The sequence below is a fragment of the Qipengyuania sp. genome (assembly GCF_965277845.1).
In the GTDB taxonomy this organism is placed as follows: Bacteria; Pseudomonadota; Alphaproteobacteria; order Sphingomonadales; family Sphingomonadaceae; genus Qipengyuania.
In genome coordinates this window covers 786,117-843,292 of sequence record NZ_OZ255844.1, presented here as the reverse complement: position 1 = coordinate 843,292, position 57,176 = coordinate 786,117, and the positions used below count along the sequence as shown (strand labels likewise).

Here is a 57,176-nt window from a genome sequence, read left to right as displayed (position 1 = left end):
GCCAAAGGCGGGAATGGCGCCCCGCTCGGCCAGCAAGGGTGCGAGTTCCGCCTGGACGGTCCGCCACTCGCGTTGCAGCTCGGCGAGGCAGGGAAGGTTCTCGGGTGCGAGGATATCCTCGTCGCCGATCAGCGACTGATGGGCAAACCAGCGATTGACCGGATCGCGCAATCGCTTGCCCACGCGGATCAGGGCCGATTGCCTCGGCCTTGTGTAGCGCTCCCGCGCTTGCGGCGGCGAGGAATTGTCCTTCGAACCGGCAGGAGGCTCGAACCGATCCTCGCGACCAACCTGGCGGGGGTAGGTGCTTTGCCTATCCCTCATGCGGAGCATCTTTATCGTAGCAGCCGCATACAAGCTTGGAAGTTCGCGCCACGCTCTAAAAACGCAAGAAAGGCCCGGCAGGATCGCTCCTGCCGGGCCTTTTCAAGTCCGGTTGGTTGGTGCGGCTTAGAAGCCCATGCCGGGCCTTGGCAGGGCAGCCGACTTGTCTTCCGGCGACAGTGAATGTGCAGGAGCGTACTCGGCACTGCAAAAGCGTGAATCGGTCGGCTCCTGACAGACGACCGAGACACATGACTGGCCCTTGCGCAATTCGTAACCAACCAACTCACCCTTTTCGTCCATCAGTTCGTCCATGCAATTGTTCTTGGTTAGCTCTTCGACCAAACCGAAATTCGCGATCTGACGAGCGCATAGAAGCGTTGGACCGGGATTGTCCTTGCTCTGAGGACACTGAGGATACGCCCGATCGAGACTTCCGACACGGGCGAGCCTCTCAAACGCGGTAAAATGCACGCGGGGTCGTCCAACGGAACCCGCCTTGTCATGATACGCCATCGGATACCGATAATGTTCCGAAAGCGGTTTATATACCACGGAATAGCGGATCGCATCGTGCACGGGGCCCATGGGGTCGGCGAACACGCGGGCATCGGGATCGAACAAGTTGAATTGCCTCAAATGATCCAGGATCCAATTCAAAGAAACGCCTGGGATATGACCGTGCAGACGATTGCCCGGCGCGTAAGATCCGCCAACATCCGCATGTGCACCGGCGAACCAGACCTCTTCGACTTTGGGCTTCTTGCTCGCGTCGGGGCAGCTCTGTCCCATCGTTTTGCCCGTCGCGAAGATTGGCGTGAAACTGTAGGCTCGATTGTCGTCAAGTGCGAGCGCGTGAAACACGTGGTCCACATTGCATGGAGCGAGATAATAATGGGAAACCTTCTCGTCCGGGCTCATGGTGAAATCGGGTGCGCCCAACGCTTCTACGGTGTCCCATATCGCCATTGCCGTGACACGGGTCTGGCCATTCGCACCTCGTAGCTGAAATCCGTACTTCGCAGCAACTCGCTCCATTCTTCGTAGGCGCCGGCCATTGTGCGCAGCTATCGATTCTTGTCGCCCATCGATCGTTCGTCGTTTAATTTTGTATGCGTCAAACAGAGCATCAATCGCGTTTTGCCGGTCATCGGCATCCCAAGTCCGCATGTCAGGAATTCCACCGACGGCAATCATTCCGGCCAAGGCGCGCACTGCGTAGGCACCCCGGCTGAAACCGCTCAAGAAAAGTCGACCTTTTGGATCGTACGTTTGCGCAAGGAATGCGAAGGCTTCCTTGATGTCGCGGCTCATACCTACGCCGGCGGTCAAGCCCTTGATGCTGCCATTACTACCGACCCCCTCGGCATAGTAAGTCACCAATTCCCGCGGCGCGTTACCGCTGTTCGATTCTACGATTTCGAACAAGCGCGCCGCATTTGTACGCGAGAGTTGGTTATTCCCGGTTCCATCGATTGAAAGAAAAATATCGCGTGGACCGACGGCCTGGCTAGAATAACCTGAATACACCCCGCCGACGTAAGAGGTCGCACAACCACTCAAAACTGTGCAGGCTGCTAGGCTGAAAAGTATTTTGTTCATTGGAGCCCCCTTTCCCGAACTGAAGTGTAACGTTTTGTAGTGAAATACACAAATCGGACTGCCGATACCGAACGAAAAGGCCCGGCAGGATCGCTCCTGCCGGGCCTCGTTCTTTGCGGTGAAGCTGGGTAGCTGGGCTTAGAAGCCCATGCCGCCGCCCATGCCGCCCATGCCGCCCATGTCGGGCATGCCGCCACCGGCGGGCTTGTCTTCGGGGATTTCCGTGATGGTCGCCTCGGTCGTGATCAGCAGGCCGGCCACCGAAGCGGCGTCCTGCAGCGCGGTGCGCACGACCTTGGTCGGATCGATCACCCCGGCATTGACGAGGTTTTCGTAAGTATCGGTCGCGGCATTGAAACCGAGCGTCTCGTCATTGGCGTCCACCAGCTTGCCTGCGACCACGGCACCGTCATGACCGGCGTTGGTTGCGATCTGGCGAACCGGCGCCTGCAGCGCACGGCGGACGATATCGACACCGCGGGTCTGGTCGTCGTTCTCGCCTTCGAGGCCATTAAGCGACTGCGTAGCGTAGAGCAGGGCCGTACCACCGCCCGGAACGATGCCTTCTTCGACGGCTGCCCGGGTCGCATGCAGCGCGTCGTCGACGCGGTCCTTACGCTCCTTCACTTCGACTTCGGTGGCACCGCCGACCTTGATCACGGCAACGCCGCCGGCGAGCTTTGCCAGGCGTTCCTGGAGCTTCTCGCGGTCGTAGTCGGACGAGGTGTTGTCGATCTGCGTACGGATTTCCGAAACGCGCGCCTTGATGTCGGCCTCGTCACCCGCGCCATCGACGATGGTGGTGTTGTCCTTGTCGATGGTGACGCGCTTGGCTTCGCCGAGCATGCCCAGCGTGACGTTCTCGAGCTTGATGCCGAGGTCTTCGGAAATCATCTCGCCCTTGGTGAGGATCGCGATGTCCTGCAGCATGGCCTTGCGGCGATCGCCGAAGCCCGGAGCCTTGACTGCCGCGACCTTGAGGCCGCCGCGCAGCTTGTTGACCACGAGGGTGGCCAGCGCTTCGCCTTCGATGTCTTCCGCGATGATCAGCAGCGGACGGCCCGACTGGACAGCCGCTTCGAGCACCGGCAGCATCGACTGCAGGTTCGACAGCTTCTTCTCGTGGATCAGGATGTACGGGTTTTCGAGTTCGACCGTCATCTTGTCCGGGTTGGTGATGAAGTAGGGCGAGAGATAGCCGCGGTCGAACTGCATGCCTTCGACGGTTTCGAGCTCGAATTCGAGACCCTTGCTCTCGTCGACGGTAATCACGCCTTCCTTGCCGACCTTTTCCATGGCTTCGGCGATCTTTTCACCGACTTCGCGGTCGCCATTGGCCGAAATCACGCCGACCTGCGAAATCTCCTCGCTGCCCGAGACGTCCTTCGAACGGCTCTTGAGGTCTTCGACGACCTTGGTGACGGCGAGGTCGATGCCGCGCTTGAGGTCCATCGGGTTCATGCCGGCTGCGACCGATTTCATGCCCTCGGTCACGATCGACTGGGCGAGCACGGTCGCGGTGGTGGTGCCGTCACCGGCGGCGTCGTTCGCCTTCGATGCGACTTCCTTGATCATCTGCGCGCCCATGTTCTCGAACTTGTCCTTCAGTTCGATTTCCTTGGCGACGGTGACGCCGTCCTTGGTGATGCGCGGGGCGCCGAAGCTCTTGTCGATCACGACGTTGCGGCCCTTGGGGCCGAGCGTGACCTTGACGGCATTGGCGAGGGTGTCGACGCCGCGCAGGATGCCTTCGCGCGCGTCGCGGCCGAACTTTACGTCCTTGGCTGCCATTGGTGTTTCTCCTGGAATTCTTGTGTCTGTCTGAAAGCGTCAGCGGGATCGGCTCAGCCGATGATCCCCATGATGTCGCTTTCCTTCATGATCAGCAGGTCTTCGCCATCGAGCTTGACCTCGGTGCCGGACCATTTGCCGAACAGCACGCGGTCGCCGGCCTTGACGTCGAGCGGGATACGATCGCCGTCATCGTCGCGGGCGCCATTGCCGACGGCGACGATTTCGCCTTCGCTCGGCTTTTCCTTGGCGCTGTCGGGAATGATGATCCCGCCCGCGGTCTTTTCTTCGGCTTCGATGCGACGGACCAGAACGCGGTCGTGCAGCGGACGAAATGCCATAGTGATGACCTCTCTTCTAAGAGTGTGGAACAAGAGTTGGCACTCCCACTCCGAGAGTGCCAGCGAGGCGCATTTGGGGACGCCTTTTCGTCGAGTCAACGGGGCGTCGGCGAAAAAAGTTGCGATGCTTTCGCCGGGGTGTGCGCGTGTTCAGGCCAGGCGAGGGGGTCTGTCCGTCAGCCCGAGTTTTTCTCGCCGGTGCCAGCGCCAGCCGAGCAGTGCAGCGGCAACGGTGAGGCCGGTCGCGAGCCCGATCCACACGCCCACACCCTCGAGCGGGGTATAGAAGCCGAGGTAGAGCGACAGGCCGATGCCCGGCACCCAATAGGCGAAGGCCGCGATCCACATCGGAACCCGGGTATCCTGCAAACCGCGCAGCGCGCCCGCAGCGACTGCCTGCATGCCGTCGAACAGCTGGAAGGCCGCGGCGATCAGGATGTATTGCAGCGCGAAGCCGACCAGCACCGCGTTCTTCGGGTCCCATGGGTCGACGTAGATCGCGATCAGTGGTTTGGGAATGACCACCATGGCGAGAGCGGTCAGCGCCATGAAGCCCGTGCCCACGACGATTGCGGTCCAGCCCGCGCGCTTCATCCCCTCGGCATCGCGGGCGCCATAGAAATAGCCCACGCGGATCGTCGCCGCCTGTCCGACGCCGAAGGGCACCTGGAAGGCGAGCGCGGCGATCTGCAGCGCCACCGTATGCGCGGCAAGCTGACTCGCGCCGATATTGCCCATGAGGAAGGCGGCCGCCCCGAATATCCCGGCCTCTGCGGTGATCGTCAGCGCGATCGGCGTGCCCACGCGTGCGATATGCCAGAAGCGCGGCCAGTCGGGCGACCACCAGCGGCCGAAGATGCGATAGCGGTGCAGCCGCGGGTCGAGCCGAATCGCGACGACATAGGCGAGGAGCGTGGTCAGCGTGGTCATGATCGTCGCCACCGCCGCACCCTTGAGGCCCAGTTCGGGTGCGCCGAAATTGCCGAAGATGAAGGCGTAATTGGCAAGCGCATTGACGAATATTCCGCCAGCGGTGATCGCGGTCGCGAAAATCGGCCGGTCGAGCGTCGAGACGAAGCTGCGCAAAACGTTATTGAACAGCATCGGCACCAGGCTGAGCACCAGCAACGTGTTGTATTCGATCGCCATGGCGACGATCTGCGGTTCCTGACCGGTGACGCGCATCAGCGGGCCGAGCAGCAAGCACAGGCCGATCCCGCCCACTCCGGAAAACAGTGCCAGCCACAGCGCCATGCGTACCGACCGACGCACAGGGCGCAGCGCGGGCGCGCGTTCGCCCAACTCGGCGGCCGCGACCGGAGCGACCGCGCCGGTCAGGCCAGACAAGGCCCATAGCACGAGGCCGAACAGAGCGACGGCGAGCGCGGAAGCGGCCAACTGGTCCTCGCCCAGCCGCGCGATGAAGATCACGTCGATGGCATAGGTCAGCATCTGCAAAAGGTTCGCCGCCGCCAGCGGCCAGCTCAGCCGCAGCGTCGCGACCAGTTCGTCGCGCCAGCCGTCACCGCCCGGTTCCGCAATGGGGGGCGTGGGCTCCATGGCGGTCTCGTGCGTCATGCAGCCGGACCGGATAGGGCAAGGGCGGACGCCGCTCAAACCGTCCTACGGGCGAAAGCGCAATTCGCGTTTCCTATGGTGCGCACACGCCACACAGCCGAGGCTCTCATTTGGTTAGGGCCAGAGTTCGGTCCGGTGGGGATGCAATGGATTTGCCTGCTTCCGATCGAGCCCTTCGTTGCGTGCGATACGCGGTCTGGCGATGCAGTGCCGGGGCGATCCCAGGCTAGTGCCGGCCACCGAGCCGGAAGACCGCAGTCCGGTCGCTCGAGCCGATTGCACGGGATCCGGTCGGATATGGATGCAAGCCCATTTGGCCATCAGCGCACTCGCAGGCATCCATCGTCTCCAACATGATGGAGGGTAACCATGGAAAATCCGGGTCCGGAAGAGCCGATCGGCGTATTGCGGGAATTCGTCAGCCGTTTCGGGGACAAGCGGCTGATGTCGACGAGCGCGAATGTGGTGACCTATACGGCTGCGCTATACAATGTGATCGGCAGCACCCACGACCCCAAGATCCCCGGCTATCCGAGCTGGACGTATCTGCTTCAGCAGCTCGGCATCGGCGTGGGCACCAATGACCATTGCTATGTCGATCCGCAGACGTCCGACCATTCCCATCCGGCATTTCAGGTGGGCGGGCATATGACGCCCAATATGGACGGCACCGTACCGTCGTCGAACATCTGTTATCTTATGCCGCTGTGCAAATGGCATAATGGCAAGGGCAACAATCATGTCGCCTTTGCGCATTCGCTGACCCAGATCCTCGAACTGCACGGATACATGACGAGTGAGCCCGCAGCGACTTTCATGGCGCGTCTATCCGGCCAGGCGCCCGCAGCGCTGGTCTTTGCGGCGGACGAGGGGCTCAAATTCCAGACGCTCTCGGATGAGGATTTCACGCGACTGCAATCCGGCTCGCTCGCCGATGCCATCGGGCCGCATGTTCCCGAAAACCACATCGTCCTGCGCCGTCGCGAGGATGGGAAGGGACTCTTCTATACCGTCGAGCAAACCCGGCTCGGCTGACCACGACTGGCCGCGGGCGATAAGGACCGACGAAAAAGGGCGGCGCCACCTGGCACCGCCCTTCGCGTGATCTCGCAAACGAGATCGAAGCGTAAGCAGATCCCCGCCTGCGCGGGGACAGGGCTTACTTGAGCTCGACGGTACCGCCGGCTGCTTCGATCTTGCCCTTGATTTCTTCGGCTTCCGCCTTGTTGACGCCTTCCTTGAGCGGCTTGGGCGCGCCTTCGACGAGAGCCTTGGCTTCCGAGAGGCCCAGGCCGGTGATGGCGCGGACTTCCTTGATAACCTGGATCTTCTTGCCACCGTCGCCGGTCAGGACGACATCGAATTCGTCCTTTTCTTCGGCAGCGGCGCCACCGTCGGCGCCACCAGCAGCGGGACCGGCAACGGCAACGGCAGCGGCGGCGCTAACGCCCCACTCTTCTTCGAGCGCCTTGGCAAGCTCAGCGGCTTCCATGACGGTCAGCTTCGACAGTTCTTCAACAAGCTTGGCGATATCGGCCATGATGTTTCACTCCAAATATAAGGCCGGGGCGTCCGGGTGGACAAAAGCCCCGATGAATATGTGTTCTGCGCGAGAACCAGCTCTTACGCGGCTTCCTTGGCGCCATAGGCACCGAAAACGCGTGCGAGCATCGAGGTGGGTTCCTTGACCGTGCGGACGACCTTGGTCGCCGGCGCGTTGAGGAGGCCCACGATCGTGCCACGAAGTTCGTCGAGGCTGGGCATCGAGGCGAGCGCCTTGACCCCTGCTTCGTCGAGCTTCTGCGCGCCCATCGAACCGCCGACGATTTCGATCTTGTCGGTGGTCTTGGCGAAGTCCACCACGGCCTTGGCCGCGGCAACCGGATCCTCGGAATATCCGAGAGCGGTCGGACCGGTCAGGTATTCGTCGATACCTGCATAGTCGGTGTCCTTCAGGGCGAGCTTGGCAAGACGGTTCTTCGCAACCTTGTAGGTTGCCCCTGCTTCACGCATCTTCGAGCGCAGTTCGGTCGACTGTTCGACCGTCAGGCCCAGGTTGCGGGTGACGACCACCACGCCGGCCTGGCTGAAGACATCGCTGAGCTGGGCGACCGCATCGGCTTTCTGCGAACGATCCATGCCATACTCCTTCACTATGGCCACCCGCTTGCGGCAGGCGACCGGCTACGTTTGTCCATTCCGGCGAACCGGAACGGGCGAGTCCGTTGATGGGGAAGGAGTGCGCCATCCGGCGCGAAACGGCGAGGCTTGCGCATCGCCGGAAAATCTCTGTTCCCCGTCTAGGCTGGAAATTAAGAAGACCCGATTGCCTTCACCAACTGTCTCGGACGGATGAACGGGCAGAATCAAAGAGACCCGCCGTCCGGTGGCGGGCCTCTAAGGATTTTGGCGTCGGAGTCAAGCGTTCCGACACTCGCGGCAGCCCATCAGATGCCGTCGGCCTGTTCCTCGAGCGCTTCGGCCTCCTGTTCGAGCTCGGCGGATTCGCCGGTATCTTCGGTCGCATCGGCCACGGCATCGAGCGCTTCGGCGCGTTCGTCCATCACCTCCGCCTCGGCCTCGGCGATATCGTCGATTTCCTCGCCAGCCTCTTCTGCCGGGCCGTCGCAGGCGGAAAGGGCAAACAGTGCGGGTACGGCGACAAGCATGATCTTCTTCATAAAAACTCCCCTGTTGGAACCGGCTTCGGAGATTACCGGTACCCGCCGACAACGCGGCGGAGACGGGCCGGGTTCCGAACTTCACGCCATTCGGTGCCCGGCGATCGTCGCTTCCGCTTCCGCGCTTTCGAATCCAGAGTGCATGCCGATCCGCATTTCGACAACGTGCTGGACGAATTCAGCGACCAACGGGATCACGCCCAACTGCAGGAAAGCGGTGGCGCAAGCGAGCCTGTTCGCACTGACCGCTGGGAAGTCGGCAAGAGAACGGGGCACTGCTGCGCTCCCTCATGTTTTCCGTAAGCTGGCAAGTCGCCCGGCTGCGGGGGCACAGGCACCGGCTTTGGTTTCAGATCGCAGCGGAACCGCCTTCTCCTCCGATGGCAAATACAGCAAGCAGGAAGGATATTACATCAACCATGCCGGGCCCAACGAAACCGGGCATAAATGATTGAGCGGATGTTGTGCTGCCACCGTCTGGTTGAATTAGGTCTCTAGCCTTCCCTCGCCCCAACGGTCGTCATCAGGCCGAGAGGGCGACCGTCACTGTCCTCGACAAAGCCCATCCATTCCTCGCTGCCGTCTTCATGCGTATGGATCCGGTGTGGTGCCGAAACAGTCCTTGCGCCAGCCGCTTCCAGCCGCGCGAACACACCATGCAAATCGTCGACGCGGAAATAGAGGGTCGATTCAGGGCTCGCTTCACCCCCGACCAGCATCAGCCGGACGCCATTGCAGGCAAAAAAGGCCATGTTGCCCGCGTCGAACAGCGGTTCGAGGCCGAGTACGTCGCGGTACCAACTGCGAGCTGCGGAAATGTCGCTCACCGTGCGGGCAATCTGCCCGATCGTTCCTATCAGAGTACTCCCCATCGTTTTTCGTCCCTCCATTGCGCTTGCGCTGTCGATCCCGCGCCATCGCTTCAATTCCTTGCGGCTCGCCATGCCGAGTTTGCCGAGGATGTTGGAAACGTGGAACTTGACAGCATCGGTGCTGATCTTCTGGCGCCGCGCGATCTGCGGATTAGTCAGTCCGTGTCTCACGCCTTCCGCCACACGCCACTCGCCCGGCGTGAGGATATCGGGATGAGCAGGTCGACCGCGTTTTCGGTTACTCGTCATGCCCCACGTCTAGACCATCGTGGCCGGAATTTCCCTACCCGGGCGCGTGCCGCGCATTCGACGTTTGACTCGCGGCGCCGCAATTCCTACATGGCCTGCGACCGCACGCTTCGAGCGAGTCCGATTCATGCGCGGGGATCGGGCACAGGATGGAAGCGGCGTTTCCATATTCGCGACGCTTGAGAAGCTGCAGCAGGCACGCCGGGACCGGTGTGCGTCACGCTGCGGCCTTTTCGCGTCCCGGCTATGATCTCACGCGCATGAGACACGAATTCCGAGGGGTTGTCCGCCCAAAGACGTGGACGATCTCCGGCGCACACGAGAAGAGGTAACTACCCCTTATGGCTACCAAGGCGAAGGCTCCGAAGAAGACCCGGGGCACGAACGCGCAGGGCACGGCGAAGCGTCGTATCCGCAAGATCTTCGGCGACATCCACGAAGTCGTCGACATGCCGAACCTGATCGAGGTCCAGCGCGAGAGCTACGAACAGTTCCTGCGCTCGAACAAGGAGATCGACTACGTCTCCGGCCTCGAAAAGACGCTGCGTTCGGTATTCCCGATCCGCGACTTCGCCGGCACCGCCGAACTCGACTTCGTCCATTACGAGCTCGAAGCGCCGAAATACGACATCGTCGAATGCCGTCAGCGCGGCATCACCTACGCCGCTCCGATGAAGGTGACGCTGCGCCTGATCGTCTTCGAGGTCGATCAGGAAACCGAGACCCGCTCGGTCCTCGATATCAAGGAGCAGGACGTCTACATGGGCGACATGCCGCTCATGACCTCGAACGGCACCTTCGTCATCAACGGCACCGAGCGCGTGATCGTCTCGCAGATGCACCGTTCGCCGGGTGTGCTGTTCGACCACGATCGCGGCAAGACACACAGCTCGGGCAAGCTCCTCTTCGCTGCCCGTATCATCCCCTATCGCGGTAGCTGGCTCGACTTCGAGTTCGACGCCAAGGATATCGTCAACGTGCGTATCGACCGCAAGCGCAAGCTGCCGGTCACCGCGCTGCTGTTCGCGCTCGGCCTCGACAGCGAAGACATCCTCGACCATTTCTACGACACCGTCACCTGGAAGCGTTCGACCGGCAAGAAGGGCGAAGGCTGGACCATTCCCTTCGTCGCCGAGAACTGGCGCGGCCAGAAGCCGGCCTTCGCTCTGGTCGATGCCAAGACGGGCGAGGAAGTCTTCCCTGCCGGCCAGAAGATCAGCCCGCGCGCAGCCAACAAGGCGGCCAAGGACGGTCTCGAGACGCTGCTGCTGCCGACCGAGGAAATCTTCGGTCGCTATGCTTCGCGCGACATGATCGACGAGAAGACCGGCCGCATCTACATCGAAGCGGGCGACGAGGTCTCGGCCGAGAACCTCGAAGTGCTCGATGCCGCCGGCATCGACGCGATGGAGCTGCTCGACATCGACCACGTCACCACCGGTCCGTGGATCCGCAACACGCTCAAGGTCGACAAGGCCGAGAACCGCGACGAGGGCCTCGAGGCGATCTACAAGGTCATGCGCCCGGGCGAACCGCCGACCAAGGAAACCGCCGAAGCCCTGTTCGAAGGCCTTTTCTTCGATGGCGAGCGGTATGACCTGTCGGCCGTCGGCCGCGTCAAGCTCAACATGCGTCTCGAACTCGACGCCGAGGACACCGTCACCACGCTGCGCAAGGAAGACATCCTCGCCGTGGTCAAGGAACTGGTCGACCTCAAGGACGGCAAGGGCGACGTCGACGACATCGACAATCTCGGCAACCGCCGCGTGCGTTCGGTCGGCGAACTGCTGGAAAACCAGTACCGCGTCGGGCTGCTGCGCATGGAGCGCGCGGTCAAGGAGCGCATGAGCTCGGTCGACGTCTCGACCGTCATGCCCAACGACCTCATCAACGCGAAGCCCGCGGTGGCCGCAGTGCGCGAGTTCTTCGGCTCCTCGCAGCTGTCGCAGTTCATGGACCAGACCAACCCGCTGTCGGAAGTCACCCACAAGCGCCGCGTTTCGGCGCTTGGCCCGGGCGGCCTGACGCGCGAGCGCGCCGGCTTCCAAGTGCGCGACGTCCACCCGACGCACTACGGCCGCATCTGCCCGATCGAGACGCCCGAAGGCCCGAATATCGGCCTCATCAACTCGCTTTCGACCTTCGCGCGCGTCAACAAGTACGGTTTCATCGAAACGCCGTATCGCAAGGTCGTCGACAACAAGGTTACGAGCGAAGTCGTCTACCTGTCGGCGATGGAGGAGCAGAAGCACACGGTGGCGCAGGCTTCGGCCGATCTCACCGAAGACGGCTCGTTCGTCGAAGAGCTGGTTTCGGCTCGTCACGACGGCGACAACCTGATGGCGCCGCGCGACACCATCACGCTGATGGACGTCAGCCCCAAGCAGCTCGTCTCGGTCGCCGCATCGCTGATTCCGTTCCTGGAAAACGATGACGCCAACCGCGCGCTGATGGGTTCGAACATGCAGCGCCAGGCCGTGCCGCTGGTCAAGGCGGAAGCGCCCTGGGTCGGCACCGGTATGGAGGAAACCGTCGCCCGCGATTCGGGCGCAGCCATCGCGGCGACCCGCGGCGGCATCGTCGACCAGGTCGACGCGACGCGTATCGTGATCCGTGCGATCGGCGATGTCGAACCCGGTCAGTCGGGCGTCGACATCTACACGCTGCAGAAGTTCCAGCGTTCGAACCAGAACACCTGCATCAACCAGCGTCCGCTGGTGAAGGTGGGCGAGACGGTCGAGCCGGGCGACATCATCGCCGACGGTCCTTCGACCGACCTCGGCGAACTGGCATTGGGCCGCAACAGCCTGGTCGCCTTCATGCCCTGGAACGGCTACAACTACGAGGATAGTATCCTCATCTCCGAGCGCATCGTGAAGGACGACGTCTTCACCTCGATCCACATCGAGGAATTCGAAGTCATGGCGCGCGACACCAAGCTCGGGCCCGAGGACATCACCCGCGACATCCCCAATGTCGGCGAGGAGGCCCTGCGCAACCTCGACGAAGCGGGCATCGTCTATATCGGCGCCGAGGTGCACCCGGGCGATATCCTGTGCGGCAAGATCACGCCGAAGGGCGAAAGCCCGATGACGCCGGAAGAAAAGCTCCTGCGCGCCATCTTCGGCGAAAAGGCCAGCGACGTGCGCGACACCTCGCTCCGCCTGCCGCCGGGCGTGGCTGGCACGGTCGTCGAAGTCCGCGTCTTCAACCGCCACGGTATCGAGATCGACGACCGTACGCGTGCGATCCAGAACGAGGAAATCGAACGCCTCCGCAAGGACTCGAACGACGAACGCGCCATCCTCAACCGCGCGACCTACAACCGCCTGCGCGACATGCTGGTCGGCCAGACGGCTTCGGCAGCGCCCAAGGGCGTCAAGAAGGGCACCGAGATCACCGAAGAGGTGCTCGAGGGTGTCGACAAGCACGAGTGGTTCAAATTCGCCGTGGCCGACGACGGTCGCCAGGCGCAGCTCGAAGCGGTCAAGTCGCAGTACGACGAGGCGGTCAAGTTCATCGAAGAGAAGTTCGAGGACCGCAAGGAAAAGCTCGAACGCGGTGACGAACTCGCCCCGGGCGTACTCAAGATGGTCAAGGTCTTCGTTGCGGTGAAGCGCAAGCTGCAGCCGGGCGACAAGATGGCCGGCCGCCACGGGAACAAGGGCGTCATCAGCCGCATCCTGCCGGTCGAGGACATGCCGTTCCTCGAAGACGGGACCCCGGTCGACATCGTCTTGAACCCGCTGGGCGTGCCGTCGCGCATGAACGTCGGGCAGATCTTCGAAACGCACCTCGGCATGGCGGCCCGCAATCTGGGCCATCAGATTGGCGAGCAGCTCGAAGAGTGGAAGCGTGCCAATCCGAACGCGGCGGAAGACTATGCCAAAGCCAAGCCACCCGAGGCCGTGGTCGAGCGTCTGAAGACGGTTTACGGCGACGAGTATCACGAAGCGATCGAGAGCCGTTCGACCGCCGAAGTGGTCGAACTGGCCGGCAACCTCACCGCAGGTGTCCCGATGGGTACGCCGGTGTTCGATGGTGCACGCGAAGGCGATGTCACGGTCGAGCTCGAAAAGGCAGGCCTCCACAGCTCGGGCCAGTCGGTGCTGTTCGACGGGCGCACGGGTGAAGCCTTCGACCGCAAGGTCACCGTGGGCATCATCTACATGCTCAAGCTGCATCACCTCGTCGACGACAAGATCCACGCCCGTTCGATCGGCCCCTACAGCCTCGTCACCCAGCAGCCGCTGGGCGGTAAGGCGCAGTTCGGCGGCCAGCGCTTCGGGGAAATGGAGGTCTGGGCGCTCCAAGCCTACGGCGCCGCCTACACGCTGCAGGAAATCCTCACCGTGAAGTCGGACGACGTGATCGGCCGTACCAAGGTCTACGAAGCGATCGTCAAGGGCGACGACACCTTCGAGGCGGGCATTCCCGAGAGCTTCAACGTGCTCGTCAAGGAAATGCGCAGCCTGGGCCTGAACGTCGAGTTGAAGTCGCTCAGCGACGACGACGAGGACGACGACGGCTTCGCGATCGCGGCGGAATAAGGGGGCTTCGGCCCCCACCACCGCCCACAAGGAATTCACCCGCTAAGGGAATAAGTCATGAACGAACTGACCAAATTCACCAACCAGCTCGCGAAGCCCGAGACTTTCGACGAGATCCAAATCGGCATCGCCAGCCCCGAGCGCATTCGCTCGTGGTCCTTCGGCGAAATCAAGAAGCCGGAAACGATCAACTATCGCACGTTCAAGCCCGAGCGTGACGGCCTATTCTGCGCGCGCATCTTCGGTCCGGTGAAGGACTATGAGTGCCTCTGCGGCAAGTACAAGCGCATGAAGTACAAGGGCGTCGTCTGCGAAAAGTGCGGCGTCGAAGTGACCGTCACCAAGGTGCGCCGCGAGCGCATGGGCCACATCGAACTGGCCGCTCCGGTCGCGCACATCTGGTTCCTCAAGTCGCTGCCCAGCCGCATCGGCCTGCTGCTCGACATGCAGCTCAAGCAGCTCGAGCGCGTGCTGTATTTCGAAAGCTACATCGTCACCGAGCCCGGTCTGACGCCGCTGGAGAAGTTCCAGCTCCTCACCGAGGACGAACTGCTCGAAGCGCAGGACGAGTATGGCGAAGACGCCTTCAGTGCCGGCATCGGCGCCGAAGCGGTCAAGATCATGCTGATGGACCTCGACCTCGAGCAGGAGAAAGAGGATCTGCTGGAAGAGCTCGCGACCACAAAGTCGAAGCTCAAGCCCGCCAAGATCATCAAGCGTTTGAAGGTCGTCGAGAGCTTCATCGAATCGGGCAACCGTCCCGAGTGGATGATCCTCGAAGTCGTTCCGGTCATTCCGCCCGAACTGCGCCCGCTGGTGCCGCTGGACGGTGGCCGATTCGCGACGTCGGACCTCAACGACCTCTATCGTCGTGTGATCAACCGTAACAACCGTTTGAAGCGCCTGATGGAGCTGCGCGCGCCGGACATCATCGTCCGCAACGAAAAGCGCATGCTGCAGGAAGCCGTCGACGCACTGTTCGACAACGGCCGTCGCGGTCGCGTCATCACCGGTGCGAACAAGCGTCCGCTCAAGTCGCTCAGCGATATGCTCAAGGGCAAGCAGGGCCGCTTCCGTCAGAACCTGCTTGGTAAGCGCGTCGACTATTCGGGTCGTTCGGTCATCGTGACCGGCCCGGAACTCAAGCTGCACCAGTGCGGCCTGCCCAAGAAGATGGCGCTCGAGCTGTTCAAGCCGTTCATCTACGCCCGCCTCGATGCCAAGGGTCTTTCGATGACCCTCAAGCAGGCAAAGAAGTGGGTCGAGAAGGAACGCAAGGAAGTTTGGGACATCCTCGACGAGGTGATCCGCGAGCACCCGGTTCTGCTGAACCGCGCGCCGACGCTTCACCGTCTCGGCATCCAGGCGTTCGAACCCGTGCTGATCGAGGGTAAGGCGATCCAGCTTCACCCGCTGGTCTGCTCGGCCTTCAACGCCGACTTCGACGGCGACCAGATGGCTGTGCACGTTCCGCTGTCGCTGGAAGCGCAGCTCGAAGCGCGTGTCCTGATGATGTCGACCAACAACATCCTCTCGCCCGCCAACGGCAAGCCGATCATCGTGCCTTCGCAGGACATGGTGCTAGGTCTCTACTACCTGTCGATGGAACGGCAGGAGAAGAAGCCCGAGTTCGCCGAGGATGCCGACGGCAACAAGGTCGAAAAGCTGCCGATGTTCTCGGACATGGCCGAGGTCCACCAGGCGCTCGAAACCAAACAGGTCTCGCTGCACACCAAGATCCTCGCCCGGGTCCCGCAGGCGGATGAGGACGGCAAGATCGAAATGAAGCGTTTCGAGACGACTGCCGGCCGCATGCTGATCGGCGAATGCCTGCCGAAGAACCACAAGGTTCCCTTCGACATCGTCAATCGCCTGCTGACCAAGAAGGACATCGCCGACGTCATCGACGAGGTCTATCGCCACACCGGCCAGAAAGACACGGTGCTGTTCGCCGACGCGATCATGTCGCTCGGCTTCCGTCACGCGTTCAAGGCCGGCATCTCCTTCGGCAAGGACGACATGATCATCCCCGAGGAGAAGGTGGAGCTGGTCGAGACGACCAAGAACATGGTCGCCGATTACGAGCAGCAGTATCAGGACGGCCTGATCACCCAGCAGGAAAAGTACAACAAGGTGATCGACGCCTGGAGCCGCTGCGGCGACCAGGTGGCCGATGCCATGATGGAGAAGATCAAGGCCCGCCCGATCGACAAGGACGGCCTTCAGGCCGAGATCAACTCGATCTACATGATGAGCCATTCGGGCGCGCGTGGTAGCCCGGCGCAGATGAAGCAGCTCGCCGGTATGCGTGGCCTGATGGCCAAGCCGTCGGGCGAGATCATCGAGAACCCGATTATCTCGAACTTCAAGGAAGGCCTCAACGTCCTCGAATACTTCAACTCGACCCACGGCGCCCGCAAGGGTCTCGCGGATACGGCGTTGAAGACGGCGAACTCGGGTTACCTGACCCGCCGCCTCGTCGACGTGTCGCAGGACTGCACCATCGTGGTCGAAGACTGCAAGACCGAGAATTCGCTCGACATGCGCGCTATCGTGCAGGGCGGCTCGGTCATCGCATCGCTGGGCGAACGTATCCTGGGCCGCACCGTAGCCGAGGACATCGTCAATGCAGCGACCGGCGAGGTCATCGCGAAGGCCGGTACGCTGCTCGACGAGCCGATGATCAAGATCATCGAGGAAGCGGAAGTGCAGGTCGCCAAGATCCGCAGCCCGCTGGTCTGCGAAGCGCAGCAGGGCGTTTGCGCCACCTGCTATGGCCGCGACCTCGCGCGTGGTACGCCGGTCAACATCGGCGAGGCCGTCGGCGTCATCGCGGCACAGTCGCTCGGTGAACCCGGCACCCAGCTGACCATGCGTACCTTCCACATCGGCGGTGCCGCACAGCTCAACGAGACCTCGCATCTCGAAGCCGTGTCGGACGGCAAGGTCGTCTATCGCGACATGCCGACCATCACCGACAAGAAGGGTCGTATCCTGTCGCTCGCCCGCAATGGCGAACTGGCAGTGATCGACGCCGAAGGCCGCGAGCGCGAAATTCACAAGGTGCCCTACGGTACCGTGCTGATGCACAAGGATGGCGCCAAGGTGAAGGAAGGCGATCGTCTGGCCGAATGGGATCCGTTCAGCCTGCCGATCATCACCGAGCAGTCGGGCGTGGTCCGTTACCAGGACCTCGTCGACGGCACGACCATGGAAGAACGCGTCGACGATGCCACCGGTATCGCCCAGCGTGTGGTTACCGAAACCAAGACCACCGGCCGCAAGAAGAACGAGGATCTGCGTCCGCGCCTGACCCTGTTCAACGATGCGGGCGACGACAGCGAGGCCGCGCGCTACATGCTGGCGCCCGGTACCGCGCTGTCGGTCGAGGACGGCCAAGAGGTCGAAGCGGGCGACATCCTTGCCCGTGCCAGCCGCGAAGCCGCCAAGACGCGCGACATCACCGGCGGTCTGCCGCGCGTGGCAGAGCTGTTCGAAGCGCGTCTTCCGAAGGACAATTCGGTCATCGCCAAGATTTCGGGCAAGATCGAATTCGTTCGCGAATACAAGGCGAAGCGCAAGATCGCGATCGTTCCCGAGGAAGGCGATGCAGTCGAGTACCTGATCCCCAAGACCAAGGTGATCGACGTGCAGGAAGGCGACTTCGTGAAGAAGGGCGATACCCTGATTTCCGGTTCGCCCAACCCGCACGACATCCTCGAAGTATTGGGCGTCGAGGCGTTGGCCGAGTATCTCGTGAACGAGATCCAGGAAGTCTACCGACTGCAGGGCGTTAAGATCAACGACAAGCACATCGAGGTGATCGTTCGCCAGATGCTGCAGAAGGTCGAGATCACCGACGGTGGCGATACGGTGCTGCTGCCGGGCGAACAGGTCGATTTGGAAGAGCTGAACGAGACCAATGCCAAGCTGGGCCGGAACAAGCAGCCGGCAGTCGGCACGCCGATCCTGCTGGGCATCACCAAGGCTTCGCTGCAGACGCGTTCGTTCATCTCGGCCGCATCCTTCCAGGAAACCACGCGCGTGCTCACCCAGGCGGCGGTCGAGGGCAAGAAGGACACGCTGGTCGGTCTGAAGGAGAACGTGATCGTCGGCCGCCTCATCCCCGCCGGCACCGGCGCGGGCATGAACCGCATGCGCATCACTGCCTCGAGCCGCGATGCCGCGCTGCGCGCCCAGTGGAAAAAGGCCCAGGAAGCGATCATCGCTGCCCAGACCGCCGAGGAAGAGCACGAGGCGGAACTCGCCCAGGGCCCCGAAGCGGCGATCGGCGACGATCCACTGGCGAGCATTGAGGGCGAAACCCACGGCACCGATGCCGACGCGGGTGACTACCTCAATGAAGATGCCAAGGACGGCGAATAAGCCTTACTGGTCAATGTAACAGTAAAAGGCCCCGTCGGAGCGATCCGGCGGGGCCTTTTTGCCTTCAAACGCCTATATCGGCATGAATACTGAGACGCCGTATGTTGCTTGACGGTAAGTGAGATGGGCTGCACGGTGTGTGGTAAGTGGCCACGTCGGTGGTGAGGCCACAACCGGGGGAATTCGTGGCCGCAGCAGAGCCCGACACCGAAGTTCGCGACGCGGGAGGTGAGTCTGCCGAGAGGCATTCGCTGGATTACATCCTGCTTACGCGCCGGTTGGCGGACGTCTCCATCGGGATGCGGTTGTCCCTACTGCCGTCGCTTGGTTCGATCGCCGCCCTGAATTACATGTTTCTTGATCACGCAAGACTCGCCGTTCTTCTGGCGTGGACGGTTGCGATAGCGGCTCTGATGGCGGTTATCGTCGTCTTGGGCCTTCGTTTCGACCAAGAGAATGCTTCTCTCGACGAGCTGAAACGCTACTGGCGCCGGTTCACAGTGCTGCAATGGATCGGAGCGTCGATCTGGGCGGTCATTTTCCCTTATCTCGCATCGGTAGCATCCGGTTTCGATGCTGTTGCCCTCGCGGTCATCGCATTCTCCGTACTCGGCGGCGTGCTGCTGATTCACCGGACAGCTCCCGAAGCGGCAGTCTTCCATATCGCCGCTATGACCGTGTCGATCGCCGCCGCGACGTGGATCCAGACCGACGGCACCGGTTGGGCCGCATTCATCCTGCTGGCGTTTTTCGTTGTTGCCTTTCTGGGGGCCACCCGCGAGCAGGAGAGACAGATCGTCGCGGCGGCGGAGGCGGAATTCAATCTCCGTGAGGCGTCGAGCACGGTGCGAATGCTGCTCAACGATTATGAGGAACATTCGTCCGACTGGCTGTGGACGGTTGGCCCGCGTGGCCATCTGCGTGAAGTCTCCGCCCGCTTTGCTGCGGCTGCCGGGGCCGCAAGGGAAGACCTCGAGGGCCGATCCCTCATCGATCTGTTCGCGCCCGGCGACGATCGCGACCAGCTGGAGGTGCATTTGGCCGAGCACAGCCAGTTCCGCGACCTCATTCTCAAGCTCAACGTCGAGGGCGAGCTGCGCTACTGGAAACTCTCGGCGCGACCGCGCGGAAATGGATGGTTGGGCGGCGTCGCACGCGATGTGACCGGTGACCGGCTGATCGAGGAACGCGTCGCCTTCATGGCGCATTATGACAACCTCACCGGCCTCGCCAATCGTTACCTGTTCAACGAACGGCTGCGTGCCGCCCTGTCGCATAGCTCCCGTGCGCGCAGCGCCGTGCTGTTCTATATCGATCTCGACGACTTCAAGGGGGTCAACGACACGCGCGGCCATCTCGTGGGCGACCGCCTCTTGCGCGAAGTCGGCACGCGTCTCGAACGCGAAGTGCGCGGACACGATCTGGTCGCTCGGCTCGGCGGCGACGAATTCGCGGTCCTGCTCGAGACGCGGTCGGGCGCAGGCATGCTGATCGAACGCGCCCATCGTTTCCTCGCCGCGATCCGCGAACCGTTCGAAATCGACGGCCAGGTCTATCGTATTTCGGGAAGCATCGGCATCGCCCGCTGCGCCGATGACAAGTGCGAGGCGGAAGAGTTGATGCGCCGCGCGGATATCGCCTTGTTTGCCGCGAAAGACAAAGGGCGCGACACCCTGGCCATCTACGACGAAGCCCTCGACCGGGTAGCACGCGAGCGCCGCGAAATCGAGAGCGACCTGCGCGAAGTGATCGCGCGCGGCCAACTCAACCTTCATTATCAGCCCGTTATCGATCTCGATTCGGGCAGGGTTGCGGGATACGAGGCCTTGCTGCGCTGGTATCACCCGCAGCGCGGCATCGTGACGCCGACCGACTTTCTCTATGTGGCGGAAGAAACCGGCATGATCGTGCCGATCGGCGAGTGGTCGATTCGCCAGGCGCTAGCCGAGACCGCGCAGTGGGATGGCGATTTTCGCATCGCGATCAACCTGTCGCCGACCCAGGTGCGCAGCCCGCATCTGGCCGATGTGGTCGCCCAGGCCATCCATGCGCAGGGCATGGATCCTGCGCGGGTCGAATTCGAGATTACCGAACATGTACTCATGCAGGAAAGCGGTATCTGCGCCGCGAATCTGGAGAAGCTGCGGGAACTCGGATCGAAGATCGCGCTCGACGATTTCGGGATCGGCTACTCCTCGCTCAGCTATCTGCGCCGCTTCCCCTTCGACCGAATCAAGATCGACCGGGCCTTCGTGGAAGGGATTGAAGCGTCGGCCGATAATCGGGCGATCGTGACCAGCATCACCCGGCTCGCGAAGGCGCTGGGCATGGAGACGACTGCCGAAGGGGTGGAATCGCGAACGCAACTCGACCTGCTGCGCAAGCTGGGTTGCGATGAAGCGCAAGGCTATCTGATCTGCGAGCCTGTGCCCGGAGACAGTTTCGCTTCCGCCGATGCGGTCGAAGCGGCGATGAATAGCGAAGCGAGCGGCATCCTCGAATATCGCCAGACGCGCGAATCCGCCTTGAAACGCCGCACCAAGCGCGCCGGCTGAGACCTCTCGCCAAGTGCGCGACCCTCGGCTATCCGCGCGCACATGACCATCGTCACGCGCTTCGCACCTTCGCCCACCGGCAGGCTTCACGTCGGCAATATCCGTACCGCGCTGCACAATTGGATGCTCGCACAAAAAAGTGGCGGTCGCTTCCTGCTCCGGATCGACGATACCGATGCAGAACGCAGCCGCGAGGATTATGTCGACGCGATCCGTGCCGACCTCGCATGGCTCGGTATCGAACCGGATGGCGAGGAGCGCCAGTCGGACCGGCTGGCCAAGTACGACGCGGCTTTCGAGGGGCTGCGCGACGCAGGTCGGGTCTATCCCTGCTACGAGACGCAGCAGGAACTTGAACTCAAGCGCAAAATCCGCCTCGGCCGCGGCCTTCCGCCGATCTACGATCGCGGCGCGCTGGACCTGAGCGAGCAAGATCAGGCCGCGAAGGAAGCGAAAGGGATCGCCCCGCATTGGCGCTTCAAGCTCGATCATGACGAGCAGATCGCCTGGCAGGACGGCGTGCGCGGGCCGCAGAAATTCGATCCCGCGCAATTGTCGGACCCAGTCATCCGCCGTGCCGATGGCAGCTGGCTTTATATGTTGCCCAGCGCGGTAGACGATCTCGATATGGGCGTGACCGACGTCCTCCGCGGTGAAGATCACGTCTCCAACACAGCCGTTCAAATTCAGATATTTACCGCACTTATTGGTGCACAATACCCAGCGCAGCAAATACCGCGTTTCGCGCATGAGGCGCTGCTGGTGGGCAAGGAAGGCAAGCTGTCCAAACGCCTCGGTTCGCTCGGCTGCGATGCCTTTCGCGAGCGCGGTATCGAACCCGCGGCGATCGTCGCGCTGCTCGCGCGGCTGGGCACTTCGCTACCGGTAGAGCCGATTGCCGATCGCGCGGTGCTGCTCGACAGTTTCGACCTGTCGACCTTCGGTCGTGCGCCCGCGAAATTCGACGAAGCTGAACTCGAACGCGTCAACACGGCACTGGTGCACGAGATGGAGTTCTCCGAGGTGGCCGATCGGCTGCCCGAGGGGATCGACGAGGCGGGCTGGCACGCGATCCGGCCAAATCTCTCGCATGTTTGCGAAGCCGCCGAATGGTGGCGGCTGGTCACCGGCCCGATCGAGCAGCGCGAGTTTTCCGAGGACGATCGCGCCTATTTGGCCGAAGCCGCCAAATTGCTCGAATGGGGCGATGATCCGTGGCGCGCGCTCACGGCGAGGTTGAAGGAGGCGACCGGGCGCAAGGGCAAACCGTTGTTCCTGCCGTTGCGACAGGCGTTGACGGGCATGGACCACGGTCCGGACATGAGCGAGCTGCTACCGCTGATCGGCGAAGAGCGTGCGCTTAGCCGGCTGGAGAGTTCCGCGCAGGGATAGGGAGGACAATTGATGACAGTAACGCTCGCTTCGGACCTGCATTTGCCATGCGGAGCCGTGCTCCCCAACCGGCTTGCGAAAGCCGCGATGACCGAAGGGCTGGCCACCCCGGACGGCAGGCCCACTCCGGCGCTCGAACGGCTCTACGGCATCTGGTCAGATGGCGGCGCCGGACTGCTGCTGTCGGGCAACATCATCATCGACAAGGACCATCTCGAGCGACCCGGCAACGTCGTCATCGAGTCCGAGCCCGATGCCGATATGAAGGCGCGCCTCGCCCGGTGGGCCAAAGCCGCCACGCGTAATGGCAACCATTTCTGGGCACAGATCAGCCATGGCGGGCGGCAGACCCAGAAACTCGTCAATCCGCACCCGAAATCGTCCTCGGACGTGCAGCTCGCTCTTCCAGGTGGGCAGTTCGCCAAGCCGACGCCTCTGACGAAGGACGAGATCGCCGCCCTCGTGAAGCGCTGGGCTGTGGCTGCGAAGGCTTGCATGGATGCTGGCTTCACTGGCGTGCAGGTGCATGGCGCGCATGGCTATCTGTTGTCGCAATTCCTCTCGCCGCGGGTGAACCTTCGCACCGACGAATACGGCGGGAGCCTCGAAAATCGCGCGCGCTTTCTGCTCGAGATCGTGACGGCGGTGCGCGAAGCGGTCGGGCCGGATTTTCCGGTTTCGGTCAAACTCAACAGCGCCGACTTCCAAAAAGGGGGCTTCGACTTCGGCGACAGTCTGCAGGTGGTCCAATGGCTCGAGGCGGCCACGGTCGATTTGACCGAGATTTCCGGCGGCACCTATGAACAGCCCAAGCTGATGGGCGTCGAGGGTGTGGAAGCGGAGGAGCCCCAGAATGTCGCCCCTTCGACTGCCGCTCGCGAAGCCTATTTCGTCGATTTCGCCCGGGCGATGCAGGCGGAGGTTTCGGTGCCGCTGATGGTTACCGGCGGCTTCCGCACTCGCGCCGCGATGGAGCAGGCGCTGCAAAGCGGCGCGGCGGACGTCATCGGTCTGGGGCGCCCGCTTTGCGTCGACACCGACGCGCCGAGGGCGTTGCTGGACGGCAAGCAGGAGCTGGCTCGCTACGAAGACGATCTCGACCGGCTCCCTTCCTGGCTAGGCTTCCTGAGACGCTTTCAGATAGTAAAGGCGGTCAGCGGTTTCGCCGGGATTTACTGGTTCTATCAGCAGATCTGGCTACTCGGCCACGAAGGGCGGACCGACCGCGGCTTTCCTGTCTTCAAGGCTTTCCGCCTCGTCGATGCACGCAACAAGCGCATCATGAAGGAACGCCGCGCGCTCTAACTGCGGTGCTTTTTCAGCTCGTCGCCGCTCACGGTGACGACGTGGAGCAGGTTGGTCGAGCCGGGAGTGCCGAAAGGAACGCCCGCAAGCGCGATCATCTTGCTGCCCGCCTGACCGAAACCGTGGCGCAGGGCCATGCGCTTGCCTTTGGCGATCATTTCCTCGAAGCTGCCGATGTCCTTGGTCGCAACTGCATGCGCGCCCCATAACAGCCCCAGGCGGCGGGCGGTTTTCATGCTCGGGGTAAGCACCAGCATCGGCACGCTCGGCCGCTCTCGCGCCACGCGGCGCGCAGTCGAACCCGATCCGGTAAAGACCGTGATCGCACTGACCGGAACGGTATCGGCCACTGTCATGCAGGCATGGGCCAGCGCATCGGCGGTCGTCGCATCGGGCGGCGTGTCGAGCAGGCGAACGCGCTCGAGATAGGCTTCGTCGCGTTCGACCTGATGCGCGATACGGTGCATGATCGTGACAGCTTCTTCCGGCCAGTCGCCGGCCGCGGTTTCCGCCGAAAGCATCACCGCATCCGCACCGTCATAGACTGCGTTGGCCACGTCGGAGACCTCGGCGCGGGTCGGGGCGGGGCTCTCGATCATGCTTTCGAGCATCTGGGTCGCCACGATTACCGGCTTGCCCTTGAGGCGCGTCGCATTGACGATCTTTTTCTGCAGGGGCGGAACTTCCTGCGGTTCGAGTTCGACACCCAGATCGCCGCGCGCGACCATTATGCCGTCCGATGCGTCGATTATTTCGTCGAGCCGGCGGACCGCCATCGGCTTTTCGATCTTGGCACACAGCGCACCGTGGCCGCCCATCATCTTGCGCGCCTCGGCAAGATCCTCTGGACGCTGGACGAAGCTGAGGCCGATCCAGTCCACCCCCTGGCCGACGGCGAAGGCGAGGTCCTTGCGGTCCTTCTCGGTCAGCGCGGGGATCGGTACTTCGGCATCGGGCACGTTGACGCCCTTGCGGTCCGAGATCACCCCGCCAACCTCGGCCGAGCAGTGGATCTTCTCGTCGTCGGCGCTGATCACCTTGAGGCGGATTTTTCCGTCGTTGATCAGCAGGCGCTGGCCCTTTTCGAGCAGGCCGAACAGTTCGGGGTGTGGCAATTCGACGCGCGTTTCGTCACCGGGCTCGGGATTGCGGTCGAGCGTGAAGTGCCCCGAATGGCGGATCACCGCCTGCCCGTCCTTGAACTTGCCGACACGCAGCTTGGGTCCCTGCAGATCGGCGAGGATCGCGATCGGGCGCATGAACTTTCTTTCCATCGCCCGGATCGCTGCGATCGTCTGCGCGTGATCACCATGTTCACCATGGCTCATGTTGACGCGGAAAGCGTCGACACCGGCCTTGAACAGGCGGCCCAGCATTTCGGGCGAGCGGCTGGCGGGGCCGACGGTCGCGAGGATCTTGACCTTGCGGCCGCGCGGGTCGAGCTTCGGTGCGGGTTCTGCCATGGGGATTCGCCTATGGCACCGCCATGCGACAAAGCAAGGACGATGAAACGATGACTACGAATGCGGGAGACCCGCTCGACCAACTCGACGATGCCGTAGCGGCACAGGCTTTCCGGCGGCTGGTACGGCACTTGCGACACCGCCATGATGCCCAGAATATCGATCTCATGGGACTTGCCGGCTTCTGCCGCAATTGCCTGGCGGACTGGATCCGCGAGGCCGGCTTCGAGGGCGACAAGGATGCGGCGCGCGAACTCATCCACGGAATGCCGATGGAGGAATGGAAAACGACCCGCCAGAGCCCAGCGACCGAGGAGCAGATCGCGGCGATGGAAGCCAGCCTTACGCGCAACAAGGCGGATTTGCGTTAGCGGAAATTATCGACAAGGGCGGTTTCGCGCGGGAGCGGGCGGCGCTATCGCACGTGCCTCTCGCCCGAGGGCGATTCTCACATCACCGGAGTTAAGACGAAATGGCCGAAGCCACCGACGACCGCCTGCGCCTCCTGATCGAGCGCATCGAACGCCTCGAGGAAGAAAAGAAGGGCATCGCCGACGATATCCGCGACGTTTACGCCGAGGCAAAGGCGGTTGGCTACGACACCAAGATCATGCGTCAGATCATCAGGCTTCGGAAGATGAAGCCCGACGAGCGTAGCGAGCAGGAAACCATCCTCGACACCTACAAGGCCGCGCTGGGGATGGGGTGAGGCCAGCGCCGACTCTGCTCCAGGCTTGATTTCGGCCGGGCGTGATCTATCTACCTAACACACCTTGTCGTGAGGAGATCGAGACAATGCCCAGCCCCTGGAAAGACGCCCGCGGGATCATCGTGACGACCACGCCGACCATCGAAGGCCGGCCGATCCAGGATTATCTCGGTATCGTCACCGGCGAAGTGATCGTAGGGGCGAACCTGTTCCGCGATCTCTTCGCCAATATCCGCGATATCGTCGGCGGGCGCTCGGGCAGCTACGAGCGTGTCCTCGCCGAAGCGCGCGAGCAGGCGATCCAGGAACTGCAGGCCGAATGCGGCGCGCGAGGCGGCAATGCCGTGGTCGGCGTGGATCTCGATTACGAGGTGATCGGCGAAACCGGCTCGATGCTCATGGTTTCGGCCAGCGGCACGGCCGTAAAGGTCTGAGCTAGGCCGCGCCGCCCGCCAGCAGAACCAGCGAAATGAATGCGCCATTGTGGAGCAGGTGCAGCAGGATGCTTGCCCACAATCCATAGTGCACTCGCAGATAGCCGAGCATTGTTCCGATCACGAACTGCGGCAGTATGAGCGGCAGGGCCATGGCCATTTCGTCGGCCGGGAAGTTGAACAGGTGGATGCTCGCAAAGCCCAGCGTGCTGAGCCAGAACAGGGCGGGGAACACAGCTGCGAACCAGCCCATGCTCCCGCGCTTGCGCAGCGCGAACACGGCCACCAATCCGATCAGCATTCCGCCGACTACGGCTAGCGCCGCGCCGTGGAGCGCACCGGGATCGGTCGATCCGCCACCGAGCGCCACGGCCATCGCCACGGCGCCAAGGATGAAGAGAACCGCGAGCACATGGCCCGGCCGGCCCGAAAGCCAGCCGCGAAAGGCGATCTCTTCCGCCAGCGGGGCGAAAACAATCACGGCGAAGATGATGCCGGGCCCGATCTCCACGCCTGCCAGCGCGGTTTCGGGCACCTCGATACCGATGGCCATGACCGCGCTGGCGATCGCCAGCAGCACGCCCATCACGGCCAGGTCGAGCAGCAGCAGGCGCAGGACGGCCACAAGGCTCGCCAGCCCTGGCGCGTTCGCCCGCTCGGGCAAGGCGGGTCGCTTGAGGAATGCGGCGAAATTCGCCCATTCGCCGCGCGTCGAATTCGCGGGCGCAAGGCTTGTCGTTCCCACGGTCATGCGGCTAAGGCGACCCCCAAGATTCTCTGATGAGAAGACGTCCAACCATACCAGCTACAAAGCGAAACCATGGCCGGCCATTCCAAGTTCAAGAACATCATGCATCGCAAGGGCGCGCAGGACAAGAAGCGCTCCAACCTGTTTTCCAAGCTGTCGCGCGAAATCACCGTGGCGGCCAAGATGGGCATGCCCGATCCGGATATGAATCCGCGCCTGCGCCTGGCGGTCAACAACGCCAAGTCGCAATCGATGCCCAAGGACAATATCCAGCGCGCGATCGACAAGGCGACCAGCGGCGATGACGAGAATTACGAAGAAGTCCGTTACGAAGGCTACGGCCCGGGCGGTAGCGCGATCATCGTCGAGGCGCTGACCGATAACCGCAACCGCACCGCCACCGCAGTGCGCACCGCCTTTTCGAAGAACGGCGGCAATCTCGGCACCGAAGGCTCGGTTGCCCACGGCTTCGAGCGACTGGGCTTCATTTTCTACCCGTCCGATGCGGGGGACGAGGAAAAGGTTCTCGAAGCCGCGATGGAAGCCGGCGCGGACGATATCTCGTCCTCCGAAGACGGCCACGAGATCTGGACCGCGGCGGAAGACCTGCACCAGGTCGCCGGCGACCTCGAAAAGGCACTGGGCGAAGCGGAGACGGTCAAGCTCGCATGGAAGCCCAACCTCACTGTAGAGATGGACGAGAAGGGCGCTGGAACTCTGCTCAAGCTGATCGACGCGCTCGAGGAAGATGACGACGTCCAGACCGTCTGGGGCAATTACGACATCTCGGATGAGGTGATGGAGAAGCTGGACAGCTGACCTGGCGCGACTGGGCCTTGGCACTCGTGCTGGGCGGCGCCTTCCTGTTGGCGATCGCCTGGCGTCTGGGCTGGCTGATCGGCCTGCCGGGCTGATCTTTCACAAGGTATCCTGCGCATGACCGTGATCCTCGGCCTTGATCCCTCGCTTAGCTGCACCGGCTGGGGCGTGATCCGGGCAGAGGGCGCGCGCCTGACGCATATCGCCAACGGGCAGGTGCCGACCGAAACGAAGGCACCGATTGCCCAGCGGCTGGCGGCGCTGCAGATGGCGCTGGCGGAGGTGATTGAGACCCACCGGCCGATCCGCGCGGCCGCCGAGGAGGTCTTCGTCAACAAGAACCCGCAATCGACGCTCAAACTAGCGCAGGCGCGGGGTGCGGTGCTGGCGGCATGCGGCGCGGCGGGCCTTGGCGTTAACGAGCATGCGGCGCGGCTGGTCAAGAAGGCGGTTGTCGGCACGGGCGGAGCGGACAAGCAACAGGTGCAGGCCATGCTCAAGGTCCTGCTGCCGGGTGCGAAGATTGCCGGGACCGATGCGGCCGATGCGCTGGCCGTGGCGATCGCCGATGCGCATCTTGTGCCTAGGGCCTAGCGCGCAGGATCAGGCGACGCTGGATTGGTCCTGGCGGGACAGTTTTCATTCTTCTTCGAGATCAGGCGAACACCGCCGGGCTGGCGGGAACGATGGCCGTGGCGAAGAGCACTGCCGAGACGGCGATCGAGAAGGCTGCGGCGAAGAGGGGCTGGTTGGCGGTGGCGACCATCGTGATGGTCCTTGTCTGGTGGGCGACCCGTAATGCGGCGCCCAGGCTGGTTTTGGCGATCAGGCGAAGACGGCGGGGCTGGCCGGGATGATGGCCGAGGCGAACAGCGCAGCCGAAATGGCGATCGAGAAAGCGGCGGCGAACAGGCTCTGGTTGGTCGTGGTGATCATGGTGCATTTCCTTCCGTTGTATCTCTCGGCAAGTCCGTCTTGCCGGTTGCCGGAAGGATTGCAGGAGCTGTGCCAAAACCGGGAAAGCGCAGAAAACAGGACTTTTGCCGCCTTGGGCGCATGCTGCGCAGGATGGGAACTCCGCAGGGTTGGGAAAATTTCCCAACTGGTGGGATCGGCCTTTCTGCCATTGCGGTCAGGGGCGGCGTTGCCGATTGCCCGTTACTCCGGATTGTAAGATCACTGCCGCCACCCTGTCATGGGCCGACCGTAGAGGGCTGGACGTTCCGTCCCCTCCCGTCATCCAGAGGCCCCGCATGAAAAGCACCGTCCTCCGCAGCGCTCTCCTCGCCTCCGTCGCCGCAATGCCCGTGCCCCTGCTGGCGCAGGAAGGCCCGGGGGCCGAGGAGACGGTTTCCGGCAATACGATCATCGTCACCGCGCAGAAGATCGAACAGCGGGCACTAGACGTGCCGATCACCATTTCGGCGGTGACCGACGAACGGATCGAAGACTTGGGCGTATCGGACCTGGACGAGCTGTCGAACTATGTGCCCGGCCTCAACATCCAGGAACAGAGCGCCAATAATCCCGGCATCGTGATCCGCGGGATCACCTCGGACAGCGGCTCCTCGCAGCAGGGTCCGCGTGTCACGCTCTACTATAATGGTGTCGACATCTCGCGCTCGCGCGGTTCGTACCAGGCGATCTACGATCTCGACCGTGTCGAGGTCATCAAGGGGCCGCAAGCGACCCTCTTTGGCACCGCTTCGGCGGTCGGCGCGATCAGCCTCGTCTCCGCGCGTCCCCGCGATGGCTTCTCGGCCGAACTGACCGGCGGTTACGGCAATTTCGACCAAACCGTGCTGGGCGGTCATCTCAATGTGGGTAATGACGTCATCGCCGGCCGTGTCGCCTTCGAATGGCGCACGCGCGATGGCTATGTCGAAAACCTCAACCCGGCGCAGGAGGAGGAGCTCTATTCGCAGGACCAGTTCGGTCTCCGCGCATCGCTGCGTTACACGCCGACACCCGATCTCACGATCGACCTGATCGGCACTTACGACCAGCAGCGCAATGGCGGCACACCCTTCATTTCCGGCACCTTCCCGGCATTCGCGGGGGCTCCCGGTGGCGCGGCCAATGCCTTCGAGGACGCCAATCTGGGCGGCAACCCGGGAGGCGCGGCGGCACTGGGCAATGACCAGCTCGGCCTTAACCGCGAGGTCTACGACCTCAACCTGACGGCCGAATGGCAGTTCGCCGACGACTGGACTTTCACCACGGTCAATGGATATCGCAAGTTCGACAGCGCCGAGGTCTTCGATGCCGATGGGACTGCTGCCCCTTTCCTCGAATTCGCCGAAATCGCCGAGGGCGATCAATTCAGTCACGAAGGACGCTTCACCTATAGTGGGTCGCAGTTCCGGGCGAGCTTCGGTTGGAACGCGTTCGTTGAAGACGGCATCCAGAATGTGCCCTTCGCTACCGAGGAGGGCACTTATCTCCAGTGCCTCACCACGCTATTCGGCGCGCCGCTGATCCCGGGCATTCCCTGTGTCGCGCCGGACGGCAGTGTCCCGGCCTCGCAGGTCACCGCACTGGCCACGGCAGGTGCGGCAACCGCGATCCCCTATGCTTCGGTGTTCGAGAACCAAGGCCGCAACGAAGCCTATTCGGTTTTTGCCGACGCGACCTGGATCGCAACCGACCGGCTCGAGCTGACCGCGGGCGTGCGCGTCCTGTTCGAGAACCGCGAATCCGGCTTCATCGCGTCGATCCCGAACGCGGTACTCAGCGGTGCGCCGCTGATCCCGGGTCAGGTGGATACGGGTGGACGGACCTTTACGGCAGAAGAGGATTTCGATGCGGTACTGCCGCGTTTCAACGCGCTCTATCGCATTACCGACGATGTGAATGTCTTTGCGACGGTCTCGAAGGGCCGCCGCGCCCCGGTGGTGCAGCTTGGAGCAACCCGCGATGGTGCGGGAAATCCCGTCCCCGACCTCGAGATCATCGCTGAGGAGACCGTGTGGAACTACGAAGGCGGCGTGAAGATCGCCACCGGTACGGTCTCGGCCTCGCTCGGCGTCTACTACCAGGTCTATGACGACTTCCAGGTCTCGATCGCCCAGCTCGACGCTAACGGCAACCCTACCGGCGCCTTCGAAACCGCGAGCGCCGGCAGCGCGAGCAATCTGGGTGTCGAGGCGGAGATCGCGGTCGACGCGACCGACTGGCTGCAGCTGTTCGGCAATGTCGGCTTCATCGACGGGGGGATCGACGAAGACGGGGCGTTCTCGCCGGCCTTTTCGGGTGCGCGTTTCCGCCTGCAACCCGAGTGGCAGGCGTCGGGTGGTTTCACCGTGGATTATCCGCTGGGCGGCGGCACCAGGTTCTTCGCCACGCCGAGCATCACGCATCGCAGCCGCATTTTCTTCGAAGTGCCCAACAATCCGCTGATCTCGCAGGGGCCGGTGACGCTGGTCAATGCGCGCGCGGGCTTTTCCTTCGCCGATGACCGCTATGAAATCGCAGGCTTCATCCGCAACGCCTTCGACGAAGACTATCTGCTCGATGCCGGCAATACGGGCGGTGCCTTCGGTATCCCGACATTCATTCCTGCCGAGCCGCGGTTCTTCGGTGTCCAACTGACGGCTCGCTTCGGCGACTGACCGGCCGATCTGTTCCAGCCAGCACAAGGGCCGTCGGAGTTCCCGCTCCGGCGGCCCTGACCAAGGAGACGACGCAAGCTCTGTTCAAACGGCCCATCGACCGGTAGCCGTGCGGCAGAAGCAAGAAAAAGGGGTCATGGATCGGTGACGGATACGATTGTTTACGGCATTCCCAATTGCGACACGGTCAAGAAGGCGCGCAAGTGGCTCGACGCGCAGGGGGTCGAATACACCTTGCATGATTACAAGAAGCACGGCGCCGATCCGGCGAAACTCGCTTCATGGATCGAGTCCGAGGGCGTCGATACCGTGCTCAACCGCCGCGGCACGACCTGGCGCAAGCTGCCCGAGGAGGACAAGGCCGATGTCGACGCGGCGAAGGCCGTCAAATTGCTGCAAGACAACCCTTCCATGATCAAGCGCCCCGTCGTCGAGCATGACGGCGCCCTGCTGGTCGGTTTCAAGGAAGACGAATGGTCCGCGCACTTCTCCTGATCCTCGCGGCGCTGGCGGCAGCGCCCGTCGCGGCCGACGACTTCATAGTTATTGCGCATCGCGGCGCCAGCGGCGAGCGGCCCGAGCACACGCTGGCAGCCTATGAACGCGCGATCGACCAGGGCGCGGACTATATCGAACCCGACCTCGTGGTGACGAAGGACATGCACCTCGTCGCGCGCCACGAGACCGAGCTCGGCGGAACCACCGATGTTGCCAGCCGCGAAGAGTTCGCCGACCGCAGGCGTTCGAAGACGATCGAGGGGCGGCTGGTCAGCGGCTGGTTCGCCGAGGACTTCACTCTTGCCGAACTGCGCAGCTTGCGCGCCCGCGAGCGGCTGCCGGGCTTGCGCCCCGCCAATGCGCGCTTCGACGGGCTTTACCAGATTCCCACCTTCGAGGAGGTCGTCGCGCTGGTGCAGGCGAAGGAAGCCGAAACCGGGCGCCCGATCGGGATCTATCCCGAGCTCAAGCATCCGACCTGGCTGCTGCAGGAGGAGGGGATCGATACGGTGGATCTGCTCGCCACAGCGCTGCGCAAGGCCGATCTCGACGACGCCGACGACCACGTATTCGTGCAGGTATTCGAAGTCGGGCCATTGAAACGTCTCGACCGCCTGGTCGAAACCCCGCTGGTGCTGCTGATCGGACCGCAGGGTGGCCCCTATGATGAGCCCGCGATGAGCTGGTCCGAGATCATGACCCCCTCGGGCCTCGCCGAAGTGGCAAGCTATGCAGACGGTATCGGACCGTATCTTGGCCATGTCCTGTCGCCCGATGGCGCGCCGACACGGCTTGTCGCCGATGCGCAGGCAGCCGGGCTCGAGGTCCATGCCTGGACGCTGCGCAAGGAGAATGCCTTCCTGCCGGCCGCGCTGCGCCGTGGAGATGAGGAGGGCGCAACCGGCGATCTCGGCACACTCGCGCAGATGGTGCACGCCGCGGGTGCGGACGGCGTGTTTACCGACGATCCGGCACTGGTGCTCAGCGCGCTCGGGCGGTGACGATGTAGTTCAGCGACAGGTCGTCGGTCAGGTGCAGGCCCTTGGCGGGCGAAAAGCCGATCCCCTTCGGATCGCCCAACTCGAGCCCGGCCTCGTCGAGCAGATCGCCCAGTTCCTCGGGGTTAATGAAATCGTCCCAGTGGTGCGTGCCCTTGGGGATCAGCCCGATGCCTTCGGCTGCGCCGATCATCAGCAGCCGCGATTGCGGCGTGCGGTTGGGGGTGGAGACGACCATCAGCCCGCCGGGCGCAAGCCTGGCGGCGAGCGCGGCGACGAAGGCACGCTTGTCCGCGACATGCTCGATCACTTCCATCGCACTGACGAGGTCGAACGTGCCGATGTCGAGGCTACCGATCTCGCCCGCGATATAGCGGATGTCGAGCCCAGCGCCCTCGGCATGGAGGGCGGCGGCCGCGACGTTTTCGGGCGCGGCATCTACGCCGGTCACCTCGGCACCCAGCCGGGCGAGCGGTTCGCACAGCAGACCGGCGCCGCAACCGACGTCGAGCGCGCTCTTGCTGGCCAGCGGATGACGCGCCTCGATATCGCCCGCCCAGTGCAGGTCGATCGCCTCGCGCAGGAACTGCAGACGGACCGGGTTGAGGCGGTGCAGCATGGCGGAGGAGCCCTTCGGGTCCCACCAATCCTTGGCCAGCCTGCCGAAATGCGCCGCCTCGTCGGGCCGGATCGTTTGGCCGCCTGAAGTATTGCTACGTGCGCTCGTGGTTGCATCGCTCATGCCGCGTGGCTAGCAGCCAAACCCTGAGCATTCCAGCACGGAGACAAACGCGCTTGGCCCGCATCGTGATGAAATTCGGCGGCACCTCCATGGCGGGGACCGAGCGTATCCGGCGCGTCGCAAATATCGTGCGCAAGCAGGCCGCACGCGGGCACGAGGTCGCGGTAGTGGTGTCGGCCATGGCGGGCGAAACCGATCGGCTGGTCAATTTCTGCCGCGAGGCCAATGCGCTATACGACCCGGCCGAATACGACGTGGTCGTCGCCAGCGGCGAGCAGGTGACCAGCGGGTTGCTGGCGCTCACGCTGCAATCGCTGGGCTGCAAGGCGCGCAGCTGGCTCGGCTGGCAACTGCCCGTCAACACGATCGAATCCCATGCCAAGGCACGCATCGAGAGCATCGATGCCGACGAGCTGGTCGCCAGCATGCAGCGCGGCGAGATTGCGGTGATCCCGGGCTTCCAGGGGCGCGCTTCCGACGGGCGCGTGACCACGCTAGGCCGGGGCGGCTCGGACACATCGGCGGTCGCCGTGGCCGCAGCGGTCAAGGCGGATCGCTGCGACATCTACACCGATGTCGACGGCGTCTACACCACCGACCCGCGTATCGTCGCCAAGGCGAAGAAGCAGAGGGCGGTGACCTACGAGGAAATGCTCGAGCTCGCGAGCGTGGGGGCCAAGGTGCTCCAGACGCGCTCGGTGGGCCTGGCGATGAAAGAGGGCGTGCGCGTGCAGGTCCTCTCCAGCTTCGTCGGCGAGGATGCCATCCCCGCGGACGAACACCCCGGCACGATGATCGTGTCGGAGGAAGAAATGAACGAACTGGTGGAGAAGGGCGACATGGAACGCCAGCACGTGACCGGCATCGCGCACGACAAGAACGAGGCCAAGGTGATCCTCACCCGCGTGCCCGACAAGCCCGGCGCGGTGGCGCATATCTTCGACCCGCTGGCCAAGGCTGGCATCAATGTCGACATGATCATCCAGAACGTCGGCCGCGACAAAGGCGAGACCGACGTGACCTTCACCGTCCCGCAGGCCGACCTCGCCCGCGCGCAGGCACTGCTCGAGGACAAGCGCGAGGACATCGGCTTCAACCGGCTGATCACCGACAGTCAGATCGCCAAGATATCCGTGGTCGGTGTGGGCATGAAGAGCCACGCGGGTGTCGCAAGCACGATGTTCCAGGCGCTGGCCGACCGCGGAATCAACATCCAGGCGATCACCACCAGCGAGATCAAGGTCAGCGTGCTGATCGACGAGGACGAGACCGAACTCGCGGTGCGCGTGCTGCACACGGCGTATGGCCTGGATGCGGCAGACGAGGCTGCATGAGCCACACTGCGAAGATTCTCCTGCTCGGCTCGGGCGAGCTGGGGCGCGAATTCGTTATTTCGGCCAAACGGCTGGGGGCCTATGTCGTGGCCTGCGATGCCTATGACGATGCGCCCGCGATGCAGCTGGCCGATGCGCGCGAGGTGTTCTCGATGCTCGATGGCGAGAAGCTGCGCGAAGCTGTGGAGAAGCACCGGCCCGACTATATCGTGCCCGAGATCGAGGCGATCCGCACTTCGGTGCTGGCCGAACTGGAGGACGAGGGGTTCAGCGTCGTTCCTTCCGCGCGCGCGGCGCAGCTGACCATGAACCGCGATGCGATCAGGGACCTCGCGGCTAACGAGCTGGGCCTCGTCACCTCGAAATATCGCTACGCCAAGAACCTGGAAGAGGTGAAGGCCGCCGCGCAGCACACGGGGCTGCCCTGCGTGATCAAGCCGGTCATGTCGTCCTCGGGCAAGGGGCAGTCGACCGTGCGCGACGAGGCCGGGCTCGAAGAGGCGTGGGATTACGCCTGTGCCAATATGCGCGGCGACCGGCAGCGGGTGATCGTCGAGCAATTCGTCGATTTCGACTACGAGATCACGCTGCTGACCGTGCGCCACAAGGACGGCATCAGCTTCTGCCCGCCGATAGGTCACCGGCAGGAGCGCGGCGACTATCAGGAAAGCTGGCAGCCGACGCCCATGACCGATGCCGCGGTCGCGAAAGCGCAGGACATGGCGAAGACCGTGGTCGACGATCTGGGCGGTTACGGCCTGTTCGGCGTCGAATTCTTCGTGAAGGGCGAAGAGGTGATCTTCTCCGAGCTTTCGCCGCGCCCGCACGATACCGGCATGGTCACGCTGGTGAGCCAGAATCTCACCGAATTCGACCTCCACGCCCGCGCAGTCATGGGCCTGCCGATCCCTGCAGAGCTGCGCGCACGCCCGGCTGCCAGCGCGGTGATCCTTGCCGAACGCGACAGCGCTAGCCTGTCCTACGAATGCCTCGCCGAAGCCATGGCCGAGGGCGCCGATTTGCGCATCTTCGCCAAGCCGACCAGCCGCCCCTACCGCCGCATGGGCGTGGCGCTGGCAACCGCAGGCGATACCGATGAGGCCCGGCGAAAGGCCCGCGATGCCGCGCACAAGGTACGGATCGTCTATGGCGATTGATCTATCGCCGCTTGCCGAGAGGGCGAGCCGGGCTTAAGCGCCCTGCGGATGAGCGACTATCCCAAGACCGCCCGCCTGATGCAGCGCGGCGCAGATTTCCTCGGCACCCGCACCGCGATCCTGTGCGGCGCGATGAGCTGGGTTTCGGAACGCAATCTCGTCTCGGCAATCTCCAATGCGGGCGGCTTCGGCGTGATCGCCTGCGGCGCGATGACGCCCGAGCTGCTCGACACCGAGATCGCCGAGACGAAGAAGCTGACCGACAAGCCCTTCGGCGTGAACCTTATCACCATGCATCCCGACCTGTTCGAGCTGATTGCAGTGTGCGAGAAGCACGGCGTCGGGCATGTCGTGCTCGCCGGCGGCATTCCGCCCAAGGGCAGTGTCGAGGCGATCAAGGGCGGCGAGAATCCGGCGAAGGTCATCTGTTTCGCCCCCACACTGGCATTGGCCAAGAAGCTGCTCCGCTCAGGCGCCGATGCGCTGGTGATCGAGGGCATGGAAGCGGGCGGCCATATCGGTCCCGTCTCGACCAGCGTGCTGGCACAGGAAATGCTCCCCGAACTGGCCGAGGATCACCTGATCTTCGTTGCCGGCGGTATCGGGCGCGGTCAGGCGATTGCCGGCTATCTCGAAATGGGCGCCGCAGGAGTTCAGCTCGGCACGCGTTTCGCCTGCGCGCAGGAGAGCATCGCTCACCCCGCTTTCAAGAAGGCCTTCTTCCGCGCATCGGCGCGCGATGCGATCGCCAGCGTCCAGGTCGACCCGCGCCTCCCGGTGATCCCGGTGCGCGCGCTCAAGAACAAGGGCACCGAGGAATTCACCCGGAAACAGATCGAGGTCGCTGGCGTTCTGGACCGCGAGGAGATCGCGATGAACGAGGCGCAATTGCAGATCGAACATTACTGGGCAGGCGCGCTACGCCGCGCGGTGATCGATGGCGATGTCGAGAACGGCAGCCTGATGGCCGGCCAGTCGGTCGGTATGCTCAAGGAAGAGGAGCCGGTCGCGGCGATCATCGAGAAGCTGCTCGGACAAAGCGAGGAGGCGCTCGCGCGCCGCTGAAATGGTGATCCATCGGCTGGACCTCGATGTCGCTATCTATCGGGATCGAGTGCAGGTAACCCATCGTACGACGCGGAATTTCGCCGACCAGCCCGCCGAATTCGGCTTCTCCTCCGCAGAGTCTATCGTCGCGCATCCGCGCTACCTTGAGGACACCATCGTCCGTGCGATCCGCAAGATATTGCGGCGAGGCGGCTTCGAGATGCTCGCCCCCGTGGCGCATGTCGTGAGCTGCGAGACGAAGCTCGATCCGGCCGAGAAAGCGGTCGTCGAAGCCGCGCTGGGCGAAGCGGGCATGCGCAAGGTCGTGTTCGAAATCGACTGACCAAGAACGCATTGCAGCAACCCAAGCGGGTTTGCACTTGCGCAGGCGGGGGCGGGAGAGACATGAGGCGGCCATGGCACCACCGCTGGTCCTGACGCTGTCCTGTACCGATCGTCCGGGCATTACCGCGCGGGTAACGACCTTCCTCTTCGAGCGTGGCGGCAATATCCTCGAAGCGCAGCAGTTCAACGACCGGGAGAGCACGCCTTCTTCATGCGCGTCGAATTCGATCCCGGGGCCACGCCGCGAGACGCCATCCGGGCCGATTTCGCCGTGGTTGCGGAAGAATACGGCATGCGGTGGAAGCTCGCCCTGCGCGACCGGCCGCGCCGCGTGCTGATAATGGTCAGCAGGTTCGACCATTGCCTCGCCGACCTGCTCTATCGCTGGCGTATCGGTGAGCTGCCGATGGAGCCGGTCGCGATCATCTCCAACCACCCGCGCGAGGCGATCGAACATACGTATCTGGGCGATATCCCTTTCCACCATCTGCCGATCACGCGCGAGACCAAGGCGCAGCAGGAAGCGCAGGTGAGGGCTATAGCCGAGGAGACCGATGCCGAGCTGATCGTGCTGGCGCGTTACATGCAGATACTATCGGACGAGCAGGCCGCCCATTTCGCCGGGCGGTGCATCAACATCCACCACAGTTTCCTGCCGGGGTTCAAGGGTGCCAAGCCCTACCACCAGGCTTATGAGCGCGGGGTCAAGATGATCGGCGCGAGCGCGCATTACGTCACCGCCGACCTCGACGAGGGGCCGATCATCCATCAGGATGCGGAAAGTATCGGCCACGCCGATACGCCCGACGAGCTGGTGCGCAAGGGCCGCGATATCGAAAGCCGCGTGCTGGCCGAGGCAGTCCGGCTTCACCTCGAGGAGCGTGTGCTCCTCAACGGCCAGCGCACGGTGGTCTTCCGCGGCTGATCAGCGCCGTGCGACGCGATTGGCCGCGCGGGCGTTTTCCATGTCCCTGTCTTCGTTCGCGCGCTTGATCACATAGGCGCGGATGGCCTCGATCTCCGCGGGCGTCAAAGACCCCTTGAAGCTGGCCATGCCATTGTCCTGCAGCGCGCCGTCATGGACGATCTGCTGCCAGGCCTGCCGGTTGTCGAGCGCGCCCGAGCGGCGCAGGTCGGGCAGCACGGTCGAACCCACTGCGCCTGGTGCATGGCAGACCGAGCAGTAGCGCGCGTATTTCTCGCGCCCCAGCTCTATCGTGGCGGCGCTCGCACGGCTCGGCGGAGGATCGAGCGGGGCTGCCGCAAGTGCCGGCTCGGCCGGAAGCGCGGCCTCGCCGCCGAGCCTGAATACGAGCAGGCGGCTGATGTTGCGCACCGGATGCATCTGGTCGATCAGCGTACCGTCGGCAGTGATTGCGAAGGCGCCGCCCCAGCCGGCGAGGACGGCGACATATTGCTCGCCGTTCACGGTGTAGGTGATCGGCGGTGCGACGACGCCGGTTTGCGCGGCGAAGCTCCACAATTTCTCGCCGGTCGAGCTGTCGTAAGCGGAGAATTCGCTGCCCGAATTGCCCTGGAACACCAGGCCGCCGCCGGTCGCCAGCACGCCGCCGTTCCACGGTCCGGGATGCTCGACCGTCCACTTGGCCTCCTGGTTGACCGGGTCCCAGGCCAGCAGCTTGCCTTTGATCGTGCCCTGAACTTCGCGGCGGAAACCCATGTCGGGCGGCAGGTCGCCGGCACCCATGTCGAAGCCGATGTTGAAGCCGCGCTGGCGGTCGGGCTTCCAGTCCGATTGCGGAGCATAGAGCATCGCCGCTTCGAAGGCGGGTATGTAGACCAGCTTCTCGCCCGGGTGATACGCCATGGGGTGCCAGTTGTGACCACCCAGAGGGCCGGGCATCACAAGTGCCGGCTCTCCAGTCACATCCACGCGCGTTTCGGGATTTTCGATCGGGCGACCGTTTTCGTCCATTCCCGTCGCCCAGTTGAGCGGAATATAGGGCTCGGCACTGATGAATTCGCCGGTCGCGCGGTCGAGCACGTAGAAGAACCCGTTCTTGGGCGCCTGCATCAGCACCTGCCGTGTCCGCCCGTCGATCTCCATGTCGGCAAGGACGATGTGCTGCGTGGCGGTGTAGTCCCAGGTCTCGCCCGGCGTGGTCTGGTAATGCCAGACATATTCGCCGGTGTCGGGACGGATCGCGACGATGCTGGAGAGGTAGAGATTGTCGCCTTCGCCCGTCCCGTCGGGGCCGGGGCTGCGATAGGCGCGGTTCCACGGGCTACCGTTGCCGACGCCGAAATAGAGCAGGTCGAGCTCGGGATCGTAGGCCATCGAATCCCACACGGTCCCGCCGCCCCCGATCCCGCTATCGCCGGTCAGCACATCGCCGCTCCAGGTCTCGGCGGCCGCTTTCAGATAGTCGGGAGCGTCCTCGCCCTCATCGCCCGGCACGGTGTAGAACCGCCACAACTCGTCGCCGTCCCCGGCATCATAGGCGGCAATATAGCCGCGCACGCCGAATTCCGCGCCGCCATTGCCGATCAGCACCTTGCCGTCGATCACGCGGGGCGCGCCGGTGATCGAATAGCTCTGCGACTGGTCGACCGTCACCTTCTCCCAGATCACCTCGCCGCTATCGCGATCCAGCGCCACGAGCCTGCCGTCGAGCGTGCCGAGGAACAGGCGGTTCCCCCAGGCGGCAAGGCCGCGATTGACGACGTCGCAGCACACTTTCACACCGGTTTCGCCGGGCACCTGCGGGTCGTAGCTCCACAGCGGCTCGCCGGTCGCGGCATCGAAGGCGAAGACCTTGCTCCACGCGCTGGTGACATAAAGCTTGCCGTCCATCACCAGCGGGGTTGCTTCCTGTCCGCGGGCCGTGTCCATGTCGGCGAACCAGGCGAGACCGAGCTCGCCGACCGTCTCGCGGCTGACCTGGTCGAGCGGGGAATAGCGCTGTTCCGAATAGGTCTTGCCGTGCGTGATCCAATTGGCCGGATCCTCGCCCGCATTGACCAGCCGGACATTGTCGATCCCGCCTTCGGCGTTTTCGCCCGTCGCCATGTTGCATCCGGCCAGCGCCCCGGAAAACCCAAGCGCGGCCAGCGCCGCCCAACCGATCCCTCGCATCATACTCTCCCCGGCGACATTTGCGTCGCTCTTCGCAACCTACCCTGACGCGCCTGCTTGGGCTTGTCCATATGGCTGCGTGCTGCAAGGATCGTAGCCGACAGGGTGAGTGGAGAGACGAGCGATGTGCGACGAACAGGATCTGGCTCGCTGGGCCAACGCGAAACTGACGCGCAGGGCCTTCGGCGGCGGCGCAATGGCGGCGGGCGTTGCTGCCTGCGCCCCGGTCGGGGTCGAAGCGGAAGCGACCGAGACTTCCGGCGGGCTGACCGAGCGGACGGTCGGCTTCGACGCGCCGGGCGGTACGATGGACGGCTTCTTCGTCCATCCCGCAGGGACCCGCAGCCCGCTGGTTCTCTTCTGGCCCGATATCGGCGGCATTCGCGAGGCGAAGCGGCAGATGGCGCGGCGGCTGGCAGGCGATGGCTATGCGGTCTTCGTCGCCAATCCCTATTATCGCGACGTTGCCGGCCAGCAGTTCGAGGATTTCGCTGGTTTCGCCAGCAGCGGGGGCTGGGAGAAGGCGAGCCAATGGCGCCGTAAGCTCGATGCCGAAGCGATCCAGGCCGATGCCCGCGCGGCCACCGCCTGGCTCGATACGCAGCCCGGCGTCGATCGCGCCCGCGGGATCGGTACGCAGGGCTATTGCATGGGCGGCCCATTCACCGTGTGGAGCGTAGCTGCGGTGCCGCGGATGAAGGCCGCGGCGAGCTTCCACGGCGGCGGCCTTGTGCGCGATAGCGACACCAGCCCGCACCGCATGCTGCGTGAGGATGCGCACTACCTCATCGCCATCGCCCAGGACGACGATGCCAAGGAACCCGAAGCCAAGACCGAATTCCGCGAAGCTGCGAATGCGAACGGAGCGGAGGCGGAGATCGAGGTCTATGACGCCGACCATGGCTGGTGCGTGCCGGATGCGCCGGCCTACGACCAGGCGGAGGCGGACCGTGCCTGGGCGCGGCTGCTGGCGACCTATGCCGAGGCGTTGTAATCCGCTTTCGCTTGCCGCCAACGCCATGCGCGCTACCATGCCCTAGATCATAGGAGGGTCGAAATGCTCGGTGGTTCGCTAGTCCTGATACTGCTGGTCCTGCTGGCCGTGCTGTTCCTGATGATGGGCGTGCGCGTGGTTAAGCAGGGCTTCGTCTATACGATCGAACGGCTGGGCAAGTTCACCATGGCGGCCGAGCCGGGGCTCCACCTGATCATCCCCTTCATCGATCGGGTCGGGCACAAGATCAACATGATGGAGCAGGTGCTCGATATTCCGGGCCAGGAAATCATCACCAAGGATAACGCCATGGTCGGCGTCGACGCGGTGGTGTTCTTCCAGGTGCTCGATGCGGGCAAGGCGGCCTATGAGGTGTCGGGCCTGCACAATGCGATCCTCGCGCTGACCACCACCAATCTGCGCACGGTCATGGGCTCGATGGATCTCGACGAGACCCTCTCGAAGCGGGACGAGATCAATGCCCGGTTGCTGAGCGTGGTCGATCACGCGACCTCGCCCTGGGGCATCAAGATCACCCGCGTCGAGATTAAGGATATCCGCCCGCCGGTCGACATCTCCGAGGCCATGGCGCGGCAGATGAAGGCCGAACGTTTGAAGCGCGCCGAAATCCTCGAGGCCGAAGGCGATAAGACCAGTTCGATCCTGCGTGCCGAGGGGCGCAAGCAATCCGCCATTCTCGAGGCCGAGGGCAAGCGCGAGGCGCAATTCCGCGACGCCGAAGCGCGCGAACGTGCCGCCGAGGCGGAGGCCAAGGCGACCGAAATGGTTTCCAACGCCATCGCCTCCTCGGGCAATCAGGCGATCAACTATTTCGTCGCGCAGGAATACACCAAGGCAGTCGGGAAATTCGCCGATAGCCCCAACGCCAAGACCATCCTTTTCCCGGTCGAGGCGACGCAACTCATTGGCTCGCTCGGCGGGATCGGCGAACTGGTCAAGGGCACCTTCAACAATGTCGAGGGCACGGTCGATACCGGAACCCCGATTCCTCCGACCCGCGATCCGTCGCGCGTGCGGCGGCCAACCGTTCCCCGTTCGCGCGACAGCTAGGCATAGCGAATATGGATGGCGTCGACACCTACTGGATCTGGCTCATAGTCGGCCTTTCGCTGGCCGTGCTCGAAATGGTCGTGCCGGGCGTCTATCTGATCTGGCTGGCGATGGCGGCGCTGGCGATTGCCGTGCTTGCCTTCGTATCCGCGCCGCCGCTGGCCTTGCAGATCATCGCCTGGGTTTCGCTGTCGATGATCTTCGCCTTTTCGGCCAAGCGCTGGCTGCGCGATCGCCCGATCATCTCCTCCGACCCGCTGCTCAACAACCGCGCGGGCCGGCTGGTGGGAGAAACCGCGCTGGTCACGCAGGCGATTGCCGATGGCGAAGGACGGGTTAAAGTCGGCGACAGCGAGTGGATCGCGCGCGGTGCCGATGCCGATGCCGGCACGCGGGTGCGCATTACCGGCAGCCGGGGTGCGGAATTGCTGGTCGAGCCCGTCGTGCTACTCGCAGAGGGCGGCAGCACCGAGGAGGATTAGCTCAGGAGCGCAGCCGTTCGCTGAAGCGGCCGTGCTTGCGATACCGCACCATCCATTTCTCGAGGAACAGGCTCAGGGGTTTCGGCTCGATCCCGAACTTGGCGAAACCGGGGAATTCGCCCGAAACCACATTGCCCTGTTTCAGCAGCTTCCACTGGTCGCTGCCCATCGGCGTGCCGGGAAGCGCGGCGAAGGTGGCAGATAGCCCATCGGGCATCGGCAGGAAGGTGCGCTTGCGGTTCTGTGCCGCAGCGATCGCTCGATTGATTTCCATCATCGACAGCTTTTCCGGTCCGCCCAGTTCGTAAGTCTTGCCTCCGAAGGTACCCGGGTCCTCCAGTGCGCGCACGGAGGCTTCGGCGACATCGTCGACATAGACAATCTGTAGCTTCGAATCGGGTGCGAAGACCGGCAGCACGGGCAGCGTCGAAATCAGCCCGGCGAACATGTTGATGAAATTGTCATCCTTGCCGAACAGGATGCTGGGGCGCAGGATTGTCGCTTTGGGGAAAGCGGCCAGCACTCGCTCTTCACCCATCTTCTTGGCGCCAGCATACTCGATTTCGGTATCTTCGTCGGGTTCGGCCGCAATCGCGCTGACGTGAACGAAAGCTTCGGCGCCTTCCTTGGCGGCGGCCTCGGCCATCCAGCCCGGCGCTTCGCCCATCAGGCGGTAGAGGTCGCCATCGAACGCGCCGACCAGATTCACCACGGCATCGGCACCGGCGATACAGCGCTCGACCGACTGGCGGTCGCTGGCATCGCAGCGCGCGAATTGCATCTGGCCGAGATTGGCCAGCGGCTTGAGAGTGAAGGCGCGTTCGGGATTGCGGCTGGCGATACGCACACGCGCGCCGCGTTCGAGCAGGGCCTGTGCCACGTAATTGCCGATGAAGCCGCTGCCGCCCATCAGTACTACGAGCTTGCCGTCCAACGCACCGCTTTTCGCCATGGTAATTGCCTGTATCCTCGAAGGTGAGATCGTCGCTGCGCCCCTTGCCTCAACCCTTGCCTGCCCGCAAGCGTTCCGGCAGATGCGAAAGGCGTTGACAGGACTCGCAGTGCTTCGCTAGTGGCGCGCCCCTACCCGCGGCCGGCCTTCGACGACCGGCCAGCGACAAGTGTGCCCAGATGGCGGAATTGGTAGACGCACCGTCTTCAGGTGGCGGCGCTCGCAAGGGCGTGGAGGTTCGAGTCCTCTTCTGGGCACCATTTGTTCTTCTCACGTTCTCCCAAATAATCTATAAAACCCGCAGAAATCCTAGGGATTTGGCCCTTGGATCGTTCCGGATCGTCCCGCCTGTTCTCGGGGGTTCCAGACACTTTTGTGGGCCTTTTGAGGCCGTTTCGCAAAGGCCCAGATGAAAAGGCCCCCACATGCCGCTGACAGATACTCGCCTCCGCGCACTCAAGCCCAAGGATAAGCCGTACAAGGTAACCGATGAGCGCGGCCTATATGTTGAGGTCACGCCGACCGGCGGCAAACTTTGGCGATTCCGATACCGGATCGGCGGCGCGCAAAAGAAGCTCTGCATCGGCAGCTATCCCGACATCAGCCTCAAGCAAGCGCGAGACGCGGCCTACGAGGCGCGACGAGCTGTTGCTTCAGGGGGCGACCCGGCTTTTGAGAAGCGGAAGCGGAAAATCCGCGCAGAGTTCCTTTCTGCACAGACGTTCGAGGCAGTCGCACGTGAGTATATTGAACAGATGATGGTCCAGAACGGCCGCGCCGATGGCACGATCGTCAAGGCCAACTATTTCCTCGACAAGCTTGCGCCTGCCATCGGGAACCGACCCATCAACGAGATCGAGCCGTTCGAAGTTCTGGCTCCCCTCAAACGGCTGGAAGCCACCGGTAAGCACGAGACTGCGAAGAAATGTCGGTCGTTCGCAGGCCGCGTGTTTCGCTACGGTGTTGCTACCACCCGCTGCAAATCCGATCCGACCAGTATGCTGAAGGGCGCTCTCGTAACGCCGAGAGCCACGCATTATGCAGCAATCCTCGAGCCCACCGAGCTAGGTGGGCTGCTGCGCGCAATCGACGACTTTACTGGCTACATGGTGACGAAGTTGGCCTTGCAGATAGCGCCGCATGTGTTCGTACGCCCCGGCGAACTCCGGCACGCCGAATGGCATGAGATCGACCTCGTCGATGGGGTCTGGAAGATCCCTGCCGGTAAAATGAAAGCGCGCCGAGCGCATGCCGTCCCACTTTCCAAGCAGGTTAGAGGCTATCTCACTGATCTGGCCGAGATGCTCGGCCGCGAAGGATATGTTTTCCCATCTGCGCGCAGCTCCAAGCGTCCCATGAGTGAAAACACGCTCAATGCCGCATTCCGTCGCATGGGATACTCGAAGGAAAAAGTCACCGCTCATGGACTCCGGGCGACAGCATCGACATTCCTGAACGAGTCGGGCCTTTGGAATCCTGATGCGATCGAGCGTGCCTTGGCACATGGCGACAGCAATGTTGTGCGTGGCATCTACCATCGCGGCAAGCATTGGGACGAGCGCGTGCGGATGGCTCAATGGTGGAGCGACTACCTCGATGAGCTCCGGACTGGAGGAAAGGTCATCATGGGGAAGTTTGCGAAGGGTTGATCGGGAGATCGAATTTCTTCTCAGCCAGTGCAGGATTGAAGGCTCAGGACCAGCCCTATCAGGGACACTGACGCGAGCAAGGCGAACTCAATTCTGATGCCCCAGACCTTAAGCCACTTCCGCATCGTGCCGAGCCTCAGTTCGTAGAGCTTTGGCAGCTAAGCTGATCGAACCGTTCAGCAACAGTCTTCCACGTTGCTATGCCAGCCTCGTCCCCTTCGTTGGATAGCCGCTGGATTTGCTGCGCGATATACGCGGTTCCCTCTCCGCCATGGTTCTTTTCGACCCAGAGCGCGACGGCCCACAATTCCTGATCGCGGTTCAGCACCATGGTTCACGTCTCCCGGTCCAGGTTCGCGCCAGGCCTTCGCTGACCAGCTGATCGCCAAGCGAGCGGCCGCCGCGCGTTACAACCCGCAATTTGCGACCGTACTGATCCTCGTCTCTGCTACCGATGGTCCTCAGTTCAAAGGGCCCGCCATTCAGCAATTCGACAAGGCGGTGCGTCGCGCGCATGCCGAGCTGGTATTCATAGTCGCAACGAGGCTCGCTGATCTCGGGAGTGTCGATGTCGGCAATCCGGATTTTCACGCCATCAAGCCAGAAAGTATCTCCATCCACGACGCATGTGCGCCGGACGGATCCGCAGATGTCGAATTGTGGGGAGCTTGCTTGCTGGAATAAAGCCTGAGGCTGCTGATCGTCGTTAGCAAGGCTGGCATCATGGACTGACCAGTTGAGTGCCAGCATCCCTCCAGCAAATACGATCGCGAATGCTCCCAAACCCAACGCGATCTCCTTTCTCAGCTTCCGGCGCTTCTGTGCCTTCAACGCCTTGCGAAAGTCGAACGGCTCACCGGGGGTCTCATTCACTGGCGTTGTCCGTCTTCATTCCGGCACATGATTTCAGACAATAGCCGGAAATCAGGTAGTTTCGTCAATTGTACGTACCAATTGCTTGCCAACGTCCCAACACAGACCGGACATATTGCGGCGTTTCACCATTGTTGGGAATGCCGCGTGATCGGGAGACGGCACCTGGGCCCGCATTGTAAGCAGCCAAGGCCAGGTGGACCGCGTCGAACCGGTCCAACATGTCGCGAAGGTACCTGGCGCCACCGTCGATCGATGCAAGAGGGTCATGACGGTTCCGGACGCCCAGTTCTCGCGCCGTGGCTGGCATAAGCTGAGCAAGCCCGGCAGCACCGGCTGGACTCACAGCCATCGGATTGAAGCGGGACTCAGCCCAGATGAGAGCACGAAGCAGATTGGTCGGAAGCCCGTAACGGCGCTCGGCCTCGGCTATTGCCGCCATATACAGGCCTTCCCGGTAGGATACGTCTGCTGGCCCTGTTTGGTAGATTGCAGGTAGATATTGCCTTGCCGGCTGCTGGTCCGTCTTTGGTGGAACGATCGCGTGCTCGAACAAAGTGAAATCCTGGGCGCGGACCTGCTGTGAGGAGGTCGCGATCATCCCCAGACAGGCGACCGCTATCGCAGTCAGACGATTGAGGGAGGTCATCTCGACTTGTGCTCCATTGATTCGAATCGAAAGAGAACATAGATAGAACATATCCCTGTAGGAAAGCGGCGAACGCCTGCCTTTGGGAGAGGAGAGGAGCGCTGATGAGGGGGCTACTTTGCATGCTGAGGAGCTCGCATGTCCCTGTCTGTCCAAACTCATCCCAACCGGTCGCTTGCCGAGACCGCCCGTCGCATTTGCGAATCGCGAGGGGGCAAATGGTCCGGCACAAAGGGCATGGCCTGTTGCCCCGCGCATGATGACCGCACGCCGTCACTCGGTGTGTCGCTCGGTCGACAGGCTATCCTTTTCCATTGCTTTGCGGGATGTGATCAGCAGAGCGTATTGTCTGCATTGGCGCGTGAAGGTTTCGAGGCACCGGCGCTCTTTTCAGCTTCTGCGACTACCGAAGGTCCCGAGCAGACCAGAACGCGCAAACCCTCGGCGGCAGCGCTGAGGATCTGGCGCGATGCACAGCCACTGCGTGCCAGCCCGGCAAAGGCATATCTGGAGAGCCGCGGCATCCTTGCCGCATCTCCGGCGCTCCGCTTCCATTCACGAACGCCGCTTGGTCCGAAAGGACGAACCCGCTTTTTGCCGGCGATGATTGCGGCGGTCAACCTCGACGAGGGGCCGATCGCCATCCATCGCACTTTCCTTTCGGGCGATGCCAAGGCTGATTTCGACAAGCCGAAGCGCGCGCTTGGCGCGCTCGGTGAAGCTGCTGTTCGTCTCTTCGCTCCGGCCTCCGGCCTGCTCGGCCTTGCTGAAGGGATCGAGAGCGCAATGTCGGCTTATGCTCTTACCGGCATCCCCGTCTGGGCGACCCTGGGCAATGAGCGCTTCGGTCTCGTCAGCGTGCCTGAGAGCGTGACCGAGCTTCACCTCTTCGTCGATCACGATGCTGGCGGCGAGCTGGCTGCGTCGCGTGGCCTGGCCGCTTATGCCCGCGATGGGCGGACGATCCACGTTCGCAAACCATCCTCACGCGACACCGACTGGAACGATGAACTTACAGCATGGCTGCGCCGCAAAGCGGCGCGGTAGAGGAGAGAGAGCTTCTCGAATTCCTGATCCGGCAGAGGGCGTGTCCCGATGCCCCCATCAGGAGGACGAATTGCCATGTTTCAATCAGACCTGTTTCCCGCCGGCGAGCAGTTGCCGTCCATGCCCTTGGCCTATGCCATCGGCACCCGAGTTGCCGCGCTTCTTGCTTCGGGACGTCATCTTACCCGTACCGACATTTCCGGGCTGTTCGCCGAGGAGACTGGATCTTTGGACTGGGGAAGCGCCTGGACCATCGCTGACTACAATAACGCGGTCGAGATCGGCGCACTGCTCTGGTTGCGAGAGTCCTCACGGATCGATCTGGCGACGAACGTGCATGAAGCCGAAGCGCGGTTCGACTGGCTCCAAGCTGCCTTTCCGCCGCGGCATGTGCGCAGCGAAGCACAGGTCGAGCTCCAGCAGTTCTCGACCCCGCCAATGCTGGCCTGGCTGATGGCGAAGGCCGCAGCTGGCTGCGCGCAAGACACGCTCCTCGAACCGTCCGCAGGCAATGGTGCCCTTGCTCTTTGGGGCAGCGTCCAGAACGCTTCGCTGCTCCTCAACGAGATCGATCCGGCAAGACGAGACGGTCTGGCCCACGTCTTCCCCACGGCCACCATCACTGCGCATGACGGGGAACTGATCGCCGACTTGCTTCGCGGCCCTGTTCCGTCTGCCGTGCTGATGAACCCGCCGTTCGCTCACAGCCTGGAACGCGGCAAGGACGGTGAGACCGCTATGCGTCACCTACGCGGTGCAATCCGGGCCGCTGCTAATCGGGCGAGGATCGTCGCCATTATGCCTGAAGGCTTCGACGCCTCCGCCTTCGCCAAGGAACAGGACGAAGCATCGCTGCTCCTCGATGTTCGCCTGCAGCAGATGTTTCGCCGGACAGGGACGGGGATCGCTGTTCGCCTGGTTGTGTTCGACAAGACGCCGACTGCGTCCTCGCCTGCGATCACCGGAGATACTGCCGACCTCATCTCGCTCCACGAGCTTATCACTGCGCTTCCGCCACGCATACAGACCCCCGCCAACATCCACCGCCTGCCGCTCGGCAAGCCAGTGCGCCTCGTTGGCAAGACTTCGGCCCAAAGCGCGCCGGTTCGGCCGGTGGCGCCGTTCGCCGCGACACCAGCAGCCACGGCGAATGCGATCGACCTTGCCTATTCGGTCCTCGCCGACCCCGCGCCTGTGCCCGAACAGGCAGGCATCTACCTGCCTTACCGGCCCAGCCGCATCGCGTTCGAAGGCGCTCCGGCCCATCCCACCCCGCTCGTGGAATCGGTCGCCATGGGTTCGGTCGCGGCACCGCAGCCCGATGTTTGCCCGCGCCTTCCCGCATGTTGGCAGGCCGATGGCCTGCTGTCCGAAGCGCAATGCGAGACACTGGTCTACGCTGCCCAGGCATTTGCGCGCGATCTTCCGGGTCAGTTCAAGGTGAGCCAGGAAGGCACCTCGCTGGAACTCTCCGAGGACGGACACTCCTACCGCCAAGGCTTCTTCCTCGGCGACGGAACCGGAGCGGGCAAAGGACGGCAGATCGCCGCGGTCATCATGGATCGCTGGCTCGCAGGCGAGCGCCGACATGTCTGGATCACCAAGAACGAGGCGCTGCTCGAAGATGCACGCCGCGACTGGGAGGCGCTTGGCGGGCTGCCGCTCGATCTCCAGCCGCTCTCGCGCTGGAAACTCGGCCAGCCCGTAACGATGTCCGAAGGCATTCTCTTCGTCACCTATCCAACGCTGCGCTCGGGCCGCGCCGAGGATACGCGGCTCGACCAGATCCTTGCCTGGGCGGGCGAGGATTTCGACGGTGTGATCGCCTTTGACGAAGCCCACGCGATGGCCAATGCGCTTGGGGGCTCTTCAACCCGCGGCAAGGTCAAGGGCTCCGAACAGGGCATGGCGGGCCTCAGGTTGCAAAACCATCTCCCACGCGCCCGCGTGCTCTACGCGTCTGCCACTGGCGCTTCGGATATCGCCAACCTCGGTTACACTTCCCGCCTCGGCCTTTGGGGACCCGAGACCGCCTTTCCGACCCACGAGGCATTCATGACCGAGATCCGCGCTGGCGGCGTCGCGGCGATGGAGCTCGTCGCCCGTGATCTCAAGGCCCAGGGTCTCTATCTTGCCCGTGCGCTGTCCTTCGCCGGGGTCGAGTACGAGATCCTCGAACACAGCCTGACCGAAGCGCAGATAAAAATCTATGATGCCTATGCTGATGCCTGGGCGATCATTCACCGCAACCTCGAAGCTGCGCTCGAAGCAACCCGCGTGGTCGACGAGGACAGCGGCGACACGCTCAACCGCAATGCCAAGGCTGCGGCGCTATCGATCTTCGAAGGCACCAAGCAGCGCTTCTTTGCCCAGCTCCTGCTTTCGATGAAATTGCCGAGCCTGATCCCCGCGATGGAAGTAGCGCTTGGCGAAGAGCATTCGGTTGTCGTGCAGCTGGTCTCGACCGCCGAGGCCATGCTCGACCGGCGCCTTGCCGACCTTACCGTGGAAGAACGCGAAGCTCTCGATATCGATCTGTCCCCGCGTGAATACGTCATCGACTACCTTACGAAGAGCTTCCCGATACGATTGATGCAGGTCTTCGCCGACGAGGACGGCAATCTTCGCTCCGAGGCGATGAGCGACGGAGAGGGCAATCCCGTTTTCTGCCCGCGCGCCATTGCTGCGCGCGATGCGCTGATCGAACAGCTTTGCGCACTGCCGCCCATCGCCACTGCGCTCGATGCGATTATCGAACATTTCGGAACCGACGCCGTGGCCGAAGTCACGGGCCGGACCCGCAGGCTTGTCCTCGGCCGCGATGGTGAGCAGCGCCTCGAACGGCGTAGCCCCAGCGCCAATGTCGCCGAAGCGCAAACCTTCATGGAAGGGACCAAGCGCATCCTGGTCTTCTCGGATGCGGGCGGCACGGGGCGTTCCTATCATGCCGACTTGGGCGCCAGGAACCAGCAGCGCCGGGTTCACTTCCTGCTTGAACCGGGATGGCGCGCCGACAACGCCATCCAGGGCCTTGGTCGCACGAACCGCACCAATCAGGCCTCAGCCCCGCTGTTCCGCCCGGTCACCACAGATGTGAAGGGCGAGCGCCGGTTCATCTCGACTATTGCGCGAAGGCTCGACGCTTTGGGCGCGCTTACGCGCGGCCAGCGCCAGACCGGCGGACAGAACCTGTTCGACCCGGCCGACAATCTCGAAAGCGATTATGCGCGCGACGCGCTCAGCCGCTGGTTCCAGCTGCTCTATGACGGCAAGCTCGAAGCCACCACTTTCGGCCACTTCGTCGAGCGAACGGGCCTCCGTCTCGAAAACCCAGATGGGGGACTGACCGACAATCTCCCCACGATCCAGCGCTGGCTCAACCGCATCCTCGCGCTGCCGATCGCGCTCCAGAACGCCATCTTCGATGAATATCTTGGCCTCGTCGAAGCGCGGATCGAAGCCGCGCGCGAGGCCGGAACGCTCGATCAGGGACTGGAAACCGTGAAGGTCGATCGTTTCACGGTCCTCGCCGATGAACTCCTGCGCACCGACCCCGTGACCGGAGCGGAAACCCGCCTCGTCTCGCTCGAAGTGACGAGGCACCTGCGGCCTCTGCGCCTGCAGCGCCTGCTACGGATGCACGAGATTGGCAGCCCGCACGCAATCCCGATGCGCAATGCGCGCTCGGGCAAGGTCGCGCTGTCGATACCAGCCCGGCGTCTCATCGCCGACGACGGGGAGGTGATCGAACGTCGGCGCCTGCTGCGACCGCTCAAGTCCGCGAACTGGACGCTTGAGGCACTGGGTGAAAGCCACTGGGAAGAAACTGGCGTCACCGCGTTCACGAGCGCCTGGCGTGCCGAGGAAGAAGAGGCTGGCGCTTCACCGGTGACCGAGCGCGTCCATCTCGCTACCGGGCTGCTGCTCCCGGTCTGGAAGCGCCTGTCTGGCGATCATGTCCGGGTCACCCGGCTCGTTGCCGAGGACGGCCAGTCGATCATCGGACGTGAAGTGCTCGATGTTGATCTCTTTGCGATTTCCAAAACCTTTGGCCTGTCCGGGGTTACCGGACCATCGGCAGAGCAGATCGGCGACCTCGTCCTCGCAAGCGGAAAACCGCTGGGCCTCGCAAGCCATGATCCACTTACCGTGAAGCGCTCGTTGGTCGGCGGCGAACAGCGCCTCGAACTGACTGGCTTCTCGCCCGATCGGCTCGACTGGTACAAGAACAAGGGCTGCTTCACCGAGATTATCCGATACCGCACGCGGCTGTTCGTGCCAGTCTCCGCAGCCTCGTCGGTCCTCCCCGCGCTTGCCGCCTGATCCCTCGGGCAGACCCCAATCTCAGAATGAGAGTGGAGGGAGCCCTTTGGGCTTGTGGGCCTCGTGATCCTCACCTGCGCCTGCATCCTATCAGGAGAACACCCATGATCCAGTCAATTCCCTTGAAGAAGCTCGTCCCGAGTCCGCGCAACGTTCGCAAGTCGAGCGACGTGCTGGCCGACCTCCAGTTGCGGGCAGACATTGCTGCGCGCGGCCTGCTGCAGAACCTCGTCGTGCGCAAAGGAAAGCGCGGCAAGTTCGAGGTCGAGGCCGGCGGTCGCCGTCTCACCGCGCTGCAGGCGCTGGCCGAAGAGGGCACCTTGCCTGACACGCACGAAGTCACTTGCCTCGTTATCGAAGGCGAGGAAAGCGAAGTGCGCGAAGCAAGTCTTGCCGAGAACTTCCAGCGCCTCGCGATGAACCCCGCCGACGAGGCGCAGGCCTTCGCCTCCATCATCGAGGCAGGGGCTACCACGGAAAACGTGGCGCGCCGCTTCGGCCTCACTGTCCGGTTCGTCGAAGGACGTCTGCGCCTTGCAAGTCTCGCGCCTTGCGTCTTCGAAGCGCTCGCCGAAGGCACGATCACGCTCGACATGGCCAAGGCCTACGGCGCGATCTCCGACGTGGAGCGCCAGGCGCATGTCTATGCCGAACTGCAGGACGCCTGGTACCAGATCACGCCCGACACGATCCGCCGCATGGTGCTCGATGCCACGGTGCGCGGTTCCGATCCGCGTGCTGTTCTCGTCGGACGCGATGCCTATATCGCCGCAGGTGGCCGGATCGAGCGCGAACTGTTCGACGATGATGCCAGCGAGAGCTGGATCGACGTCGCGCTGCTCGAGGACCTAGCGCACAAGGCCATGGACGAAGCCGCAGAAAAGACCGCGCTCGAATATGGACTTGCCTGGATTCGGCCGACCCTTGGCAATTACGTCAGCCACGACCTTGTTGAAGGTCTGAGCCGTCTGCCTTGCGAGCCTGCGCCGATGACCGAACAGGAAGCGAAGGAACTTGGCGAGCTCGAGGCCGACTACGACCGCGTCGCCGCTGTGCTCGAAGACGAGGACAGCGACGAGGATGAGGTCGCCAAGGCCGAACAGGAACTCGTGGTAATCGACCGCGCCATGCGCGCGATCAATGATCGGCCGCCGGTACTCGCCGACGAGCTGAAATCCGAAGCTGGCGCCTTCCTAGTCCTCTCGCGAAATGGCGAGCCGACATTGGTCCAGCAATACTACACCGAGACCGAAGTCATCGCTGACGAATGTGTGGTCGAGGCCGTCGAGGAGAGCGGAGCGGCGAAGCCTAAAGGGAGCTCGCTGTCCCAGCGCCTGCTCGACGAGCTCGCGATGCAGCGCCGCGACATCCTCGCGATCCATCTCGCAAACGATCCGGCACTGGCACTCGACTTCATGGTCTTCACGCTCGCCGATGCCGATGGGCACGACTGGCGCGCCAAGAAAGCGTCGACGCTTGTCGGATCGGTAGCGTCCGGCCCGGTCACCGGGTTTGAGGCCAAGGATGCGCCGGCGAGTGCTGCTTTGGCCGAATTCGCGGGGTCGCTCGATGAAAGCTGGCGTGCTGGCGAGAGCGATGTCGAGCGGTTTGCCAGGTTCCGGGCGCTTACCGACGAGGCGCGCTCGGCCTGGCTTGGTCATGTCGTCTCGCGTGCACTCGTTGCCAGTCTTGCCTGCGAAGGCGAGCGTTCGGTGCCGATGCACGAGGCGCTCGGCTCGCTGCTCGAAATCGAGACCGCGCATTGGTGGCGTCCTACGGCTGCCAACTACTTCGACCGTGTTGCCAAGACCCGCACGCTCGAAGCGCTCGATGCCGCTGGTGGTCCCGAAATGGTCAGTCGCTACGCTGCGTCGAAGAAGGCAGAACTCGCGAGCGCTGCCGAACGCATTTTCTCGGGCAACTTCATCGGCGAGGCAGATATCAAGGAACGAGCGCAGGCCTGGGTGCCTTCGAGCATGCGTTTCGCCGGTTCGGAAGAAGTCGAATTGGCCGACCACGAAGGAGACGAGGCGGTGAACGCCGAAGCAACTGACGAAATTGCCGAGCAGGCTGCCTGACCCCTCCTGACAGGTCCAGGTCACTCGGCGGGCGGTCCGTCCCAATCGGGACGGGCCGCCTTTTCCATGCCAGATACTCGGCAGAAAACTATCAGTCCGCGTTTGGGTAAAAAGACAAGAGCAGACCTTGCAATGCTGGCAATCGACTTAGGCTGAAGGTCGATGGCTGATCGCTCCAAGGGGAGCGGTCAGGCGCGAGATGCCCTTGCTCTTCATATAGCCGCATAATTCTCCACATCCGGCGCTTAGACCTTCTCCGCCGATCGCAACGGGGCGATGTTTCGAAGGAATTTCGGAGTTTGCCCATGGATATCGAAGCTATCGCACCGTTGAAACGGTGCGCAATTTACACCCGCAAGAGCACTAACCAGCGCCTCGAACATGATGTCAATTCACTGGTTACGCAGCGCGAAATCAGTAGCGCCTATGTCAAGAGTCAGCAGTACAAGGGTTGGGTCGAGCTGCCCAACCGATACGACGATGGCGGCCATTCGGGGAGCGGAATGGATCGCCCTGCGCTCTCGCAGCTCATGCAGCATATCGAAGCAGGAGAAATCGACGTTGTCGTGGTGTACAAGATCGACCGGCTGACCGGTAGCCTTGCCGATTTCGTTAGGATGATCGAGATCTTCGATCGCCTTAACATAGCTCTGGTCTCCATCTCACAGGCCTTTGATACTTCCGACAGTATGGGCCTGATGATCCTCAATGTGCTGCTTACCTTCTCCCAGTTCGAACGCGAGCTTATCGCGGAAAGGGTGCGCGACAGCATCCGCACGCGCAAGCGGCACGGGAAAATGCACGGTGGTTTGCCGCCATTCGGCTATGTTGCCACTCCTCAGGGGTTAAAGGTCGACGAGCCAGAAGCTGAGATCGTCCGGTTTATCTTCGACGAGTTTCTGCGGACACGGCGATACACCCGCGTCATGACGGCCGTTCGCGAACGGGGTCTTTGCAGCTCGGTCAAGTATTCGCCGCGGGGCAAGCCTCATAACCTGAAGGTCGCAGGTTCAAATCCTGCCCCCGCAACCAACCGACAAAATGATTAAACCATTTTTTTCATAGGGGTTTTTTCTTTGTCTGCGGCACGCATTTGACGCTCAAAACTCCCCCGTGATACACTAAAATGGAGTCGCACAGCGCTCACACAAACGCACACAAAGGGAGGCGCTTTGGAAATACATCGAATCTTAGGTGACAAGGTCCGCCTCTACCGCCGTGCGGACGGCGGTAACTGGCACTGCTCCACATACCTCGACGGCAAGGAGTGGCGCAAAAGCACGAAGCTGCGCAGCCTCGGTCGCGCCAAAGACGTTGCCGAAGATTGGTATCTGGAGCTCTGCGCCAAAAAGAGATTTGGCGAGCTCGAGTCCGGCAAAACCTTTGCTCAGGCCGCAAAGCAATTTGAAAAGAGTACGAAGCGATCACCCGTGGCCGGCGCAGCCCCAAGTGGGTGCAGGGCCACAAAGACCGGATCAGGCTTCATTTACTACCTCACTTCGAAAAGATGCCCGTTAAGAGCATCACCTCCGGCACCGCTCAGGAATACCGTGTGAAGCGGATGACTAAGCCGGAAGGCTGGAACGATGACGAGAAGGAGTGGAAGCCGCCTGCGCGCAACACACTTCACAACGAAGTCGTAACGCTGAGCATGGTGCTGAAGACCGCCTACCGTCACGGATGGATCGAACACGTCCCAGATCTTTCAGATCCTTACCGTCGCCAAACCAAGGTCGAACATCGACCCTGGTTTACGCCAAACGAATATAAGCTATTGTATCAGGCCACGCGATCCAACGCGGCGGACCCGCAGCGTCCGCACTATCGGTGGCATGCGGAGCAGTTGCACGACTTTGTACTTTTCGCGGCCAATACCGGGCTCAGGCCGGACGAGCTCAAACAGCTTGAATTCCGCGATTGTCCGTCGTCAGAACATTTGGCACAACTCGCGGCGTAGGCTTACGGAGTGTGGGCCTTGTCTGGGTTTGATGTTTAGGCGGCGAGCCTGCGGTGTTGCAAGCGCCGATGTTCGAGTGTCTGTCGCTTGATCCTTTCTCTTCGTTCGATGATGGCGGTTGCCCTGCCGAAGTAGGCATCGGCGGCGTCACGTTTTTCAGGCTCTCGTGGTAGCGCTGATGGTTGTAGTGCTCGGCGAAGGCCTTGATCTGCTGTTCGAGATCGCCAGGCAGGAAGTAGTTCTCCAGCAGGACGCGGTTCTTCAGCGTCTGGTGCCACCGCTCGATCTTGCCCTGGGTCTGCGGATGGAAGGGCGCACCGCGTATATGATCCATGGCCTTGCCTTCGAGATAGCTGGCCAGTTCTCCGGCGATGTAACTGGGACCGTTGTCACTGAGCAGGCGCGGCCTGTGCAGGACATTGGCATGGTCGCAGCCTGAGGCGGTCAGTGCCATGTCGAGCGTCTCGGTGACG

The 57,176-nt window shown here is 62.9% G+C and carries 47 protein-coding genes, 1 tRNA gene and 2 pseudogenes (2 of these 50 cut by a window edge); 29 read left to right on the top strand and 21 right to left on the bottom strand.

The genetic code is table 11. The features are described 5' to 3' along the window. From ACQY4G_RS04105 to ACQY4G_RS04085, 5 genes are all read right to left on the bottom strand, one after another. A protein-coding gene (locus tag ACQY4G_RS04105) for an aspartyl/asparaginyl beta-hydroxylase domain-containing protein (protein WP_421993208.1) crosses the window boundary here: on the bottom strand, positions 1–324 show its 5' end (the start). The gene continues 492 nt to the left of window position 1, outside the view; 324 of the gene's 816 nt are visible here — the first part of the coding sequence; the start codon lies at positions 322–324; its stop codon lies beyond the left edge, outside the window. 126 nt (positions 325–450) lie between these two features. Continuing rightward, entirely contained in the window at positions 451–1,926 is a 1,476-nt protein-coding gene (locus ACQY4G_RS04100; RefSeq protein ID WP_421993206.1) for a phospholipase effector Tle1 domain-containing protein, read from the bottom strand. Between the two features lie 138 nt (positions 1,927–2,064). Continuing rightward, positions 2,065–3,717, bottom strand: a complete 1,653-nt coding sequence (gene groL / locus ACQY4G_RS04095; protein ID WP_421993204.1) for a chaperonin GroEL — start codon at positions 3,715–3,717, stop codon at positions 2,065–2,067. A gap of 53 nt (positions 3,718–3,770) precedes the next feature. Continuing rightward, complete coding sequence (groES, locus tag ACQY4G_RS04090) at positions 3,771–4,058, bottom strand: co-chaperone GroES (protein ID WP_421993202.1); 288 nt, start codon at positions 4,056–4,058, stop codon at positions 3,771–3,773. Between the two features lie 150 nt (positions 4,059–4,208). Continuing rightward, a complete protein-coding gene (locus ACQY4G_RS04085) occupies positions 4,209–5,636 on the bottom strand; it encodes an MATE family efflux transporter (RefSeq protein WP_421993200.1) in 1,428 nt (475 codons plus the stop codon). A gap of 369 nt (positions 5,637–6,005) precedes the next feature. Here ACQY4G_RS04085 and ACQY4G_RS04080 point away from each other — a divergent pair, with 369 nt between their 5' ends. Further along, positions 6,006–6,671 carry a hypothetical protein gene (locus ACQY4G_RS04080; RefSeq protein WP_421993198.1) on the top strand — a complete coding sequence of 222 codons (666 nt, stop codon included), beginning with the start codon at positions 6,006–6,008 and terminating at the stop codon, positions 6,669–6,671. Positions 6,672–6,795: 124 nt separating this feature from the next. Here ACQY4G_RS04080 and rplL read toward each other — a convergent pair whose 3' ends face one another. The 5 genes from rplL to ACQY4G_RS04055 all read right to left on the bottom strand — a co-directional run bounded on the left by rplL (position 6,796) and on the right by ACQY4G_RS04055 (position 9,438). Beyond that, on the bottom strand, positions 6,796–7,176 hold the full coding sequence (gene rplL / locus ACQY4G_RS04075) for a 50S ribosomal protein L7/L12 (protein ID WP_219954804.1): 381 nt from the start codon (positions 7,174–7,176) through the stop codon (positions 6,796–6,798). Between the two features lie 83 nt (positions 7,177–7,259). Then, positions 7,260–7,775 carry a 50S ribosomal protein L10 gene (gene rplJ / locus ACQY4G_RS04070; RefSeq protein WP_421993196.1) on the bottom strand — a complete coding sequence of 172 codons (516 nt, stop codon included), beginning with the start codon at positions 7,773–7,775 and terminating at the stop codon, positions 7,260–7,262. Positions 7,776–8,083: 308 nt separating this feature from the next. Next, positions 8,084–8,317 carry a hypothetical protein gene (locus ACQY4G_RS04065; RefSeq protein WP_067696060.1) on the bottom strand — a complete coding sequence of 78 codons (234 nt, stop codon included), beginning with the start codon at positions 8,315–8,317 and terminating at the stop codon, positions 8,084–8,086. 81 nt (positions 8,318–8,398) lie between these two features. Next, positions 8,399–8,593, bottom strand: a complete 195-nt coding sequence (locus ACQY4G_RS04060) for a hypothetical protein (protein WP_291177085.1) — start codon at positions 8,591–8,593, stop codon at positions 8,399–8,401. Positions 8,594–8,811: 218 nt separating this feature from the next. Then, positions 8,812–9,438 carry a LuxR C-terminal-related transcriptional regulator gene (locus ACQY4G_RS04055; RefSeq protein ID WP_421993194.1) on the bottom strand — a complete coding sequence of 209 codons (627 nt, stop codon included), beginning with the start codon at positions 9,436–9,438 and terminating at the stop codon, positions 8,812–8,814. A gap of 341 nt (positions 9,439–9,779) precedes the next feature. Between ACQY4G_RS04055 and rpoB the strand changes: the two genes are divergently transcribed. From rpoB to ACQY4G_RS04030, 5 genes are all read left to right on the top strand, one after another. Then, the gene (gene rpoB, locus ACQY4G_RS04050) at positions 9,780–13,988 is read left to right on the top strand and encodes a DNA-directed RNA polymerase subunit beta (RefSeq protein ID WP_428483093.1); all 4,209 of its coding nucleotides are present in this window, start codon (positions 9,780–9,782) and stop codon (positions 13,986–13,988) included. A 57-nt stretch (positions 13,989–14,045) separates the two neighbouring features. Beyond that, positions 14,046–18,374, top strand: a complete 4,329-nt coding sequence (gene rpoC / locus ACQY4G_RS04045; RefSeq protein ID WP_428483092.1) for a DNA-directed RNA polymerase subunit beta' — start codon at positions 14,046–14,048, stop codon at positions 18,372–18,374. 413 nt (positions 18,375–18,787) lie between these two features. Further along, positions 18,788–20,929 (top strand): putative bifunctional diguanylate cyclase/phosphodiesterase, encoded by a 2,142-nt coding sequence (locus ACQY4G_RS04040; protein WP_421993188.1) that lies wholly within the window; start codon positions 18,788–18,790, stop codon positions 20,927–20,929. A 42-nt stretch (positions 20,930–20,971) separates the two neighbouring features. Continuing rightward, positions 20,972–22,321 carry a glutamate--tRNA ligase gene (gltX, locus tag ACQY4G_RS04035; protein WP_421993186.1) on the top strand — a complete coding sequence of 450 codons (1,350 nt, stop codon included), beginning with the start codon at positions 20,972–20,974 and terminating at the stop codon, positions 22,319–22,321. A gap of 12 nt (positions 22,322–22,333) precedes the next feature. Further along, positions 22,334–23,626: an NADH:flavin oxidoreductase/NADH oxidase family protein gene (locus ACQY4G_RS04030; protein ID WP_421993184.1), complete on the top strand. Its 1,293-nt coding sequence runs from the start codon at positions 22,334–22,336 to the stop codon at positions 23,624–23,626. Here ACQY4G_RS04030 and pyk read toward each other — a convergent pair. Further along, complete coding sequence (gene pyk / locus ACQY4G_RS04025) at positions 23,623–25,089, bottom strand: pyruvate kinase (RefSeq protein ID WP_067696034.1); 1,467 nt, start codon at positions 25,087–25,089, stop codon at positions 23,623–23,625. The genes ACQY4G_RS04030 and pyk overlap by 4 nt on opposite strands. Before the next feature lie 50 nt (positions 25,090–25,139). On the opposite strand from pyk, the gene ACQY4G_RS04020 reads away from it, so the two are divergent. The 3 genes from ACQY4G_RS04020 (at position 25,140) to ACQY4G_RS04010 (ending at position 26,232) form a co-directional block, all read left to right on the top strand. Further along, complete coding sequence (locus ACQY4G_RS04020) at positions 25,140–25,460, top strand: DUF1244 domain-containing protein (protein WP_067696240.1); 321 nt, start codon at positions 25,140–25,142, stop codon at positions 25,458–25,460. Between the two features lie 101 nt (positions 25,461–25,561). Next, a complete protein-coding gene (locus ACQY4G_RS04015; protein WP_221427552.1) occupies positions 25,562–25,798 on the top strand; it encodes a DUF2312 domain-containing protein in 237 nt (78 codons plus the stop codon). A gap of 86 nt (positions 25,799–25,884) precedes the next feature. Then, entirely contained in the window at positions 25,885–26,232 is a 348-nt protein-coding gene (locus ACQY4G_RS04010; protein ID WP_198147729.1) for a heavy metal-binding domain-containing protein, read from the top strand. A 1-nt stretch (position 26,233) separates the two neighbouring features. On the opposite strand, the gene ACQY4G_RS04005 is transcribed toward ACQY4G_RS04010, so the two are convergent. After that, positions 26,234–26,983: a CPBP family glutamic-type intramembrane protease gene (locus tag ACQY4G_RS04005; RefSeq protein WP_421993182.1), complete on the bottom strand. Its 750-nt coding sequence runs from the start codon at positions 26,981–26,983 to the stop codon at positions 26,234–26,236. Positions 26,984–27,052: 69 nt separating this feature from the next. Here ACQY4G_RS04005 and ACQY4G_RS04000 point away from each other — a divergent pair, with 69 nt between their 5' ends. Together ACQY4G_RS04000 and ruvC are read left to right on the top strand one after the other, a co-directional pair. Continuing rightward, entirely contained in the window at positions 27,053–27,799 is a 747-nt protein-coding gene (locus ACQY4G_RS04000) for a YebC/PmpR family DNA-binding transcriptional regulator (protein WP_421993180.1), read from the top strand. 117 nt (positions 27,800–27,916) lie between these two features. Further along, complete coding sequence (ruvC, locus tag ACQY4G_RS03995) at positions 27,917–28,393, top strand: crossover junction endodeoxyribonuclease RuvC (RefSeq protein WP_421993178.1); 477 nt, start codon at positions 27,917–27,919, stop codon at positions 28,391–28,393. 61 nt (positions 28,394–28,454) lie between these two features. Here ruvC and ACQY4G_RS03990 read toward each other — a convergent pair whose 3' ends face one another. After that, positions 28,455–28,565 carry an enoyl-CoA hydratase gene (locus ACQY4G_RS03990; protein ID WP_421993176.1) on the bottom strand — a complete coding sequence of 37 codons (111 nt, stop codon included), beginning with the start codon at positions 28,563–28,565 and terminating at the stop codon, positions 28,455–28,457. Between the two features lie 59 nt (positions 28,566–28,624). After that, a complete protein-coding gene (locus tag ACQY4G_RS03985; RefSeq protein WP_198147728.1) occupies positions 28,625–28,735 on the bottom strand; it encodes an enoyl-CoA hydratase in 111 nt (36 codons plus the stop codon). A 317-nt stretch (positions 28,736–29,052) separates the two neighbouring features. On the opposite strand from ACQY4G_RS03985, the gene ACQY4G_RS03980 reads away from it, so the two are divergent. The 3 genes from ACQY4G_RS03980 (at position 29,053) to ACQY4G_RS03970 (ending at position 32,909) form a co-directional block, all read left to right on the top strand. After that, positions 29,053–31,410, top strand: coding sequence for a TonB-dependent receptor (locus tag ACQY4G_RS03980; protein ID WP_421993174.1), 2,358 nt, complete (start codon positions 29,053–29,055; stop codon positions 31,408–31,410). A gap of 144 nt (positions 31,411–31,554) precedes the next feature. Then, positions 31,555–31,905, top strand: a complete 351-nt coding sequence (locus ACQY4G_RS03975) for an ArsC family reductase (protein ID WP_421993172.1) — start codon at positions 31,555–31,557, stop codon at positions 31,903–31,905. Next, positions 31,884–32,909 (top strand): glycerophosphodiester phosphodiesterase family protein, encoded by a 1,026-nt coding sequence (locus ACQY4G_RS03970; RefSeq protein WP_421993170.1) that lies wholly within the window; start codon positions 31,884–31,886, stop codon positions 32,907–32,909. Before ACQY4G_RS03975 ends, ACQY4G_RS03970 begins: the two co-directional genes overlap by 22 nt. Here ACQY4G_RS03970 and ubiG read toward each other — a convergent pair. Continuing rightward, positions 32,890–33,648, bottom strand: a complete 759-nt coding sequence (gene ubiG / locus ACQY4G_RS03965) for a bifunctional 2-polyprenyl-6-hydroxyphenol methylase/3-demethylubiquinol 3-O-methyltransferase UbiG (RefSeq protein ID WP_421993168.1) — start codon at positions 33,646–33,648, stop codon at positions 32,890–32,892. The two genes, ACQY4G_RS03970 and ubiG, sit on opposite strands and share 20 nt — an antisense overlap. A 53-nt stretch (positions 33,649–33,701) precedes the next feature. Between ubiG and ACQY4G_RS03960 the strand changes: the two genes are divergently transcribed. The 5 genes and pseudogenes from ACQY4G_RS03960 to purU all read left to right on the top strand — a co-directional run bounded on the left by ACQY4G_RS03960 (position 33,702) and on the right by purU (position 38,456). After that, positions 33,702–34,982, top strand: a complete 1,281-nt coding sequence (locus tag ACQY4G_RS03960; protein ID WP_291177140.1) for an aspartate kinase — start codon at positions 33,702–33,704, stop codon at positions 34,980–34,982. Further along, on the top strand, positions 34,979–36,139 hold the full coding sequence (gene purT / locus ACQY4G_RS03955; RefSeq protein ID WP_291177144.1) for a formate-dependent phosphoribosylglycinamide formyltransferase: 1,161 nt from the start codon (positions 34,979–34,981) through the stop codon (positions 36,137–36,139). The genes ACQY4G_RS03960 and purT overlap by 4 nt, the downstream gene beginning before the upstream one ends. A gap of 48 nt (positions 36,140–36,187) precedes the next feature. Further along, complete coding sequence (locus ACQY4G_RS03950) at positions 36,188–37,204, top strand: NAD(P)H-dependent flavin oxidoreductase (protein WP_421993166.1); 1,017 nt, start codon at positions 36,188–36,190, stop codon at positions 37,202–37,204. A 1-nt stretch (position 37,205) separates the two neighbouring features. Next, positions 37,206–37,529, top strand: a complete 324-nt coding sequence (locus tag ACQY4G_RS03945; protein WP_421993164.1) for a hypothetical protein — start codon at positions 37,206–37,208, stop codon at positions 37,527–37,529. A gap of 73 nt (positions 37,530–37,602) precedes the next feature. Continuing rightward, positions 37,603–38,456, top strand: a pseudogene (purU, locus tag ACQY4G_RS03940) (formyltetrahydrofolate deformylase). Here the strand turns inward: purU and ACQY4G_RS03935 are convergent. Continuing rightward, entirely contained in the window at positions 38,457–40,631 is a 2,175-nt protein-coding gene (locus ACQY4G_RS03935; RefSeq protein WP_421993162.1) for a PQQ-dependent dehydrogenase, methanol/ethanol family, read from the bottom strand. A gap of 121 nt (positions 40,632–40,752) precedes the next feature. On the opposite strand from ACQY4G_RS03935, the gene ACQY4G_RS03930 reads away from it, so the two are divergent. The 3 genes from ACQY4G_RS03930 to ACQY4G_RS03920 all read left to right on the top strand — a co-directional run bounded on the left by ACQY4G_RS03930 (position 40,753) and on the right by ACQY4G_RS03920 (position 43,175). Next, entirely contained in the window at positions 40,753–41,622 is an 870-nt protein-coding gene (locus ACQY4G_RS03930; RefSeq protein ID WP_421993160.1) for a dienelactone hydrolase family protein, read from the top strand. Positions 41,623–41,685: 63 nt separating this feature from the next. Continuing rightward, on the top strand, positions 41,686–42,693 hold the full coding sequence (locus ACQY4G_RS03925) for an SPFH domain-containing protein (protein ID WP_421993158.1): 1,008 nt from the start codon (positions 41,686–41,688) through the stop codon (positions 42,691–42,693). 11 nt (positions 42,694–42,704) lie between these two features. Further along, positions 42,705–43,175: an NfeD family protein gene (locus tag ACQY4G_RS03920; RefSeq protein WP_421993156.1), complete on the top strand. Its 471-nt coding sequence runs from the start codon at positions 42,705–42,707 to the stop codon at positions 43,173–43,175. Between the two features lies 1 nt (position 43,176). Here the strand turns inward: ACQY4G_RS03920 and ACQY4G_RS03915 are convergent, their stop codons facing one another. Next, positions 43,177–44,127, bottom strand: a complete 951-nt coding sequence (locus tag ACQY4G_RS03915; RefSeq protein ID WP_421993154.1) for a complex I NDUFA9 subunit family protein — start codon at positions 44,125–44,127, stop codon at positions 43,177–43,179. A 173-nt stretch (positions 44,128–44,300) separates the two neighbouring features. Between ACQY4G_RS03915 and ACQY4G_RS03910 the strand changes: the two genes are divergently transcribed. Next, positions 44,301–44,387: transfer RNA gene (locus tag ACQY4G_RS03910), tRNA-Leu, on the top strand. A 165-nt stretch (positions 44,388–44,552) separates the two neighbouring features. After that, positions 44,553–45,776: a tyrosine-type recombinase/integrase gene (locus ACQY4G_RS03905; protein ID WP_421993152.1), complete on the top strand. Its 1,224-nt coding sequence runs from the start codon at positions 44,553–44,555 to the stop codon at positions 45,774–45,776. A 136-nt stretch (positions 45,777–45,912) separates the two neighbouring features. Here ACQY4G_RS03905 and ACQY4G_RS03900 read toward each other — a convergent pair whose 3' ends face one another. The 3 genes from ACQY4G_RS03900 to ACQY4G_RS03890 form a co-directional block, all read right to left on the bottom strand. After that, complete coding sequence (locus ACQY4G_RS03900) at positions 45,913–46,107, bottom strand: DUF6961 family protein (protein ID WP_067695924.1); 195 nt, start codon at positions 46,105–46,107, stop codon at positions 45,913–45,915. Then, positions 46,098–46,649, bottom strand: coding sequence for a thermonuclease family protein (locus tag ACQY4G_RS03895; protein ID WP_197458270.1), 552 nt, complete (start codon positions 46,647–46,649; stop codon positions 46,098–46,100). Before ACQY4G_RS03895 ends, ACQY4G_RS03900 begins: the two co-directional genes overlap by 10 nt. A 64-nt stretch (positions 46,650–46,713) precedes the next feature. Then, positions 46,714–47,298, bottom strand: coding sequence for a lytic transglycosylase domain-containing protein (locus ACQY4G_RS03890; RefSeq protein ID WP_063506971.1), 585 nt, complete (start codon positions 47,296–47,298; stop codon positions 46,714–46,716). Positions 47,299–47,436: 138 nt separating this feature from the next. Between ACQY4G_RS03890 and ACQY4G_RS03885 the strand changes: the two genes are divergently transcribed. The 5 genes from ACQY4G_RS03885 (at position 47,437) to ACQY4G_RS03865 (ending at position 56,703) form a co-directional block, all read left to right on the top strand. After that, entirely contained in the window at positions 47,437–48,345 is a 909-nt protein-coding gene (locus tag ACQY4G_RS03885) for a DUF7146 domain-containing protein (RefSeq protein WP_153038146.1), read from the top strand. A 75-nt stretch (positions 48,346–48,420) separates the two neighbouring features. Beyond that, positions 48,421–52,668, top strand: coding sequence for a strawberry notch-like NTP hydrolase domain-containing protein (locus ACQY4G_RS03880; protein ID WP_421993150.1), 4,248 nt, complete (start codon positions 48,421–48,423; stop codon positions 52,666–52,668). Between the two features lie 104 nt (positions 52,669–52,772). After that, positions 52,773–54,746 (top strand): ParB/RepB/Spo0J family partition protein, encoded by a 1,974-nt coding sequence (locus ACQY4G_RS03875; RefSeq protein ID WP_067695916.1) that lies wholly within the window; start codon positions 52,773–52,775, stop codon positions 54,744–54,746. 305 nt (positions 54,747–55,051) lie between these two features. Continuing rightward, positions 55,052–55,795, top strand: coding sequence for a recombinase family protein (locus ACQY4G_RS03870; protein ID WP_067695913.1), 744 nt, complete (start codon positions 55,052–55,054; stop codon positions 55,793–55,795). Between the two features lie 458 nt (positions 55,796–56,253). Then, positions 56,254–56,703, top strand: coding sequence for a hypothetical protein (locus ACQY4G_RS03865; RefSeq protein ID WP_067695907.1), 450 nt, complete (start codon positions 56,254–56,256; stop codon positions 56,701–56,703). A 35-nt stretch (positions 56,704–56,738) separates the two neighbouring features. Here the strand turns inward: ACQY4G_RS03865 and ACQY4G_RS03860 are convergent. Then, positions 56,739–57,176: pseudogene (locus ACQY4G_RS03860) on the bottom strand (IS3 family transposase); it runs 913 nt beyond the window's last position.

Coding starts and splice junctions, on each gene's coding strand:
- ACQY4G_RS04100 (WP_421993206.1), bottom strand. CDS start 1,926: ATGAACAAAATACTTTTCAGCCTAGCAGCCTGCACAGTTTTGAGTGGT.
- groL (WP_421993204.1), bottom strand. CDS start 3,717: ATGGCAGCCAAGGACGTAAAGTTCGGCCGCGACGCGCGCGAAGGCATC.
- groES (WP_421993202.1), bottom strand. CDS start 4,058: ATGGCATTTCGTCCGCTGCACGACCGCGTTCTGGTCCGTCGCATCGAA.
- ACQY4G_RS04085 (WP_421993200.1), bottom strand. CDS start 5,636: ATGACGCACGAGACCGCCATGGAGCCCACGCCCCCCATTGCGGAACCG.
- ACQY4G_RS04080 (WP_421993198.1), top strand. CDS start 6,006: ATGGAAAATCCGGGTCCGGAAGAGCCGATCGGCGTATTGCGGGAATTC.
- rplL (WP_219954804.1), bottom strand. CDS start 7,176: ATGGCCGATATCGCCAAGCTTGTTGAAGAACTGTCGAAGCTGACCGTC.
- rplJ (WP_421993196.1), bottom strand. CDS start 7,775: ATGGATCGTTCGCAGAAAGCCGATGCGGTCGCCCAGCTCAGCGATGTC.
- ACQY4G_RS04065 (WP_067696060.1), bottom strand. CDS start 8,317: ATGAAGAAGATCATGCTTGTCGCCGTACCCGCACTGTTTGCCCTTTCC.
- ACQY4G_RS04055 (WP_421993194.1), bottom strand. CDS start 9,438: ATGACGAGTAACCGAAAACGCGGTCGACCTGCTCATCCCGATATCCTC.
- rpoB (WP_428483093.1), top strand. CDS start 9,780: ATGGCTACCAAGGCGAAGGCTCCGAAGAAGACCCGGGGCACGAACGCG.
- rpoC (WP_428483092.1), top strand. CDS start 14,046: ATGAACGAACTGACCAAATTCACCAACCAGCTCGCGAAGCCCGAGACT.
- ACQY4G_RS04040 (WP_421993188.1), top strand. CDS start 18,788: ATGGCGGTTATCGTCGTCTTGGGCCTTCGTTTCGACCAAGAGAATGCT.
- gltX (WP_421993186.1), top strand. CDS start 20,972: ATGACCATCGTCACGCGCTTCGCACCTTCGCCCACCGGCAGGCTTCAC.
- ACQY4G_RS04030 (WP_421993184.1), top strand. CDS start 22,334: ATGACAGTAACGCTCGCTTCGGACCTGCATTTGCCATGCGGAGCCGTG.
- pyk (WP_067696034.1), bottom strand. CDS start 25,089: ATGGCAGAACCCGCACCGAAGCTCGACCCGCGCGGCCGCAAGGTCAAG.
- ACQY4G_RS04020 (WP_067696240.1), top strand. CDS start 25,140: ATGACTACGAATGCGGGAGACCCGCTCGACCAACTCGACGATGCCGTA.
- ACQY4G_RS04015 (WP_221427552.1), top strand. CDS start 25,562: ATGGCCGAAGCCACCGACGACCGCCTGCGCCTCCTGATCGAGCGCATC.
- ACQY4G_RS04010 (WP_198147729.1), top strand. CDS start 25,885: ATGCCCAGCCCCTGGAAAGACGCCCGCGGGATCATCGTGACGACCACG.
- ACQY4G_RS04005 (WP_421993182.1), bottom strand. CDS start 26,983: ATGACCGTGGGAACGACAAGCCTTGCGCCCGCGAATTCGACGCGCGGC.
- ACQY4G_RS04000 (WP_421993180.1), top strand. CDS start 27,053: ATGGCCGGCCATTCCAAGTTCAAGAACATCATGCATCGCAAGGGCGCG.
- ruvC (WP_421993178.1), top strand. CDS start 27,917: ATGACCGTGATCCTCGGCCTTGATCCCTCGCTTAGCTGCACCGGCTGG.
- ACQY4G_RS03990 (WP_421993176.1), bottom strand. CDS start 28,565: ATGGTCGCCACCGCCAACCAGCCCCTCTTCGCCGCAGCCTTCTCGATC.
- ACQY4G_RS03985 (WP_198147728.1), bottom strand. CDS start 28,735: ATGATCACCACGACCAACCAGAGCCTGTTCGCCGCCGCTTTCTCGATC.
- ACQY4G_RS03980 (WP_421993174.1), top strand. CDS start 29,053: ATGAAAAGCACCGTCCTCCGCAGCGCTCTCCTCGCCTCCGTCGCCGCA.
- ACQY4G_RS03970 (WP_421993170.1), top strand. CDS start 31,884: ATGGTCCGCGCACTTCTCCTGATCCTCGCGGCGCTGGCGGCAGCGCCC.
- ubiG (WP_421993168.1), bottom strand. CDS start 33,648: ATGAGCGATGCAACCACGAGCGCACGTAGCAATACTTCAGGCGGCCAA.
- purT (WP_291177144.1), top strand. CDS start 34,979: ATGAGCCACACTGCGAAGATTCTCCTGCTCGGCTCGGGCGAGCTGGGG.
- ACQY4G_RS03950 (WP_421993166.1), top strand. CDS start 36,188: ATGAGCGACTATCCCAAGACCGCCCGCCTGATGCAGCGCGGCGCAGAT.
- ACQY4G_RS03945 (WP_421993164.1), top strand. CDS start 37,206: ATGGTGATCCATCGGCTGGACCTCGATGTCGCTATCTATCGGGATCGA.
- ACQY4G_RS03935 (WP_421993162.1), bottom strand. CDS start 40,631: ATGATGCGAGGGATCGGTTGGGCGGCGCTGGCCGCGCTTGGGTTTTCC.
- ACQY4G_RS03930 (WP_421993160.1), top strand. CDS start 40,753: ATGTGCGACGAACAGGATCTGGCTCGCTGGGCCAACGCGAAACTGACG.
- ACQY4G_RS03925 (WP_421993158.1), top strand. CDS start 41,686: ATGCTCGGTGGTTCGCTAGTCCTGATACTGCTGGTCCTGCTGGCCGTG.
- ACQY4G_RS03920 (WP_421993156.1), top strand. CDS start 42,705: ATGGATGGCGTCGACACCTACTGGATCTGGCTCATAGTCGGCCTTTCG.
- ACQY4G_RS03915 (WP_421993154.1), bottom strand. CDS start 44,127: ATGGCGAAAAGCGGTGCGTTGGACGGCAAGCTCGTAGTACTGATGGGC.
- ACQY4G_RS03905 (WP_421993152.1), top strand. CDS start 44,553: ATGCCGCTGACAGATACTCGCCTCCGCGCACTCAAGCCCAAGGATAAG.
- ACQY4G_RS03900 (WP_067695924.1), bottom strand. CDS start 46,107: ATGGTGCTGAACCGCGATCAGGAATTGTGGGCCGTCGCGCTCTGGGTC.
- ACQY4G_RS03890 (WP_063506971.1), bottom strand. CDS start 47,298: ATGACCTCCCTCAATCGTCTGACTGCGATAGCGGTCGCCTGTCTGGGG.
- ACQY4G_RS03885 (WP_153038146.1), top strand. CDS start 47,437: ATGTCCCTGTCTGTCCAAACTCATCCCAACCGGTCGCTTGCCGAGACC.
- ACQY4G_RS03880 (WP_421993150.1), top strand. CDS start 48,421: ATGTTTCAATCAGACCTGTTTCCCGCCGGCGAGCAGTTGCCGTCCATG.
- ACQY4G_RS03875 (WP_067695916.1), top strand. CDS start 52,773: ATGATCCAGTCAATTCCCTTGAAGAAGCTCGTCCCGAGTCCGCGCAAC.
- ACQY4G_RS03870 (WP_067695913.1), top strand. CDS start 55,052: ATGGATATCGAAGCTATCGCACCGTTGAAACGGTGCGCAATTTACACC.
- ACQY4G_RS03865 (WP_067695907.1), top strand. CDS start 56,254: ATGCCCGTTAAGAGCATCACCTCCGGCACCGCTCAGGAATACCGTGTG.